This window comes from Paracoccus sp. TOH, from assembly GCF_030388245.1.
GTDB classification, from domain to species: domain Bacteria; phylum Pseudomonadota; class Alphaproteobacteria; order Rhodobacterales; family Rhodobacteraceae; genus Paracoccus; species Paracoccus simplex.
Window position 1 is genome coordinate 562,734 of sequence record NZ_CP098362.1, and the last position, 52,785, is coordinate 615,518.

General features: G+C 65.1%; 70 protein-coding genes and 1 pseudogene (2 of these 71 running past the window's edge). 33 read left to right on the forward strand and 38 right to left on the reverse strand.

The window, feature by feature from the left end; genetic code table 11:
• Positions 1-581, forward strand: the 3' portion of a protein-coding gene (gene ada, locus NBE95_RS19675) for a bifunctional DNA-binding transcriptional regulator/O6-methylguanine-DNA methyltransferase Ada (RefSeq protein WP_289896151.1). 481 nt of this gene lie to the left of the window's left edge; 581 of the gene's 1,062 nt are visible here — the last part of the coding sequence; its start codon lies off the left edge, out of view; the stop codon is at positions 579-581.
• Positions 582-649: 68 nt separating this feature from the next.
• Complete coding sequence (locus NBE95_RS19680; protein WP_289896152.1) at positions 650-1,627, forward strand: siderophore-interacting protein; 978 nt, start codon at positions 650-652, stop codon at positions 1,625-1,627.
• 3 nt (positions 1,628-1,630) lie between these two features.
• Here the strand turns inward: NBE95_RS19680 and NBE95_RS19685 are convergent, their stop codons facing one another.
• Positions 1,631-2,818, reverse strand: coding sequence for a multidrug effflux MFS transporter (locus NBE95_RS19685; protein ID WP_289896153.1), 1,188 nt, complete (start codon positions 2,816-2,818; stop codon positions 1,631-1,633).
• A 926-nt stretch (positions 2,819-3,744) separates the two neighbouring features.
• Here NBE95_RS19685 and NBE95_RS19690 point away from each other — a divergent pair.
• Both NBE95_RS19690 and chrA read left to right on the forward strand, forming a co-directional pair.
• Positions 3,745-4,563 (forward strand): sulfurtransferase/chromate resistance protein, encoded by an 819-nt coding sequence (locus tag NBE95_RS19690; protein WP_289896154.1) that lies wholly within the window; start codon positions 3,745-3,747, stop codon positions 4,561-4,563.
• Positions 4,563-5,930, forward strand: a complete 1,368-nt coding sequence (gene chrA, locus NBE95_RS19695; protein WP_289896155.1) for a chromate efflux transporter — start codon at positions 4,563-4,565, stop codon at positions 5,928-5,930. The genes NBE95_RS19690 and chrA overlap by 1 nt, the downstream gene beginning before the upstream one ends.
• A gap of 390 nt (positions 5,931-6,320) precedes the next feature.
• On the opposite strand, the gene NBE95_RS19700 is transcribed toward chrA, so the two are convergent.
• The gene (locus NBE95_RS19700; protein WP_289896156.1) at positions 6,321-6,521 is read right to left on the reverse strand and encodes a hypothetical protein; all 201 of its coding nucleotides are present in this window, start codon (positions 6,519-6,521) and stop codon (positions 6,321-6,323) included.
• Positions 6,522-6,554: 33 nt separating this feature from the next.
• Positions 6,555-7,178 (reverse strand): N-acetylmuramoyl-L-alanine amidase, encoded by a 624-nt coding sequence (locus NBE95_RS19705; protein ID WP_289896157.1) that lies wholly within the window; start codon positions 7,176-7,178, stop codon positions 6,555-6,557.
• A gap of 630 nt (positions 7,179-7,808) precedes the next feature.
• Between NBE95_RS19705 and NBE95_RS19710 the strand changes: the two genes are divergently transcribed.
• Positions 7,809-8,216 carry a hypothetical protein gene (locus NBE95_RS19710; protein WP_289896158.1) on the forward strand — a complete coding sequence of 136 codons (408 nt, stop codon included), beginning with the start codon at positions 7,809-7,811 and terminating at the stop codon, positions 8,214-8,216.
• 161 nt (positions 8,217-8,377) lie between these two features.
• Here the strand turns inward: NBE95_RS19710 and NBE95_RS19715 are convergent, their stop codons facing one another.
• From NBE95_RS19715 to NBE95_RS19730, 4 genes are all read right to left on the reverse strand, one after another.
• On the reverse strand, positions 8,378-8,563 hold the full coding sequence (locus NBE95_RS19715) for a hypothetical protein (RefSeq protein WP_289896159.1): 186 nt from the start codon (positions 8,561-8,563) through the stop codon (positions 8,378-8,380).
• Entirely contained in the window at positions 8,560-9,432 is an 873-nt protein-coding gene (locus NBE95_RS19720; RefSeq protein WP_289896160.1) for a glycine-rich domain-containing protein, read from the reverse strand. The genes NBE95_RS19715 and NBE95_RS19720 overlap by 4 nt, the downstream gene beginning before the upstream one ends.
• Positions 9,432-9,695, reverse strand: a complete 264-nt coding sequence (locus NBE95_RS19725; protein ID WP_289896161.1) for a hypothetical protein — start codon at positions 9,693-9,695, stop codon at positions 9,432-9,434. The genes NBE95_RS19720 and NBE95_RS19725 overlap by 1 nt, the downstream gene beginning before the upstream one ends.
• A 436-nt stretch (positions 9,696-10,131) precedes the next feature.
• Complete coding sequence (locus NBE95_RS19730) at positions 10,132-10,452, reverse strand: phage holin family protein (RefSeq protein WP_019351687.1); 321 nt, start codon at positions 10,450-10,452, stop codon at positions 10,132-10,134.
• A 184-nt stretch (positions 10,453-10,636) separates the two neighbouring features.
• On the opposite strand from NBE95_RS19730, the gene NBE95_RS19735 reads away from it, so the two are divergent.
• On the forward strand, positions 10,637-11,668 hold the full coding sequence (locus NBE95_RS19735) for a glycosyltransferase 61 family protein (protein WP_289896162.1): 1,032 nt from the start codon (positions 10,637-10,639) through the stop codon (positions 11,666-11,668).
• Between the two features lie 208 nt (positions 11,669-11,876).
• On the opposite strand, the gene NBE95_RS19740 is transcribed toward NBE95_RS19735, so the two are convergent.
• The 19 genes from NBE95_RS19740 to NBE95_RS19830 all read right to left on the reverse strand — a co-directional run bounded on the left by NBE95_RS19740 (position 11,877) and on the right by NBE95_RS19830 (position 31,025).
• Positions 11,877-12,596 (reverse strand): hypothetical protein, encoded by a 720-nt coding sequence (locus NBE95_RS19740; RefSeq protein WP_289896163.1) that lies wholly within the window; start codon positions 12,594-12,596, stop codon positions 11,877-11,879.
• Positions 12,597-12,599: 3 nt separating this feature from the next.
• On the reverse strand, positions 12,600-14,873 hold the full coding sequence (locus tag NBE95_RS19745) for a hypothetical protein (RefSeq protein ID WP_289896164.1): 2,274 nt from the start codon (positions 14,871-14,873) through the stop codon (positions 12,600-12,602).
• Positions 14,874-14,890: 17 nt separating this feature from the next.
• Positions 14,891-17,110, reverse strand: coding sequence for a phage tail protein (locus NBE95_RS19750; protein ID WP_289896165.1), 2,220 nt, complete (start codon positions 17,108-17,110; stop codon positions 14,891-14,893).
• Positions 17,103-17,501 carry a hypothetical protein gene (locus NBE95_RS19755; protein ID WP_289896166.1) on the reverse strand — a complete coding sequence of 133 codons (399 nt, stop codon included), beginning with the start codon at positions 17,499-17,501 and terminating at the stop codon, positions 17,103-17,105. Before NBE95_RS19755 ends, NBE95_RS19750 begins: the two co-directional genes overlap by 8 nt.
• Positions 17,486-18,082 carry a hypothetical protein gene (locus tag NBE95_RS19760; RefSeq protein WP_289896167.1) on the reverse strand — a complete coding sequence of 199 codons (597 nt, stop codon included), beginning with the start codon at positions 18,080-18,082 and terminating at the stop codon, positions 17,486-17,488. The genes NBE95_RS19755 and NBE95_RS19760 overlap by 16 nt, the downstream gene beginning before the upstream one ends.
• Positions 18,073-18,855: a hypothetical protein gene (locus NBE95_RS19765; RefSeq protein WP_289896168.1), complete on the reverse strand. Its 783-nt coding sequence runs from the start codon at positions 18,853-18,855 to the stop codon at positions 18,073-18,075. Before NBE95_RS19765 ends, NBE95_RS19760 begins: the two co-directional genes overlap by 10 nt.
• Positions 18,856-18,859: 4 nt before the next feature.
• On the reverse strand, positions 18,860-21,256 hold the full coding sequence (locus NBE95_RS19770) for a phage tail length tape measure family protein (protein ID WP_289896169.1): 2,397 nt from the start codon (positions 21,254-21,256) through the stop codon (positions 18,860-18,862).
• Positions 21,257-21,259: 3 nt separating this feature from the next.
• Positions 21,260-21,454, reverse strand: coding sequence for a hypothetical protein (locus NBE95_RS19775; RefSeq protein ID WP_289896170.1), 195 nt, complete (start codon positions 21,452-21,454; stop codon positions 21,260-21,262).
• 122 nt (positions 21,455-21,576) lie between these two features.
• Positions 21,577-21,945, reverse strand: coding sequence for a hypothetical protein (locus NBE95_RS19780; RefSeq protein WP_289896171.1), 369 nt, complete (start codon positions 21,943-21,945; stop codon positions 21,577-21,579).
• Positions 21,946-21,954: 9 nt separating this feature from the next.
• On the reverse strand, positions 21,955-22,380 hold the full coding sequence (locus NBE95_RS19785) for a phage tail tube protein (protein ID WP_289896172.1): 426 nt from the start codon (positions 22,378-22,380) through the stop codon (positions 21,955-21,957).
• 57 nt (positions 22,381-22,437) lie between these two features.
• Entirely contained in the window at positions 22,438-22,869 is a 432-nt protein-coding gene (locus tag NBE95_RS19790) for a hypothetical protein (RefSeq protein ID WP_289896173.1), read from the reverse strand.
• The gene (locus tag NBE95_RS19795; protein ID WP_289896174.1) at positions 22,869-23,195 is read right to left on the reverse strand and encodes a hypothetical protein; all 327 of its coding nucleotides are present in this window, start codon (positions 23,193-23,195) and stop codon (positions 22,869-22,871) included. The genes NBE95_RS19790 and NBE95_RS19795 overlap by 1 nt, the downstream gene beginning before the upstream one ends.
• Positions 23,195-23,530: a DUF2190 family protein gene (locus NBE95_RS19800; protein ID WP_289896175.1), complete on the reverse strand. Its 336-nt coding sequence runs from the start codon at positions 23,528-23,530 to the stop codon at positions 23,195-23,197. The genes NBE95_RS19795 and NBE95_RS19800 overlap by 1 nt, the downstream gene beginning before the upstream one ends.
• Positions 23,531-23,604: 74 nt before the next feature.
• The gene (locus NBE95_RS19805) at positions 23,605-25,668 is read right to left on the reverse strand and encodes a head maturation protease, ClpP-related (RefSeq protein WP_289896536.1); all 2,064 of its coding nucleotides are present in this window, start codon (positions 25,666-25,668) and stop codon (positions 23,605-23,607) included.
• Entirely contained in the window at positions 25,668-27,248 is a 1,581-nt protein-coding gene (locus NBE95_RS19810; RefSeq protein WP_289896176.1) for a phage portal protein, read from the reverse strand. Before NBE95_RS19810 ends, NBE95_RS19805 begins: the two co-directional genes overlap by 1 nt.
• Positions 27,199-27,405, reverse strand: coding sequence for a hypothetical protein (locus NBE95_RS19815; protein WP_289896177.1), 207 nt, complete (start codon positions 27,403-27,405; stop codon positions 27,199-27,201). Before NBE95_RS19815 ends, NBE95_RS19810 begins: the two co-directional genes overlap by 50 nt.
• On the reverse strand, positions 27,402-29,438 hold the full coding sequence (locus NBE95_RS19820; RefSeq protein WP_289896178.1) for a terminase gpA endonuclease subunit: 2,037 nt from the start codon (positions 29,436-29,438) through the stop codon (positions 27,402-27,404). The genes NBE95_RS19815 and NBE95_RS19820 overlap by 4 nt, the downstream gene beginning before the upstream one ends.
• Positions 29,438-30,058 (reverse strand): hypothetical protein, encoded by a 621-nt coding sequence (locus tag NBE95_RS19825; RefSeq protein ID WP_289896179.1) that lies wholly within the window; start codon positions 30,056-30,058, stop codon positions 29,438-29,440. Before NBE95_RS19825 ends, NBE95_RS19820 begins: the two co-directional genes overlap by 1 nt.
• A 250-nt stretch (positions 30,059-30,308) precedes the next feature.
• Complete coding sequence (locus NBE95_RS19830) at positions 30,309-31,025, reverse strand: hypothetical protein (protein ID WP_289896180.1); 717 nt, start codon at positions 31,023-31,025, stop codon at positions 30,309-30,311.
• A gap of 76 nt (positions 31,026-31,101) precedes the next feature.
• On the opposite strand from NBE95_RS19830, the gene NBE95_RS19835 reads away from it, so the two are divergent.
• The gene (locus tag NBE95_RS19835) at positions 31,102-31,398 is read left to right on the forward strand and encodes a PRC-barrel domain containing protein (protein ID WP_289896181.1); all 297 of its coding nucleotides are present in this window, start codon (positions 31,102-31,104) and stop codon (positions 31,396-31,398) included.
• Positions 31,399-31,493: 95 nt separating this feature from the next.
• Positions 31,494-31,985, forward strand: coding sequence for a ferritin-like domain-containing protein (locus NBE95_RS19840; protein WP_289896182.1), 492 nt, complete (start codon positions 31,494-31,496; stop codon positions 31,983-31,985).
• Between the two features lie 87 nt (positions 31,986-32,072).
• On the opposite strand, the gene NBE95_RS19845 is transcribed toward NBE95_RS19840, so the two are convergent.
• The 7 genes from NBE95_RS19845 to NBE95_RS19875 form a co-directional block, all read right to left on the reverse strand.
• Positions 32,073-32,687, reverse strand: coding sequence for a hypothetical protein (locus NBE95_RS19845; protein ID WP_289896183.1), 615 nt, complete (start codon positions 32,685-32,687; stop codon positions 32,073-32,075).
• Between the two features lie 23 nt (positions 32,688-32,710).
• Positions 32,711-33,283 carry a hypothetical protein gene (locus tag NBE95_RS19850; protein WP_289896184.1) on the reverse strand — a complete coding sequence of 191 codons (573 nt, stop codon included), beginning with the start codon at positions 33,281-33,283 and terminating at the stop codon, positions 32,711-32,713.
• 238 nt (positions 33,284-33,521) lie between these two features.
• Positions 33,522-34,151, reverse strand: coding sequence for a hypothetical protein (locus tag NBE95_RS19855; RefSeq protein WP_289896185.1), 630 nt, complete (start codon positions 34,149-34,151; stop codon positions 33,522-33,524).
• Positions 34,148-34,435, reverse strand: a complete 288-nt coding sequence (locus NBE95_RS19860) for a DUF6378 domain-containing protein (protein WP_289896186.1) — start codon at positions 34,433-34,435, stop codon at positions 34,148-34,150. The genes NBE95_RS19855 and NBE95_RS19860 overlap by 4 nt, the downstream gene beginning before the upstream one ends.
• Positions 34,432-34,614 (reverse strand): hypothetical protein, encoded by a 183-nt coding sequence (locus NBE95_RS19865; protein ID WP_289896187.1) that lies wholly within the window; start codon positions 34,612-34,614, stop codon positions 34,432-34,434. Before NBE95_RS19865 ends, NBE95_RS19860 begins: the two co-directional genes overlap by 4 nt.
• Positions 34,611-34,835, reverse strand: a complete 225-nt coding sequence (locus tag NBE95_RS19870; RefSeq protein ID WP_289896188.1) for a hypothetical protein — start codon at positions 34,833-34,835, stop codon at positions 34,611-34,613. Before NBE95_RS19870 ends, NBE95_RS19865 begins: the two co-directional genes overlap by 4 nt.
• Positions 34,832-35,047: a hypothetical protein gene (locus NBE95_RS19875; RefSeq protein WP_289896189.1), complete on the reverse strand. Its 216-nt coding sequence runs from the start codon at positions 35,045-35,047 to the stop codon at positions 34,832-34,834. Before NBE95_RS19875 ends, NBE95_RS19870 begins: the two co-directional genes overlap by 4 nt.
• 170 nt (positions 35,048-35,217) lie before the next feature.
• Here NBE95_RS19875 and NBE95_RS19880 point away from each other — a divergent pair, with 170 nt between their 5' ends.
• The 3 genes from NBE95_RS19880 (at position 35,218) to NBE95_RS19890 (ending at position 36,345) form a co-directional block, all read left to right on the forward strand.
• Entirely contained in the window at positions 35,218-35,457 is a 240-nt protein-coding gene (locus NBE95_RS19880) for a hypothetical protein (protein WP_289896190.1), read from the forward strand.
• 279 nt (positions 35,458-35,736) lie between these two features.
• A complete protein-coding gene (locus NBE95_RS19885; RefSeq protein WP_028716902.1) occupies positions 35,737-35,925 on the forward strand; it encodes a type II toxin-antitoxin system HicA family toxin in 189 nt (62 codons plus the stop codon).
• Between the two features lie 12 nt (positions 35,926-35,937).
• Positions 35,938-36,345 carry a type II toxin-antitoxin system HicB family antitoxin gene (locus tag NBE95_RS19890; protein ID WP_289896191.1) on the forward strand — a complete coding sequence of 136 codons (408 nt, stop codon included), beginning with the start codon at positions 35,938-35,940 and terminating at the stop codon, positions 36,343-36,345.
• A 38-nt stretch (positions 36,346-36,383) separates the two neighbouring features.
• On the opposite strand, the gene NBE95_RS19895 is transcribed toward NBE95_RS19890, so the two are convergent.
• From NBE95_RS19895 to NBE95_RS19910, 4 genes are all read right to left on the reverse strand, one after another.
• A complete protein-coding gene (locus NBE95_RS19895) occupies positions 36,384-36,887 on the reverse strand; it encodes a hypothetical protein (protein ID WP_289896192.1) in 504 nt (167 codons plus the stop codon).
• Complete coding sequence (locus NBE95_RS19900; RefSeq protein WP_289896193.1) at positions 36,884-37,306, reverse strand: hypothetical protein; 423 nt, start codon at positions 37,304-37,306, stop codon at positions 36,884-36,886. The genes NBE95_RS19895 and NBE95_RS19900 overlap by 4 nt, the downstream gene beginning before the upstream one ends.
• 148 nt (positions 37,307-37,454) lie before the next feature.
• On the reverse strand, positions 37,455-37,724 hold the full coding sequence (locus NBE95_RS19905) for a hypothetical protein (protein WP_289896194.1): 270 nt from the start codon (positions 37,722-37,724) through the stop codon (positions 37,455-37,457).
• Positions 37,725-37,804: 80 nt separating this feature from the next.
• Positions 37,805-38,014 carry a hypothetical protein gene (locus NBE95_RS19910; protein WP_289896195.1) on the reverse strand — a complete coding sequence of 70 codons (210 nt, stop codon included), beginning with the start codon at positions 38,012-38,014 and terminating at the stop codon, positions 37,805-37,807.
• An 87-nt stretch (positions 38,015-38,101) separates the two neighbouring features.
• Here NBE95_RS19910 and NBE95_RS19915 point away from each other — a divergent pair, with 87 nt between their 5' ends.
• The 20 genes and pseudogenes from NBE95_RS19915 to NBE95_RS20010 all read left to right on the forward strand — a co-directional run bounded on the left by NBE95_RS19915 (position 38,102) and on the right by NBE95_RS20010 (position 49,684).
• Positions 38,102-38,485 carry a helix-turn-helix transcriptional regulator gene (locus NBE95_RS19915; protein ID WP_289896196.1) on the forward strand — a complete coding sequence of 128 codons (384 nt, stop codon included), beginning with the start codon at positions 38,102-38,104 and terminating at the stop codon, positions 38,483-38,485.
• A 299-nt stretch (positions 38,486-38,784) separates the two neighbouring features.
• Positions 38,785-39,144 (forward strand): hypothetical protein, encoded by a 360-nt coding sequence (locus tag NBE95_RS19920; RefSeq protein WP_289896197.1) that lies wholly within the window; start codon positions 38,785-38,787, stop codon positions 39,142-39,144.
• On the forward strand, positions 39,141-39,491 hold the full coding sequence (locus NBE95_RS19925) for a hypothetical protein (RefSeq protein WP_289896198.1): 351 nt from the start codon (positions 39,141-39,143) through the stop codon (positions 39,489-39,491). The genes NBE95_RS19920 and NBE95_RS19925 overlap by 4 nt, the downstream gene beginning before the upstream one ends.
• Complete coding sequence (locus NBE95_RS19930; protein ID WP_289896199.1) at positions 39,491-39,844, forward strand: hypothetical protein; 354 nt, start codon at positions 39,491-39,493, stop codon at positions 39,842-39,844. The genes NBE95_RS19925 and NBE95_RS19930 overlap by 1 nt, the downstream gene beginning before the upstream one ends.
• Positions 39,841-39,990, forward strand: coding sequence for a hypothetical protein (locus tag NBE95_RS19935; RefSeq protein WP_289896200.1), 150 nt, complete (start codon positions 39,841-39,843; stop codon positions 39,988-39,990). Before NBE95_RS19930 ends, NBE95_RS19935 begins: the two co-directional genes overlap by 4 nt.
• Before the next feature lie 119 nt (positions 39,991-40,109).
• The gene (locus NBE95_RS19940) at positions 40,110-40,310 is read left to right on the forward strand and encodes a hypothetical protein (protein WP_289896201.1); all 201 of its coding nucleotides are present in this window, start codon (positions 40,110-40,112) and stop codon (positions 40,308-40,310) included.
• Between the two features lie 3 nt (positions 40,311-40,313).
• A complete protein-coding gene (locus NBE95_RS19945) occupies positions 40,314-40,640 on the forward strand; it encodes a hypothetical protein (protein ID WP_289896202.1) in 327 nt (108 codons plus the stop codon).
• A 27-nt stretch (positions 40,641-40,667) separates the two neighbouring features.
• Positions 40,668-41,525, forward strand: a complete 858-nt coding sequence (locus NBE95_RS19950; RefSeq protein ID WP_289896203.1) for a DUF2303 family protein — start codon at positions 40,668-40,670, stop codon at positions 41,523-41,525.
• Positions 41,526-41,590: 65 nt separating this feature from the next.
• Entirely contained in the window at positions 41,591-42,271 is a 681-nt protein-coding gene (locus NBE95_RS19955) for a hypothetical protein (RefSeq protein WP_289896204.1), read from the forward strand.
• Complete coding sequence (locus NBE95_RS19960) at positions 42,264-42,428, forward strand: hypothetical protein (protein WP_289896205.1); 165 nt, start codon at positions 42,264-42,266, stop codon at positions 42,426-42,428. The genes NBE95_RS19955 and NBE95_RS19960 overlap by 8 nt, the downstream gene beginning before the upstream one ends.
• A complete protein-coding gene (locus tag NBE95_RS19965; RefSeq protein WP_289896206.1) occupies positions 42,421-42,708 on the forward strand; it encodes a hypothetical protein in 288 nt (95 codons plus the stop codon). The genes NBE95_RS19960 and NBE95_RS19965 overlap by 8 nt, the downstream gene beginning before the upstream one ends.
• Positions 42,708-43,673 carry a phage Gp37/Gp68 family protein gene (locus NBE95_RS19970; RefSeq protein ID WP_289896207.1) on the forward strand — a complete coding sequence of 322 codons (966 nt, stop codon included), beginning with the start codon at positions 42,708-42,710 and terminating at the stop codon, positions 43,671-43,673. The genes NBE95_RS19965 and NBE95_RS19970 overlap by 1 nt, the downstream gene beginning before the upstream one ends.
• A gap of 243 nt (positions 43,674-43,916) precedes the next feature.
• Positions 43,917-44,168, forward strand: coding sequence for a hypothetical protein (locus NBE95_RS19975; protein ID WP_289896208.1), 252 nt, complete (start codon positions 43,917-43,919; stop codon positions 44,166-44,168).
• Positions 44,165-44,893: a hypothetical protein gene (locus NBE95_RS19980; protein ID WP_289896209.1), complete on the forward strand. Its 729-nt coding sequence runs from the start codon at positions 44,165-44,167 to the stop codon at positions 44,891-44,893. Before NBE95_RS19975 ends, NBE95_RS19980 begins: the two co-directional genes overlap by 4 nt.
• Positions 44,893-45,129 (forward strand): hypothetical protein, encoded by a 237-nt coding sequence (locus NBE95_RS19985; RefSeq protein WP_289896210.1) that lies wholly within the window; start codon positions 44,893-44,895, stop codon positions 45,127-45,129. Before NBE95_RS19980 ends, NBE95_RS19985 begins: the two co-directional genes overlap by 1 nt.
• A 24-nt stretch (positions 45,130-45,153) precedes the next feature.
• A complete protein-coding gene (locus NBE95_RS19990; protein ID WP_289896211.1) occupies positions 45,154-46,332 on the forward strand; it encodes a recombinase in 1,179 nt (392 codons plus the stop codon).
• Between the two features lie 33 nt (positions 46,333-46,365).
• Positions 46,366-47,073: a FadR/GntR family transcriptional regulator gene (locus NBE95_RS19995; protein WP_289896212.1), complete on the forward strand. Its 708-nt coding sequence runs from the start codon at positions 46,366-46,368 to the stop codon at positions 47,071-47,073.
• 388 nt (positions 47,074-47,461) lie between these two features.
• A pseudogene (locus NBE95_RS20000) lies at positions 47,462-47,668 on the forward strand (hypothetical protein); the annotation flags it as partial.
• Positions 47,665-48,600 (forward strand): asparaginase, encoded by a 936-nt coding sequence (locus NBE95_RS20005; protein WP_289896213.1) that lies wholly within the window; start codon positions 47,665-47,667, stop codon positions 48,598-48,600. The pseudogene NBE95_RS20000 and the gene NBE95_RS20005, both read left to right, overlap by 4 nt.
• A gap of 130 nt (positions 48,601-48,730) precedes the next feature.
• A complete protein-coding gene (locus NBE95_RS20010) occupies positions 48,731-49,684 on the forward strand; it encodes a LysR family transcriptional regulator (RefSeq protein WP_289896214.1) in 954 nt (317 codons plus the stop codon).
• Positions 49,685-49,692: 8 nt separating this feature from the next.
• Here NBE95_RS20010 and NBE95_RS20015 read toward each other — a convergent pair whose 3' ends face one another.
• A complete protein-coding gene (locus NBE95_RS20015; RefSeq protein WP_289896215.1) occupies positions 49,693-51,081 on the reverse strand; it encodes an L-cystine transporter in 1,389 nt (462 codons plus the stop codon).
• A gap of 373 nt (positions 51,082-51,454) precedes the next feature.
• Between NBE95_RS20015 and NBE95_RS20020 the strand changes: the two genes are divergently transcribed.
• A complete protein-coding gene (locus tag NBE95_RS20020) occupies positions 51,455-52,648 on the forward strand; it encodes an MFS transporter (protein WP_289896537.1) in 1,194 nt (397 codons plus the stop codon).
• A 32-nt stretch (positions 52,649-52,680) separates the two neighbouring features.
• A protein-coding gene (locus NBE95_RS20025) for a heme-binding protein (protein WP_289896216.1) crosses the window boundary here: on the forward strand, positions 52,681-52,785 show its beginning. The gene runs 321 nt beyond the window's last position; the window shows 105 of its 426 coding nt (coding positions 1-105); its start codon is at positions 52,681-52,683; the stop codon falls past the right edge of the window.

Sequence of the window (52,785 nt, forward strand, 5' to 3'; positions counted from 1 at the left end):
TCAACGCCAGCAGCCGTTTCTACGAAGGCGCGGACGCCATGCTGGGCATGACGCCCTCGGCCTGGCGCAAGGGCGGCGCGGGCGCCGAGATCCGCTTCGCGCTGGGGCAATGCGCGCTGGGCGCCATCCTGGTCGCGCAAAGCCGGCGCGGCATCTGTGCCATCGCGCTTGGCGACGACCCCGAGGCGCTGCTGCGCGACTTCCAGGACCGCTTTCCCCGCGCCACCCTGATCGGCGGCGACCCGGAATTCGAGGCGCTGGTGGCCCGCGTCGTCGGCTTCGTCGAGGCCCCGCGCCTGGGGCTGGACCTGCCGCTGGACATCCGCGGCACCGCCTTCCAGCAGCGGGTCTGGCAGGCGCTGCGGCAGATCCCGCCCGGCACCACGGCCAGTTATGCCGAAATTGCCCGCCGCATCGGCGCACCGCGCGCCACCCGCGCCGTGGCCCAGGCCTGCGCCGCCAACGCCATCGCCGTGGCCATCCCCTGCCACCGGGTGGTGCGCAGCGACGGCGGCTTGTCGGGCTATCGCTGGGGCGTCGCCCGCAAACGCACCCTGCTGGACCGGGAAACCACCGGCTAGGGCTTATTGCCGAGCGTTTCTCTTGGGTATATAGGGCGAAGGATCGGCGCCGAGCGAAAGGACCCGTCATGTTTCCGATCCGACCCTATCGCAGCACCGGCACGCTCGACAGCGCCTCGGGTGCCGCGGCGGCGGCGATCAAGGCCCGCGCCGCCGAGTGGGAGGTCGAGCTGATTGAAACCCCGGAGAGCCTGACCATGCTGGTCTGGGGCTGCGCGCTGTCGCTGATCCCCGAAGGTCATTCGGCGCGGCTGGAACTCAGCGCCCCCGAGAAGCGGCTGATCGGCACCTTGCAGGACACCGCCACCACGCTGCTGGACAGCCTCGGCGTCGCGGTGCGCTGGGACCGGGTGGACGAGGGGGCGCTGGCCCCCGGCCTGTCGCTGCTGCGCGTGGCGCGGATCTGGCAGCGCACGCCCGGCTTCATCCGCGTGCGCCTGGCGGGCGAGGAAGCGGCCCGCTTCGGCCAGGGCGGGTTGCATTTCCGGCTGCTGCTGCCGCCGCCCGGCCGCGCGCCGCAATGGCCGCGCGTCGCCGCGAACGGCCGCACGCTCTGGCCCGAGGGCGAGGATGCGCCGCATCGCGCCGTCTATACCACCGCTGCGCAGCAGGCGAACTGGCTGGAATTCGACATCTTCCGCCATGCCGGCAGCCCCACCTGCGACTGGGCCGACCGCGCCCGCCCGGGCGAGACGGTGGGGATCATCGGCCCCGGCGGCGGCGGTTGCCCCGAAGGCTCGCGGCTGTGGCTGTTCGGAGACGAGACCGCCTTGCCCGCCATTGCCCGGACCCTGGCCGAGGCGCCGGGCGAGGTCCGCGCCGTCCTGCGCTGCGCGCCCGAGGACATGGCCGATCTGGCGCCTGATCCGCGCGTGCGCCGCTGCGACGACCTGCTGGCGGCGCTGGACGGCGCCGATTTCGGCGGCGCCGAGGATCGCCATGTCTGGTTCGCCGGCCCCGCCGCCGAGGCGCGCGAGGCACGGCGGCGGCTGGTCGCCCGCGGTCTGGGCAAGCGCGAATTCACCGCCGCCGCCTATTGGGGCTAGCCCTCAGGCCAAGCGCAGGCGCGGCAACGACGCCGCCGCCGCAGTCCAGGCCAGCACCGCGCAAAGCGCGATGGCCGGCACCATGCTGGCGGCGGTGTTGTCAAGGAACGGCCCGGTCACCGCGATCATCAGCCCGCCGGTCAGCATCTGGATCGTGCCGCCCAGCGACGAGGCAAGCCCGGCGATGTCGGGATGCGGGTCCAGCGACATGACCATGGCCGTCGGCATGACCAACCCCAGGCAGGCATTGGCCAGGAACAGCCCGGCGATCACCACCGCCAGCGCATCGAAACCGGCGGCCACCACCAGCGACAGCAGCAGCGCCAGCCCGGCAAAGCCGGTGATCGCCAGCGAGATCACCCGCTCCATCCCGAAGCGCTCGGCCAGCCGGCCGGCGAATTGCGAGGCCGAGAAGAAGCCGATCGCATTCACCGCGAAGGCCAGCGAGAAACCGGTGGGGCTAAGCCCGTATTGCCGGGTATAGACGAAGCTCGCCGAGGCCAGGAAGACGAAGAAGCTGGCCATGCCGAAGCCGCCGATCATCGTCAGCCCCAGGAAGCGCCGGTCCGAAAGCAGCCGGCGGACCCCGGCCAGCATGGCCCTGACCCGCACCGGCCGGCGGTTGTCGGCATCCAGCGTCTCGGGCAGCACGAACAGGATCAGCGCCAGGCTCAGCAAGGCCGCGCCGGCCAGCACCGCGAAGATTTCGCGCCAACTGCCCCAGGCCATCACCGCCGAGCCGGTCAGCGGCGCCAGCATCGGCGAGACCGAGATCACGATCATGATCGCCGCCATCATCTTCGCCGCCGCCGGGCCGGTGGCCATGTCGCGGATCACCGCGCGTGGCACCACCATCAGCGTCGCGGCGCCCAGGCCCTGCACGGCGCGGGCGGCGATCAGCCAGCCGATGGTCGGCGCCAGGCTTGCCGCCACCGTGGCGGCCAGGAAGATGCCGACGCCGATCACCAGCGGCTTCTTGCGGCCGACCGCATCCGACATCGGGCCATAGATCATCTGGGCAATGCCGAAGACGATGAAATACGAGGTGAGCGTCAGCGCCGCTCCGGCCTCGGTGGTGCCCAGGTCGCTGGCCACCTGCGGCAGCGCGGGCAGATACATGTCGATCGCGAAAGGACCGACGGCGGAAAGCAGGCCAAGCAGCAGGGCCATGCGGAACAAGGGATCACGCATCGGGAAACCTGTCAGATTTTAAGATATGAAAAAAGCGGACGCAGAATCGCGCCAAAAGCTGTTCACCGCCGCCGGGCGCTGCATGCCATGGCCCGCGGACAAGCGCAAGCGCCTTCGCGCCGGCTGGTTGATAAATGTTTGACCAGCCGGATCGGGTCTTTGCCGGGGCCGGGGCGCGGCGCATGCTGGCGGGGATTGCAGGATTCTGTCGCGGAGCACGCCGATGAGGATCTACCACCTTCTCTTCATGGCGCAGATCGCCGGGCTTGTCGGACTGATCGGTGCCGCTGTCATTTATTGGTAACAGTTTCCCAAGGCCCCGCTTGACAGGTCCGCCTGACATGTAACATTGGCGCCATGAACAAAGTGGCTGATTGGTTGTCCAACAAGAGCCCGGTCAGCTTGACTGGCCTCCAGAGTTCGAGAATTTCTCTTGAAATTCATTGTTCTATGGAATGCCGTTGTTGAGACAAAAAACGCGGTTGAAACTATGTTGCGTCAACAAGTTCACTGCTCGTTCCAGGCCCCGGCGCGACCGGGGCCTTTCACTATGCAGCGGCTTGCAGGGATATCTCGCTCGCAGCCTAGATGCTGGCCGTCATCATGAAAGCAGACGGCCATCATTCCGGCGCAACGCCGCCGCGCTTAGGCAACTCCGGACCGTCCTCACATGGCGATGATTCGATGCGAGGCTGTCAGATCCGCATCCTGCGTCAGCGCCAGGGCGTGGAGCACCGAACGCCTCCGTAGTGCCAACCCCGTCACTCGCGCCTAGTAAAAGCAGCAAGAACTTCCACTCGCTCTTGCACAGCCTTCCCGCCTATTTTAGTTGATGGTGCATGGGGACTCGCGAACTCCCCACGAGGCGCCAGCCGAAGATCGCGTTCCAGATCCATCCTGATCGTCCTGTTTAAGGAGGAACGTCCATGCCTGCGCCAAACGCTATTTCAAGTGAGAAGCTGAGCAAGATCATCGGCACCCCCCGCGCGCCGCTGCTTCTAGATGTGCGCTCAGAAGAGGATTTTGCGGAGAGCCCTTACCTGCTGCCGGGCGCAGTTCGTGCCGATGATCAGATCATGGCCGAGGCGTCGGCGCGTGCGCCCGGTTCGACCATCGCTGTCTGCCGCGCAGGACACCATCGAAGCCAAGGCGCGGCAGCGTGGTTGCGTGCCGAGGGCGTCGGCGCCGAATATCTCGACGGCGGCTTTGACGGTTGGCTGGCTGCCGGGCTACCAGTAATCGACCCAGCACGGTTGCCGCCGCGGGATACGCAGGGCCGTACCGTCTGGGTGACGCGTGCTCGGCCCAAAGTGGACCGCATCGCGTGTCCCTGGCTCATCCGCCGCTTTGTCGATCCGCGCGCGATCTTCCTCTTCGTTGCGCCTGCAGAGGTGGTCGGCGTGGCCGAGCGCTACAACGGCGCGGCCTTCGACGTCGAAGAGACGTTCTGGAGCCATCGTGGCAATCTCTGCACCTTCGACGTGATGGTGGCCGAGCTTGGCCTCTCCCTGCCAGCGCTTGAAGTCTTGGCGCGGATCGTGCGCGGGGCGGATACGGCTCGGCTTGACCTGGCGCCCGAGGCGGCAGGGCTTCTGGCGGCCTCGCTCGGTCTCTCGCGCATGTTCTCGGATGACTTGGAGCAGCTGGAGGCCGGCATGTTGCTCTACGATGCGCTCTATCGATGGGCGCGGGATGCTCGAGGTGAGACCCACAACTGGCCCACCAACAGCCCGAGGACAACATAATGTCCGACCGCCCCTACCCGACCCTCGCCGAGGCGACGCGCATCTGGGCACGAATTGGGTTGCTCAGTTTCGGCGGGCCCGCCGGGCAGATCGCTCTGATGCACCGCATCCTGGTCGAGGAGCAGCGCTGGCTGGGCGAGCAGCGATTCCTCCACGCGCTGAACTATTGCATGTTGCTGCCGGGTCCCGAGGCGATGCAGTTGGCCGTTTATATCGGTTGGCTTATGCATCGCACGCTTGGCGGGATCATCGCAGGGCTTCTTTTCGTGCTGCCGGGCGTCGTCGCGATCATGGCGCTCAGCTGGATCTATGCGATCTGGGGCGATGCCGCCCCAGTCGAGGCGCTGTTTTTCGGCCTAAAGGCCGCCGTCCTTGCCATCGTGGTGCAGGCAGTGATTCGCATCGGCAGCCGGGCGCTTAAGAACGGCGCGATGATCGGCATCGCGGCAGCCTCCTTCGTCGCGATCTTCGTCTTCGGCATCCCTTTTCCGCTCATCGTCCTGATGGCTGGGCTGGTCGGCTTTCTTGCTGCACGCGCGCATCTGCCTGCCTTTCGGGGCGGCGGCGGACATAGCAAGGTCGGGGCGAACCAGATCGCCGATGCCAACACGCTGTTGGGCGAGGAAACCCCCGAGCATACGTACCTCAATCGGGCTTGGGCGTTGCGGGTCTCGATCGTGATCCTCGCGCTGTGGCTCCTGCCGGTGGCGGCGCTGTTTCTTACGCTCGGACCCCAGAACGTCTTCTCCCAGATAGCGGGCTTCTTCAGCGTCATGGCGGTGGTGACCTTCGGTGGCGCGTATGCGGTTCTGGCCTATGTCGCGCAGGAGGCGGTGCAGAATTTCGGCTGGCTCGCCCCAGGCGAGATGTTAGACGGGCTGGGCATGGCCGAGACGACGCCGGGCCCCCTGATTATGGTCACGCAATTCGTCGGCTTCATGGGCGCCCTGCGTGAGGCGGGCGCGCTACCTCCGCTGCTTGCCGGCACGCTCGGCGGGTTTCTGACGACTTGGGTCACCTTCGCGCCGTGCTTCCTGTGGATTTTCCTCGGTGCGCCCTTCATCGAGCGGCTCAGGGACAACCAGGTTCTATCTGCCGCGTTGACAGCAATTACCGCGGCGGTGGTGGGCGTGATCGCAAACCTCGCGGTGTGGTTCGGCCTGCACGTCCTCTTCTCCGAGCTGCGCCCGGTGGGAGCGCGATGGCTGGCGCTGGAGCTGCCGGTCTGGTCCAGTCTTGACCCTTGGGCAGCGCTGCTGACGGGGGTGGCGCTGATCGCGGTGCTGGGCTTTCGCCTGTCGCCTGTGACGGTGCTGGCCGGCTGTGCTCTCACCCAACTGGCGCTGCGGCTGCCGGGGCTGATCTGATCTTGAGAGACCGCGGCCGGTAGTTGCGTCCGCGGATCCACAATAGCCTTTAAGGGTCACGAAGGAATCCGTGGCCTTTTTTTGACTACGCGATGATAGGGGGTGTTCTCTCTGGCAGCCGAGCAGCCGCCTACTGTTCCAAACGATACAGTACCTCGGGTGGAGCTGCGCATTGCCGTCATGGCATCAGCGAAACCATGAAAACTAACGGAAAGGCCATGTTCCCAGAGCGACCAGATTCCGCCACTGTCGGCCTGTATTCAGTAATGCGGTTAACGATAATTGGCCGGGTGGTAACCCGGCCAATGCTGGAGCCATGCTATCCCGGCCCCCACCACAAAAAATAACAGCCCCGGCCCAGGGCCGGGGCATCTTGTTAGGCCGGTGGAATTATCTCACGCCCCATCTGGCAAAGATCGCGCCGGAGAGGCCAGCGGCCGCAACCGCGGCACCGATCACCGCCGCTACATTGATCGACAGCATATGGGTGGCGGCGTCATAGGTGACGCCCCAGCCGCCAAGCATGCCGGCCAGCATGGTGAGCAGCGGCGACAGGACATAGATTGCCATGCGAACGAAAACGGAATTCATAGGTCAGCTCCTTTTCAGGTTTGGGGAGGATGGTCAGGTCAGCACCGACAGTTCGCGCGCGACGAGATCGCGCAGACGATCGCCAACGGTGACGGGATCGGCCGGCGCCGACATGCCGGGTAAAACGGTGATGTCCCATTTGTTTTTCTGGGTTACGCCCAGCGTCGGCTGGATCTCGGCATGCGACAGTGTGGACCAGCGCGAGACCGGAATGTCGTAGGTCGAGCACAGCCGCGCAGTCTCGCGCGCAAGAGCCGCGACCTGCGCCGGCGTGATCGGCGCCTTGCCCCAGGAGAAGGGCCGCTCCACCGCACGGGACATGGCGCAGATCGACAGACCAATGGCGCCGCCATTGGCGTTCAGGGTGTGGGAGCGCGAGGCAGTCGGATCCACTGGCCATCGGATCTTGCCATCGCCGCTAATCAACGCGTGATAGGACCGCAGATCTGTGGCATTGGGTTCGTGTCCGCCGGCGGTCCAGTGCCAATGGATGCGGGTGATGCCCGTCGGGTGCTGGAACGGCAGCCCCTTGGCACGCTGTGCCTCGATCGCCGCAGCATGGGCCGCACGCGTCCGGGGGCCAACGGCCCCGTCGATGGGACCGGGCCCAAAGCCCAAGGCGGCGCATCGCGCCTGGCGGACGCGCACCACGTTCATGACTGCTGTCATGTCGGTTCTCCAATGAAAAGCCCCGCACGAGGCGGGGCGGCTGCTGACTGATCAAAACCTAACAAAGTATAGGTCGGTGACGGAACCGAATGACCGTTTTCGCGGTTTTCGACCGGTGACGAGTGATTTGGTTAGTGAGTATCCGAGGCCTCGGAGTTTTTCGATCATTCCCACCGCAACATCATACGCTCTGTCGTCAGTTGAAGGCGGTTGTTATAGGCTCGCCTCGATTCGCAGTTTTGAGACGCGCGAATCTCGGCTCCCGGCAGGTCCTGGCAGATGTGCTGGGAGCCGATCACTTTCCGCACCGATGTGCGGCCCCAATGTGGTATGCTGAGAAAGGTCCGCCATACTTTTCAGCGGACCGGGGCCTCCGCCTCTTGTGCGCAACTTCGGCGGAGGCCTTGGTGGTAACGGGTTTATTTGATAGGCTAATACTAGCCCGCCTCTAGCGTCGCTGGGTGTCGGCTTCCGTCTCTCGCTTCTTTACCCAGCGGGGCCGATCCAGAGCGTTTCGCGAGCTCTTTTTCGCCGATGCATTTTTTGTGATGCAACCTTCGCGGAGCCTGGCGCTATATCTCTCCGAGACTGCCTTGGAGCTAAACGATGAAGCTGACAATGAAACTGATGACCGCGCTGGTGATCGCCACCATGGGAGCCGCCCCGGTCGCGGCCGATCCGGGCCGCGGGAATGGCAAAGGCGCGTCTGGCCGTCACCATCATGAACGGGGGCCCCGAGAGGTCCACCGCGTGCAATCCCGCTACGTGGCAGATTGCCCACCCGGTCTTGCCAAAAAGAACCCGCCTTGCGTTCCACCGGGACAGGTAGGCAAGCGCTTTGGTACGCGCGTGGGCGACACGCTCCGCATCGGAGACTATGTGCTCATCCGCGACTTTGACCGTTACGATTTGGAGCGGCGTAATGGCTGGAGCTACTACAGGGATGACGACCGCATATATCGGATCGACAGCGGCACCCGGAAGATCCTCGCCGTCCTGAACCTGATTGATGCTTTTTCTCGGTAAGCGGACAGCGCGAGGGCCTTTTCAATACCTTAGGCTGATTGACGTTTTCCCGATCCGGCATCAGATTCTGAGGCGTAGACCGTGGATCACGTTCTACCCCCATTGGTGACTGCCCCCGCACTCTCTGGCGGGGGCTTTTTTCGCTTCCGATGGGCCGAGGGCTACGGGTCGATTCCTTGCGCATCGATTGGCGACGGCGGGACGAACTGCCCGTCGACATGGGCCCAGCCGATGCCCACCGTGTTATCGGAGCCGACCACCACCCAACCCTCGGGTGCGGCAAAGCTATCAGCCTCGACGGTCACCTGGACAACCAAGCCATTCTCGATTTTCGCCACGTAGATCATGCCATCACCACCTGCACCTGATCGGCGCGGACCACGAGGATGCCGAACCCATTCCCGGCCGCGCCGGCGTATTGCTCATCGGCCCCGTAGTAGCAGCCACCGGAACCGCTGCCCCACGTCTCGTCGGGCGAGGATACGGGCGTCACAGTCCGATGGCCTTTGCCCCCTCGACAAACCTCCACGGGGTTTGCAATCCAGCCAAGGAGCCTCCCGGGCCCACCCGGCCCGCCAAGAGACGGCGTTCCATCCCCGCCCGCGCCATCTGCGCCGCCACCACCGCCAGCAGAGCGTTGCTGCACATCGGTGCTGGCATTTGCGGCACCGCCGGGAAAGCCACCCGTCGCCCCGGACCCCGGCAAGCCCATGGTTGATCCGGCCGCAGCCGCCCCCCCGCCGTTTCCGCCGTTTTCACCATCTACGCTGCCGGACTGCCCGCCCTTGCCGCCTCCAAGCGCGTCGAGCGTTTCGTTCGGGCAGACGAGTTGCGACGGGCTGCCATTTGAGGCGGCTCCGCCAGTCTTATTGGCGCGGGGTGCGCCAGCACCGATCGACATTGAATAGTTCCCCGCCGCAAACAGCTTCCCGGTCTGCTCGATCAGCTGCCCGGCGCCGCCGCCTGCCGGCACCCAGCCCGAGGTGCTCAGACCGCCGTTGGCCCCGCCCGCAGCAAGAGCCAGGTTGCCGGTGACGGCATGGGTCAATGTGAACGACCCCGATCGCTGCCACAGCACCTCGATGTAATTTACGCCGCCGCGCGAGAACGGCGTGATGATGCCGTTGGTGACGGTGAGCGTGGGCAGCGGCGAGGGGCCAGTCGTAGTTGCGGATCCCGGCAGCAGGCCCAGACCAAGCGCCAGACCGATGAACATCAGACCCACCCTGTGATATCGGTGGCCGTCGTGCCGGTGGCCAGGATCCGATCCGCGCTCACCGCATAGGTGCCGGCCGGCAGAGCGGCCGTCTCATAGGTCTGGCCATCGAGACCGCGCCACGCCAGCGTGCCGGACGCACCAAGGGTCACGGCGCGGATGACCTCGGGCAGGTCGTCGCCATCACTGGGCGTGATGGCATAAGAGCCGATCGCTGACGCGTTCGCGCCGATCGAATAAGGGCTGAATCGATTTCCGGGCATAGGTCTACCTCATGATGATGGCGCCCTTTGGGTGGGTGCGTAGGGTTGAGAAGAGCAGCACACGGCCGCGAATACCGTTCCCACGCGACGCGGAACGGTATGGGAGCTACTATCGAATTGTTCCGGGTACGGTCTCTGTTTACCCCAATATTGAACGCAACGGTTTAGATGAGTTCCGCGAACGTTCGGCGAACATCCCAATCCAAATGCCTGTCGCACCAATGGGCAGATGCTGGGCAAATTTGCCTATTTCCATCTGACGTTCAGAGTTTAATTACGTGACCGTTACCAGTGCGATGTTACCTGCGGCCCTTATTGCCGCAACCCTTGGGGCCCCGCCAGAAAACTGGCGGGCCTCGTCTTTTCTCGACACCGTCATTTTGCGGCGCTGGACGATCTGGTGTCGAAGGAACTGAGGATCACCGTCGAGGACTGATCAGCGGCGTCGGTCTGCCCAGCGTTCGAGTACCGCCCCCGCGCCTCGAGGGCCGAGATAGGACAGGACCGCAACCAAGGCCACTGATTGCGTGTCAGTGAGTGCGAGATAATCGGCCAATCCGTCGCCAACCATTGCCATTCCTATGCAAGTCGGCAATTCCCAGGCCAAATCGCGGGACCAGATCGGCCGCCGCTTTGCCCGGACCTCGCCGGCATGATACATGAGCCGTCCGGAAAATGCGGCCAGCAGCGTTGTCGCTGCGCCGCCGAACAACTTGTTCATGGCCTCGATCAAGCCGGGCTCGGGTGGGGTGTCCATCGTCTCTCCGTAAATTGCAGTCGATTGCCGGGGTGGCGGTATTAACCAGGACGGTCTACATTTGCCCCACGTCTCCACCCCGTCCCTTGAAGCAGCTGATATGATTGATGAGCCTCTACCCGAGACCGGTTGGTCACGCGAAGTCCTGCATTTGCAAGGCGCAACAGTGTGCCCGGCGGAGGACATGGATGACGCACCGGGCGTTTGGGCCGGTGGTGACATTCCAGAGGCCGCCACTTGGCGGGAGGGAATCAGGGTCACCCTGCCGATCGCCGAACCGCCTGAGGCTGAGCATCGTCTGTCCGGTAAGCACCTCTGGGGCGGCATCTATTTCGGTCACTTCGGCCATTTCCTGGTCGAGACCATTTCGCGCCTCTGGGCGGCTGAACAGGAAGGCATCGACAGCGTCCTGTTCACACCGCGCCACGGCAAGCTGAAGGATTTCGCAACCTATCAGGCCGATATCCTGGACCTGTTCCTTCCGAATTCGAAGGTTCAGATCCTGCGCGAGCCAACCGAGGTTGAGGGCCTGCTCGTTGCCGGTCAGGGGTTCGGGATCGGTAACATCTCTGCAGGCACGCCCGAATTCCGTGCATTCGTCCAGCGCGCGATGCAGGATGTAGAGCCCAGAAAAGTGGAAAAAATCTACATCTCGCGGACGCGGTTCAATGGGAAGGGCGGCATCATCGACGAGCCGCTGCTCGAGGAGAATCTGATCGCCCAAGGCTATACGCCGATCTTCCCCGAGAAGCTGCCCTTCCGGGAGCAACTCTCCCTGTTCAAGAGCGCGAAGAAAATCATCGGCCTCGACAGCTCGGCCTTTCATGTCCTGGGCTATGTCGCCACTCCCGAACAAGACATCTGTATCGTGACCAGGCGCAACCACCCGGCCTATGAGCACATCGCCGCGCACTTACGGGCCTTCACAGGCCGAGCACCGACCGTCATCGAGGCCGTTGCCGCAGACTGGATGCCGGAACGGCAGAAGATGCCGAACCACACCAGCTGGGGCGAACTGGATGGCGACGCCGTGAAAGAGGCCTTGGTCGGCACCGGGTTCATTTCGGACCCAGCGAGATGGATCGCATCCAGTCCGGCCCGCTTCTCCGGCGCCCTCAAGTGGGCCGAAGAGAAAAGCAAGGAACCGCTCGTCCGGCGCGATGCCGAAGAAACCCTCGCCCGCACCCGTAAGAAGCTCGCCAAGCAGGGGGCCTGAAATGCAGTACCTATACGATTATGATGACGGAATTCTCGATCCCGAAGAGTGCGATTATGATCCTCCGGCTGGAACCAAGGAATGCGTGACATGCGGTGCCTGGTTCATCCCGAAGCTGTCTGAGCAGTCGGAATGCCGCGGCTGCATAGCGTTGGAGCGTGCGGGCAAAGCTCACGCTTTCCGGCAGCACTGAACCGTAGACAAGCAGTCATGCCACCCATTTCAGCAAGGTTCCGAGCTCATCCGCAGTAGGGACGTGTCGCCACACCCCGAACCGCTTTTGCCAGCCGACAAGGGTGGGCGTGACACCCGTCGCCGATCCCAGGAACAGGTTGGAAAAGCTCGCATTGGCCGCTGCCTCGAATGACCCCGTGCCGAAGCCGGCGACATGCATGGAGAAGCTGGTGCCGTTGGCCACCATGATCACGCCAATGTCAGCCTGAGCCTCGGGAATATCGACATCGATGTTGGAGTTCGCAGAGCTGAGGATCTGGCTGCGGATGTAGTTGTTGCCTGAGTCGCGATACATGACCCGCAGGGTGGGGGATGAACCTGCCCAGAGATACTGACCGTCGACATCCAAGGCCGGCGCGGCGATCCGTACCCTGGTCGCGATGGTCAGCGCCGTCTGCTCGGCGATCTGCGCGCCGGCCAGTGTAAAAATCGCCTCCGCTGTGTTGCCGTCCGAATTGGCCATGCGCAGCCCGTTGCCGGTGAAAACCGGGCGGCGGGCTGCGGTGGTCTGAACGAACTGCCGCCCCAGCTTCCCGGTCCAGGCCGATACCCTGCCGCCGGTGGTCGTCACGCTTGCGGCGGTAGCATCCCAGTAATCGACCGGATTTGGGATCGCGGCAAGCATCTCATCGAGGGTCTTAACATCCCCGAAATGCGTGCCGTCCTGAGCTGCGAAGTCGAGTTTCAAGCGCATGGATCAAGCTCCGAGCGAGAGGGTGAAGGAAGGGACCGCGCGCTGAAGCATGCGGCCAGGCAGGATCTTCGAGGGCTTCTGCAGGCTGGTGCGCAGCAGGCCGCGATGTGCGGTGTAGCGGTTGCCCGGGATGCCGGTGACGTCCTGGACCTGCATGGCATAGCGCAGCGCGGTCGGCGCGCCGGTGTATTGCAACACAACGACATGGCCGCGCACGGTGACGCCGGTGACCGCACCGCCGGTCAGCTCGAAGCCCAGATGCGCGTCGATCCCGGCACCGCCATATTTGGCCGCGCCCTCGATCTCCAGCACTTCGTCCTCGCGCAGGCTGTCGAAACGCACCGTCAGCGCGCCGCCGGCATTCGATAGCACCCGGGGTCGCAGGATCGACCATGCCCGCCCCGCCTCGACCTCGGCCATGGCCCAGGCGCAGGTCTCGGAGGCCAGGGCGGTGCCAACCGCATCCGGATGCACGTTGTTGTCGGCGATCTCGTACCAGTGCTGGCAGGTGCCGAGGACCGCACCGCCCTGCTCGACGATATCGAGGATGTCGTCGCAGACGGCCCAGCCCGTCGCGCCGTCATTGGTGGTGTTGGCGTCGCCGCTCGGTTGCGTCATGCAGTAGCGTGGCGGCTGCAACCCTTGCGAACGCCAATAGGCAATGCTGTCCGCCTGCAACGCCCACCATTTGCCAAGGTAGCCGCCACGGGGCGACGACTTGGCCGAGGTGCCATGGTCCCAAAGGTGCCATCCCGGCAGAATGTCCTTGCCGGCAGCATCCGCAACCGCCTTCGCCTGGGCGTTCCAGAAGCTGAAGTTGTTCCAGACGGTAGTGGCCCCTGACCCGGTCGCCTCGTCGTCGTCCATGTCCTCGATGAGGATGCCCGGAATGCCGTGGCACGAGGTCAGGATCGGAACCATGGGCAGACCGAGGTCGCGACGATGCGCATTGAGGATTGCGAAGGTCGGGAAGGCCATGCCGGCGGATGCCGCCCCGGGTCGGGCCCGTTCCGTCCCCGTCGCCGGCACGGATGGGTTATAGCCCTTGGAACGCGGTCCGAGCGTGTCGACAATCGGCACGTTGTCGCCGAACAGCGTGCCAGACAGCTGTAGGCAGCCATCCCCCATGAAGGCTTCCAGAGCGGCCCGGGTCAGGCCCGCCAGGTAATCTCCGCCGACCGTGAGTGATTGGCCGTTGACGCCGCAAAGCTGGATGGCCGTGGTCGAGAGCAGGCCGCCCTCGATGTCCATGGCAATGCGGCCACGATCCCAGAAGGCCTGTGCCATGATGGCATCGAGTCCGCCCTTGTCGCCGTTGCGCCACAGCCAGATGGCATTGCCGGCTGCATCGCGCTCCAGCACCCGACCGTCGAGGGTTTCGGAGGTCTGTTGAACCACATCCACGTCGCCGCCGAGGATGCGCGGCGCGGCGTTTTCGATGGTCCAGTCGTCGAGCACCGCCCGCAGGCCCGTCCCCGACCATCCCATCAGAGCCCGGCCGAGAACATCCCAGACCCACCAGTTGACTGCATCTTGCTCGACGCTCTCATTCGGAGCCTCCAGTTGATTCGCCACGTCGGCGATGCCAGCAGTGAGGGCCAGCACGTCCGCTGCGCGAGCTGCGGCTTCGCCGTCCAGATCAGCCATCGCGACCCCACCGCTCTGGATGCGCCAGACTGCGCCGCGGCGGCGCAGGAAATAGCTGCGGCCCGCGACCAACTGCCCCGCCGTCAGGACCGCACCCGTTTCGGAGCGGATGACCGCCGCTGCGCCGCCGTCAATCGAAAGAGTGGGCTCGGCCGCGCCCGTATTCGAGGCGATCGGGATGATCTCGATGATCGAGGTGCCGGAGGTGGCCGTGACGCCATTCTCCCTGGCTGCAGCCGGCAGGTCGGCCGTGATCGCATCGCCGGTGCCCGCGACATTGGCCAGCGTCATTACCCCGGCATCGCGCATCGCGACGCCGGGATTGAGCCGAGCGATAACGCCCCAGTACGGCCAGGTGGCGAATAGCGGGTCGTCGCTGCTCATGGACGGCCCGCGCATGACCAGGGCAGTGCCCTCGCGGGTGAAGACCAACCCGACATACGCCGGCAGGGCTCCCTGCCCAGCAGCGACTGCCTCGGCTCGACCGACGAAGGCTCGGCCTCCGTCCGTAATGAGGTCGGTCCAGAGCGATTGCAGGGCGGTATTGACCACCGATTCCAGATCGGCCTCGGTGGTATACTGGTTCGGCGCCGCCCCGTAGACGGGCAGGTTGATGGTAGGTGCCGGCATGGCAGATCCTCAGGTTGTCAGGGTGTCGTTGCGCTGGCGCTGGCCGAGAAATCCGACAGGTTGCCCCATTGGTCACGCGCGCGCGTGAAATAGTAGCGGGTTGTGCCGGAGGTCAGCCCGGTCTCCGCCGTGGCGATAGACACCGAGGCGCGGGCATATTTCGTGTCAATCAGGACGGCCGTCAGCCCATCATCGATGTCATTGGCATAGACGAGCAGTTCCCGGGCATTGCCCTCGTTGGCCTGCATCGCGGTGATGTTGATGCGCGATGCGCTGGCGGCGGTTGCCACCGGCACAGGCGGAGTTGCAAGCGTGTCCGACGGTCCCATGGCTGTGATCGGATCGGAGGCCACCCAGTCCGAGCGTCCGTACCAGCCTACGGCGCGAACCCGGATCTGATAGTTTTCGCCGATCTCGACCAAAGGGATGTAGGCCGTGAACACGCCTGCCTCGCTGGCTGCCGTTTCGTCGAGATAGCCGCCCGAGCGCCAGCCCTGGTTCAGGAAGCCAGGCTTGAACCACTCCCACTCGTACCCGACGGCCGAAGCCGACGCGGATGCTGTCCATGCCCCAAGCACGCCGGCCACCACCGTGTCGCCCGATGTCTGCACGGCGGCATTTCCGGTGGTCAGAACCGGCTTGGGCGGCGGCTGTATCCGGGTGCGACTGCCGTCGAAATTACCCGGGAGCATGTCCCGCTCCTCGGTCTCCGCATCCCAGGCGGTGATCTCATCCGAGGTCTCGGTCAGCACCGCCGGCAGGCGGATGGTGATCGAATCGTCGTCGTTGAGACCTGCGGCCGGGGCGATGCTCTCGACCTCGTATTTCCCGATCCAGGCGCCATAGGGAAACCCCAGATTGATCCGGCAGACCGAGCCCGCCACCAGATCGAAGCAATCGGGGAACAATTCGCCGCTCACCTGACGCTGCATACGCGAGCGCCAGCCGACGATCTTGCTGATCCGCTGAGCCTGACGGTGATCCGTCACGAAATCCAGATCAATCATCAGCCGCTTGCGCACGCCGCCATCCGCGGCCTGCGCCCCGGGAATGACATAGGCCGGCGTCTCGGCGCTCTCATAGGCCCGGTCAGGTGCCGGGAACCGAGCGACAACCTCGGTGTAGAGGCCATCCGAGGATTTCCAGCGCACCAGGTTGAGGGGCTGGCCATCGGTCACATCGGCGATCGTCTTCACGCTCTCGCGAAACACCGCCGGCACCAGAGCCAGCTTACCGCCGATCCGGCTCAATCGCGATGCGCCGGCATCCAGCAACGGCTGCAACTGATCCTCGATCTCGGTCCCGTCTGTAAAAGTCAGGATGCCATCGCAACGATAGCGAGGGATGTTGCCGCCCCCCCGGACCGAGACGGGCTGGGCGGCAACATCCGCGCCCCAGGAAAATGTATCGAGGCGCAGATAGGTATCGGCATAGGGCCGAACCGGATTGCCGCGCAGCGCATCGAGGACGATTAGGCCCTGGTTGCGGGTAAACTTGGTTTGCCCATCGCGGGGATCATAGACCAGCGACCAGTTTCCATCGACATTCAGTTCCGGTGGCGTGGTCGGCCAACGTTCGGACCGTTCCTTGTCGCCGCCGCAATGGATGATCGCCCAGAGAACTGTTCGACCGCGCCAGGCGTCGGTGCCCGTGAAATATCCCATGGTCTCCGACAGGAACGGTGCTGGTGGTTGGGTCTGGTTGCCTCGACCGATCCAGTATTTGACATGGCTGCGGCCGAGCGTGGGGCTCATCTCCCGGCTGGCCACGAAAGGCTCATTGGTCGCCCGCGCCCCTCCTTCCGCCGAGAAATCGAACTCGTCGCCCGCCTTCTGGACCACGCGCTTGTCGAACAGAACCGTGAAGGGACCGGCGCTGGGTCTGCTGTTCAGCAGGTAGCAGATATAAAGCCGCTTGCCCTTGACGGTCCATGCCACCGGCGTACCGGGCGCCCAGGTCTTGCCATAGACGTAGCGGTAGGCCGGAAGCGACGTGGGCCGAGTCAGCTCCTGCCGGACCGTTTCCTGCTTGGGCTTCTGCGCCAGAAGCTTCTGCGCGATGAGTGACAGGCCGAGCGAGGCCGCCATGGCGACAACGCCCGACACGACGGCAAACGCAGCCGTCCCTGCGGTGAAACCCAAAGCTCCAGCCACGAATGCGCCGACCGGCGCGGCCGTAGCGGGCTCGGACATCGCGAAACCCACAAGCGCGGTCGTAATCAGCAGCAGTCTACGCAAGGTGCCATCCTCTGTCGGCATTTCGCAGGATCGCGAAACCGTATTTCGATTTCCCGGCCCAGATCCCGGGCGTGATACAGATCAGCAGCGACCGTCGCCCCGCCCTGCCCCGCGCCAGCGCCAGACCGCCGATGGCGTGCCCGGTGACAAATCCCGCGCGCGCGGCAAGGCCCTCGGCGAGCGCCGGCAGGCCGCCTGCACGCCGCATCATCCGCACGGCCCCGATCGGCCCGCGATAGCCGCGAACCGCAGCCATCGGATCGAGCCCCCAGAGCGCCGCGAACACATCGCAGGCTGCGCTGCAGCAATCGCATGGCCCCCACTCGAAAGGGCGTGACATGATACGCTCGACCTCGGCGATAACCCGGTCCGGCGTTATGGTTCCGGCCATTGGGTCTTCTGCGCCTCGGCCTGCGCCAGGATCAGGTGCCGGCCGGCAGTGTCGCCGGGATACTGGCGCTTCTGGTCCTCGTGGCTATGCGCGATGGCCGCCATCGAGCGATAGGACGGCCCGGTCGCCATGGTGACGTTGATGCCGTACATGGTGACCACGCTGCCATCGTCGCGCTCGATCAGCTCGGGCGACATGCCCATGGCATCGGCGACACCGGCAACGATCTCGACCGCACCGATCAGGTCGCTGCCACCGCGCTCGGTCACCGCGCCGAGGAAGACACGCGCGTCAGCCCCCTTGATGGCGGTATCGGTATAGGGTTCCAGGTCCGGGAAATCCGTCACCAGCGTCACAGAGAACTCCGTCGGCACGCCGCCGAAGGCTTCCTCGGGCAGGTCGATCCGGCCGAAATTTCCCACGCCCAGCCAGGTCTGGCCGGACCAGCTGATGTTGCCGGCATTGCTATGCGCGCGAAGCGGTGCTCCGGGCCAGTCGAGGAAAGCCAGAACGACCGGGTGGAAGTACGGCCCACTGATCGCCGTCAGTAGGGCGGCCGGGGTGTTGCGGATCAGGTCCATGGGTAGCGCTCCGTAAATCCGCCGACCTCATCGGCGAAGACCTCCCGAAAATTCCAGGTATAGGACCAGTCGCCACCGACGGGTTGGACAGCGCGAGGCGGCGCGCCATCGATCCGGAACACCGCCTCGTCCTGCCCTGCCACATTCACGCGGCCGCCGCTGATCGTCGGCACTCGGTCCAGTTTCAGCGTGACCTCGCCGGCGCCATTCGTAGTGGCCGGGCGTACGACCCGCGCCACCTCGAACACCGCGGCATCGGACATCTCATGGATCCGGATGAAATCCCCGGGGCGCGCCACCAATGTCCATGCCGGCAGGCCGGATACGGGCAGCATCCCCCACATGCCGCTGACCGATGGGGCGCCGCCGCTGACAACCCGGCCGGTGAACCACCGGACGGGGTTGCCGCCGCCGGCACCGCCGCGCCGCCACGCCAGGGGATCGCTGCCGGTGCGCCATGCAAGCGGGGCGCTGCTGAAAGCTTCCCCTCGGCGCGCCAGCTCATCGATCCACCAGTTGATGGGCGAGGATTGCAGGCGCACGGCGTGGATACCGCCGTCGAGCAGCTGTTTCAGCATCTCGCAATAGCCCGCGCCCATGCGGCCGGCCGCCAGCGCCGACACCTGCACCACCGCTATCCTGCGGCGCCGCTGCGAGGCCTGCATCTGATCGCGGCCGGTGATCAGCGAGCGCAAGCGCGCCGTCGGCATGTCGAGCGTCCATTCGGCCCCGAGCGCCCCGACCGGCGGCCAGGGATAGACGTTGATCGGCATGCTGTTACCCCAGAAAGGATTTGGTTTTGCGGTTCATCGCCCCGACCGAACGGACGGAATCGCGCACGATGCCCTGGCGGGCGCCCGCCACCACATTGCCGGCGATGTCGTACATCGTGGCCGTCAGGTCGCCGGTGGACTTGTCGAAGCCGATCGACATGTGACCCCCCAAGCCGAAGCCGCCCTTGGTGTGATCAATGACGCTTTCCTGCGGATGCAGCATGGCCAGGAATCCTCCCTTGCCATCAAGCCCGCCGGAGCGGGCACCATTGCCGGTATTCCCGCCGCCGTCGAAGGAGAGAAAGCCTGCCACGGCCGAAGAAATCACATCGCCCCCGAAACCCTGCCAGAGCGCCTCGAACGCCGCCGAAGCCGCCATTTCCGCCAGTTTGGCGATAACGCCGCCCAAGGCTTCCGAGAAACTGGCCGCGCCGCTGATCCAGTCGGAAAAAGCTCCCTTCATGGAGGATTTCACGTCCTCCTGACGTTGAGCGAATTCGTCCTGCTGCTCGCGGAGCTTCTTCAGCTTCAGCTCGGCACCTGCATACTCCTCGGCCATCTGCCGAATGCTGGCCTTGACCTCGGGTGTCAGGTTGACACCGGATTTCTGGGCTTCGGTGAGAAGCTTCTGCTCCTCCTGGATCACTGCAAGCTGGCGCTCCCAATCGGCGCCGGCGAAACCTACGCCCTCCAACGCCTTGGCTTGGGCCAGCAGCGCTTGCGTCTCCTGCTGGATGTCGAAAACGGTCCGCTCGAAGCGGTTTTCGAACTGCATACCGCTCCCGCGGCGTGAGCGTCCCGAACCCTTGCGCCTGTCTTTCGATCCTCGCGCCCTGCGCGGTTCGGTGATCAGGCCCGACCACTCGTCCTGCAGGTTCGCGTCGATTTCGACCTGGTCGAGATGCCCTTGCAACTCGGCATCCGTCATCCCGAAATACTCCGAGCCGAAGGTGTTTCGGGCGTTCAGTATCTCCTGCTTGCGACCGGCGATCTCGCCCGCGCGTCGGGCTTCCAGGGCGCTGCCGCCAGCCTCGCGCACAGCCTTGGCGGCATTGATCTTGGCATTCATGATCATGCCGCCGCCGATGGCGGATATCAGCGAATAGGCTCCCTGCAGCTCGGCGTTGACCTGAGCCATGGCGTCGGCCCAGGCGAGCGTCTGGCTTTCATTGGCGTGCAGCGCGTCCAAAGCATCGTAGAGCGCAACCTTCTGCTCATCTGTGATGTTCAGCGCCTCGATGGCCGCGACCTGTTTGTCGTATTCGGCATCGAGTTCTGCTTGCCGCACCTCCAGCGATTCCTTGCCGTATTCGGCGATCAGCTGGTTCATGTAGAGCTGGCTCTCCATGGTCGCCAGCAGCTCGGCGGCCTTGGCCGCATCGGCCGCGCGGATCTCGGCGCGCTTGGCCTCGCCCTCCAGCAGGGCCCGCTGGAGCGGGATCATCTGCTCGTTGATCGCGTTCAGCGCCGATTCGCCGGCACCGGCATCCTTCAGGGCGTTCAGCTGAGCGGTGTAATCGTCCAGGTGCAGGCGCAGCGTGGTCAGGTAATCGTCCAGGCCGCCTTCGGGCACCGGCTGGCTGACATAGGCATGGATGTCGCGCATGGTGTTGCCGAGCTTTTCGGCCAGCGCAAGGTTTTCCTGGCTGATGCCGCCAACCCCGAACAGGGTGTCGCTCCAGCTCGACTTGAAGCCGAGCTTGCCGGCGGCCTCTGCCAGGTTGGCAGAGGCAATACGACCGGCAGCGTCGATGCCGCGATCACCGAGCGCATCGAAGCCCATGTCCGAATAGGCCTTGGACAGGATGCTGGAGATCGAGGAGCGGGTCTTCTCGGCCTCGATCATCATGATCCGGCGGGCAATCTCGGCGCCGCGCCGCGCCTCCTCGCCATACTGCTTCTCGGCCTCGCCGGTGTAGAGCAGCGCCACGCTCAGCGCGTCGTTATAGGTGGACATGCTGTCCTTGAGCGCTTCGAAGGCGTCTTTGGTCTTCTTCGCCTCGTCTTGCGCCGGCATGAGCCATTGCACGGCCGCAGCACCGAACCCGATCACGCCGATGGTGGCGAGCGACACCGGGTTGATCATGCCGACGAAGGCCGAGCCGAGGGCGCGCAACGCCCCTACCCCGCCGCCCATCTGCGTCAGCACCTGGCTGATCTGCGTGCCCTGCTGCAGGGCAAGCTGGAGGGGGTTCTGACCAGCAGCCAACATCACGCCGATGTCATTGAATTGCGACACAAGGTTGGCATTGGCGCCGGCCGCCGAGCGCAGATCGCGGCGGGCGGATGCCGCCGTGTCTTTCAGCCCGGTGATTTCGGTCTTGGCCTTGCCGATGCCGGCCGTGAAGCCGGCGGCATCGAGGCCCAGCGTGGCCTTCAGGACACCGACATTCGTCGCCATGCTTCATTGCTCCTGTTCGATCGCCCCCCAGGCGGCAGCCAGCACGCGCAAGGCCGCCTCCTGCTGTTCCGGGGTCTGTGGCTCGCTGTTCTCCGGCGCATCGGTGCGGAAGAACTCGTCGTATCGGGGCAATTTGCCCACCATGGCAGCGCCGACCAGCGCCGCCGTGTTCCAGGCGGTCCGGTTGCGCATGGTCATCTCGATCTTGAGCCGAGAGAGGGCCGCATGCATCTGCACCGCATAGAGGCGCGGCGTCAGCGCCCAGAACCCATCGGGCGAGAACCCCGCCGCGATGTGGTTCCGGTAAAGCTGCGCCAGGGTTATTTCGCCCGGCGCCTCTTCGGGCGCCTGCGCTTTCCCGGCCCGCCGCCTTCCTTGGGCAGGTCGCCCTCGGCCGGCATGGAAGCCTTGATCGCCTGCACGAAGGCATCCGGATTGGCATCGAGGATCTCGCCCGCCAGTTCCAGCGTCACCGTGTCGTCATGGACCTTGAGCCCGCCAAAGATCAGCGCCCGAAGATCCCGGGCGCTGACCAGCCCCGCCTGCAGGCCGCCGGCAGCAAGCAGGTTGAGCATGGCGAAACCGTTTTTGCCGGTCACCTCCTCGAAGGTGCACAGCGCAGCGTAGTTGATGGTCAGCGCATAAGCGCGGCCATCATGGGTCAGGGTGATCTTGCCTTGCAGATTCATGATGTCGCCTTACGGACCCGGCACCGCGACCAGCAGCGGCTTCCCGGAGGGCTTGATGGTCACCGAGGCCGACAACTTGCCCTCGGGGGAAATCTCGCCAGGCGTGAAGGCGGTGACGATACCGGAAAACTGGAGCGCCACCGTGCCGCCGGGGAACAGCAGCTGGAATTCGCCCTTGCCCGCCTCGAAGGCGGCAAGCAGCGGGTCGGATACGGCGGGAACCCAGTTCACGTCGAAGGTGCAATCCGAGGCGGACTTCAGCCCGGCGATGAACTCGGCCCAGGCGTCCGGGCTTTCGAGATGGGTGGCATCGACAGTGTTGCGCGACCAGCCCGCGGGCGTGATGCGGGTGACCTCGGCCACGGGCGTATAGGTGGCGCCGTTCTTGATGCCGAACCGGCTGCCAAGGCCGATCTGGGCGTTCGTTTCAGGCATGATCAGCCCTCCATGTGGAAATGTTGCGGACCGCGCTGCGCGCAGCCCGGGTTGATGTCAGGGAGCAACGGGCAGCGAGGCCTCGGGGCGCACGGTGGTGATCTCGAAGGTCATCACCAGGGTGCCGACGTTCTGGACGCCATCGGTGTTGCTGACGACCGAGGTTTCGCGCAGGAAGCAGAAGCGGTTCTGCGCCCGCAGCGCCGCCAGAACGACGGCCTCGATCACTTCGCTGTCTTCGTCGAGGATATCTTCGACATTCTCGCCGCCCTTCCGCCGCACGGCCACCTGCATGAGCGTCTTGCGCTCGGTGCTGGTCATCGTCTCCATGCGGCTGCTGTCCTGCGGCGTCAGGACGCCGATCACCGGCAGGCTGTCCGCATCGACCACCCCCGGCCACACCTTGGGGGCGGTGAAGTCGGCAAAGCGCAAATGCGCGATCAGCGCGGTCCTCGCCAGGGCGCGTGCATCCGAGCGATAATGGCTCATTACGCCTCCACCAACTGGCATTCGCAGATCAGGAAGGCATCCGAAGCCGGCGAACCGGTCGGATGCACGACCATGACCTGGAAGGCGCGTCCGTCGGGCAAGGTGATGCGGTCACCGCGGCCCACTTCGGCCGCCAGATCGCGCCTGACGCGCCACGTCGGCGCATCGATGCGGACGATCTGGCCATCGGCACCGTCGACCTCGATCGGCGTTTCGCGAAACATCGACATGATCGGCCGGGCGCTGCCGGCCCGGGGCAGGAAGATGACGGGATCGCCGAACACGTCGGACAGGATCCCGGTCATCCCGTCGAAGATGCTGGGCATCAGCGGATCGCGCCGTCCAGAAGCACGATGCCCTCGGCCGCGCCCGCGATAGCGGCCTCCGCAACAACGCCGACCAGGGTGTTGCCCGAGGCGGTGGTGGTGATGACCCCGTTGGTCGCATCCCAGTAGACCTTTGCGCCGACGGCCCAGGCCTGTCCGGTCGCTTTCGGAAGCGTGAAGACACCCTTGCGTGCGATGGTGAGCGGCTCGCCGGTTGCCGCGTCATGCTCGGCCACGCCGAACAGCGCACCGACCAGGACCGGAGCGCCGCTGGCGGCGTCGGCCGCGGCCGGGATGGTCAGATGATCGCCGACCTGGATATAGTTCTTTGCCATGAGTGTCGCCTTTCATGAGGGTTCAGAATGACGAAAGGCGCCCGGAGGCGCCTTTCGTCAGAGGTCAGCGGCGATCAGGCGCCGTTGTTCTTGTAGCCACCGCGATAATCCGCGGCGCCCAGGCCGAAATCGTGTTCCAGCGTCATCGAGAAGCCCTGGCGGCCGAAGGGCTCATCGGTGCGAAGACGCGGGGCCTCGGCGCCTTCGAGGTAGCCATGGATCCAGCAGGGATTGGCCGAGGACAGCAAATACCACGCGTTACCGCTGATCTCTGCCGTGACGACCGGAGTGAGCCGACCCGAGAACGGGTTCACATCAGTCGTGGCCGTTGGCGTGATCTGGGCCACGAACATCTCCGCCTCGGTTTCCTTGTCAGGCCCCACCAGCAGGATGTTCGGCACGATGTTCAGCGTGTTGCCGTCGATTGACTTCTGCTTTCGCATGGCCGCGCGACCGGCGGAAACGGCGGCCGTGTTGATGGCCGACGCCGCGCCGCCCGAGGCGAGGTTGCCGTGCGAGGCGTGAAAGATCGTGTTGCCGTCCGCCATGACAGCCGCAAGGGCGAAGGCATAGAAGGTCCGCTCCTCGAAAAGCGCGACGGTCATACCGTAGTTCGAAAGAACTTCGTCGATGGCGCCCAGTTCGTCGTTGATCATCATCTGGCGGCTGATGGTGACACCGACGCCATAGGAACTGATCAGTGCCTGCTCGCGACCTTCGCCGAAGGTGCCCCACTTGATCTCACCGGCTTCGCTGATCGGCTTGAGCGTGGGGAAATCACCCGTGCGCACCAGCGGCATGGGCCGGAAATCCTTGAAATTCCGCTTGCGCGAGATCTGGCGATAGGTCGGCGCAGCAAGCTGGTATTTTTCCTGCAGCTGCTTGTTCAGCGCGTTCTCGAAGATGGCAGGGAAATCGCGGGTGGTGTGCATCGCCTGCATCAGCACCTGCTCTTTCTCGCCCCAACTGCGGATCGCACCGCGATGCCCGACCGAGGCGGCCGCCATCTCGATGATCGACATGCCCATATAGGCCGCGGCGGGACCGGTCACCTCGCGCTTGCCCTGCATCTGGGCGACCAGCGCATCCGTCATGCCGCTGCGGCGGGTGGCGCGCTCATCACGCTGGATGGTGGCGCGCGGCGCACGGTTCTTGATGGCCATTTGCGTGGATGCTCCTTGCAGTTCGGCGGTCGCCTGGGCGCAGGTCAGCCCGCGCTCGATCATGTCCAGGGCGCGCTCGGTCGGAACGCCCTTGCGTGCGCAGATGTGCAGGATGGCGACAGCATCAGCACTCAGCGGCTCGGCCGCATCCTCATCGGCTTCGCCGGCATCGCCGCCCCCGCCGTCCTGATCGTCCTCGGCGGCCTCCGCCTCGGTCTCATTCTCGGCCGCGGCTTGCGCTTCCTCCCCGGCATCCGGATTGTCCTCTTCGGCGGCGGTCACCGCCGTCACCTTGGGTTTCGCCATGGTCTTTCCTCCTTTGGCGGTGGGCATTGCGGCGCCGGCCATCATGGCCACCACCGACGAAACAGGCCGCTGGCGTGGGAGCGCGCCGGCGGCGGCAAGCAGGGTCTCGGGCGCGTGCCCGTAGATGCGATAGTCGAAGGCGGCAGGTTCCAGGGCCTCACCATCGTCCTCGGCGGACGTGGCAAACCCCGCCTCGACCGCCGCCGGACCGTCGAAATACGTCTCGGCCTTCATGATCGCCCGGGCGTCCTCGACCGTGATGCCTGCACGCTTGGCGTAGATGCCGGCATAGGCCTTGGCGATAACCCCGAGACCCTGGGCAGCATGAAGATGATCATCCTCGGTGCCGCGACCTTCCACCCACCACGAGGCGGGATCGTGGATCATCATGATGGCGCCGAGCGTCATGGTGATGCTGTCGCCGGCCATCGCGATCAGGCTGGCAGCGGATGCCGCCACGCCTTCGATGACGACTTGCACCTCGCCCTCGTAGGCGCGCAGCGCCGTATAGATCGCCTGCCCTTCGGTCGCGATACCTCCGCCGGAGTTGATCCGCACGGTCAGCGGACCGGACATGCCGTCAAGTTGCTCGCGCACCTGCCGCGCCGTGAAATACTCCTCGTCCCAGAAGGACGATCCCACCGTGCCGTAAAGACGCAGCTCGTTCATCACATACCCTTTCGATAATGCGCCTTGGCCCGACCGTTCTCCACGATCTCTTCAGCCTCGGACCTCGCCGCGCCGGCGACGGAACCGGAGCCCGGATCACTGTCGAAGGACAGGTTCAGCCGGGCGGCATCGGCGCGATCCTGTTCGATTTCATCGAGCAGCCGCTCGGGATCGACGCCAAGCTGTCGCACAACCTGCTGCCGCGACGCGAAACCATTGCGCACCGCATCCGCCAAGGCGGCAATCTCGCGCGTCGGATCGACGATGACCTTGCGCGGTGGTTGCCATTCAAGACGAAGGTGCCGCCAGATATCGGCCGGAAGGCCGGCCTTGATCATCGCGGCGCCGTCATGGCCATTCCATGCGGTGATGAAGGCCTGCGCCAGCGGCTGCATCATCTGGGGGATCAGCATCAGCCACTGCCAGGCGCTGATGTTCTGATCCATCTCCAGCCGCCCCATCCGGGCCGAACTGAAATTGACCTGACCCAGGTCCCCGGTCAGCGCCTCATAGGTGATGCCCATGCCTGCCGCGACCGAGCGAAGCACCGAACGGGTGAATTCGTCGTAACCATCGACACCGGGCGGTTCGGCGAATTTGACATCCTCGTCCTCGCCAAGGTCGTAGATCATCCCCGGCGCCAGTTCGGCAATCTCGCCGCCCTTTCCGCCTTCGGAACGCACACGGAAGGCCGCAAAGCAGGCGGCGATCTTCTGCCGCATCAGCTGCGCATCCTCATGGTCGGCAAGATCCTGAAGCCGCATCATCACCGGCGCGAACCAGGTCACGCCTCGCATCTGGCCGGGGCGGTCCTGCCGATAGATGTGCAGCACCTCCTCCGCAGGCACCCGTTCGGAAATCCCGCGACGCGCCCCTGGCGTCCAGTCGCCTCCAGGATGCTCCGGATACAGCCAATAGGCGACGCGGCGCCCAGTGGCGTCATATTCTATGCCGTCGCGGATCTCGTTGCCCGTCGCCGTCCAGCCGAACTTGCCGTCATCGAGGTAATCCGGCTCCAGCACGTCCAACTGCAATGGCAGCGCGCTGGGGTCAGGGTGGCTGTGATAGATGCGGACGAGACATTCGCCAGCGTCCACCACGGTATTCGCCACCAGCCTTTGCAGGCCGTAGAGATTCTGACGCCCTTGCCGGTCAATGGCGCAGGTGTCGAAATGCGCCTCGATCAGCTCCAGCCCGCGATCCCGGACCCGCTTGCGGGCGGTTTCCTTCAGGCCGGTATAGGACAGCACCACCTTGGGCAGGATGCCGTCGCCGACGATGCCGCCACAGATCACCGACTGCGCGCGGGTGGCGAAAGGCGTGTTGCGCACCATGTCGCGCGCATACCAGGCCATGCGCTGGCGCTGACGAGCGGCTGCATCGGCATCGGTGCGGGCAGCCTTCATCGAGGACGTTCGCCTTCCGATCCCGGCAGCGTCGTAATGTGCGGTCACCGCGCGGGCGCGAGCGCGTCGCATCCCCCATTGCGGGGATACCGCAGCGATAGCCCGATCAAGCAGGTTCATCGGATTACTCCTTGCGGTAGACGGGATACTGCTGGCGTGTCCGGCCGGCAGCACCGGCCAACCCGAGATCGGTCTCCATCAAGGCCTTGATGCGAAGCATCTCGCTCAGGCTGCGATAGGTCACCCGCTCGCCGTTCACCTCAAGGCTGGTGACGCCCTTGGCGATCATCATGCAAAGGGTCCGGTACTCCTCGATCGAATAGATGCTCACAGCCATTTCCCCTTACGCTCCCCGAGCCATCCGCCTCCGGAAGGCGGGCTGGGCTCTGGCCGTTTCAGTTCTGGTTTCTCCGTCGGCGCCTTGGCCATCGCCCGGACCGAAAGCGGCACCACCGGCATGGCGGCATCGAACAAGTCGGCCTGCTCTTCCGGTGCCGGAACCCCTCTTTCGGCCTCGATCAGATCCCACTGGTCGTCGGTCATGGCGGTCCAGCCCTTTTTGCGCGCCGCAGCCTCGGAATAGTTCATGGTGTCCAGGCACTCGTTGCGCCGGCTAGGTTCGACCAGTTCCCATTTCGAGACCATGGTGCCGGAGGTCGCGCGCTTCAGCACCCGAACCTCGGAGGTGATCTGCCGGTAATACTCATCGCCCAGGCCCTTGGCGAAGGCGATGTAACCACGTTCCTCCGGGTCCTCCTTGGCAAGCCAGCCGTAGAAATCAGCCTTCAGCTGGCTGACGTTCAATATCCAGCCGCGCTTCTGCCGCTTGATCTGCCGCCCGTTCGCCTTGCGATCCGACTGTGGCCGCAGGATCGGACCATTGGCCGAAGAGGAACCCTTCACCAGGATCACCCGCGTCCAAGGATGGCGCTTTGCCCAGTCGCGCACGTCCTCGGTAAAGCCGCCCTCGTCCGCCGCCATCATGTCCAGCGGCAGGCGCAATCCCAGCTCTGTACGCCAGGTCGCCTTGAGCAGCGAATCCAACGCATTGCGCCCGTCGTCATCACCGATGTGATGCGGCACAACGATATGATCGACCACCCATCGGCGATAGTTCCGGCCATAGGCGCATACAGTCACCTCGATCCGGTCAGCCTGGAAGTCCACCCCAGCGGTCAGAAGCACGCCGCATGCCGGAACGACCCCCCGAGGAAGGACGGCACCCGGCTCGGCATTCTCGGTCCGGTCGCGCAACGCTTCCCAATCCGGACCCTTCGATGCTTGCTCGAAGGGCAGTCCGAGCACGTCGTTCCAGAAGGTCTGTTCCGTCTCGGCCTCAACCTTGCCGCGGATCGCCTCTTCAGTCGCCTCAGTCACCGTCATGCCTGTCCAGCCCATGACCTGGGCGTATTCCACCGCGATAGACGCCCAGTCACGCTGGGGGACATAGGCTCGCCACAGATGGAAGCCGGGATGATCGCCGCGGGGGTTGCGCGGCACCCATTTTCCCGCAGAAACCATCGCCAACTTGTGGCTGTGCAAGATCGAACCGTTGCAAGCCTCGCAGGTAAAATGCGCGGCGTGCAGGCGCTCGGGGTCAATGGTCTTGCGGAAGTTCTCCCAGGTCAGGGGTGCCATGTTGCCGCAATGCGGACATGGCACGTGGTAAAATCGCTGGTCGCTCCGGTCGAAGGCCCGGGTGATCCGGCAGGTGCCGAGGATCTGCGGCGTCGAAATCCGCACGATCTTGGCATCCTCGAACCCCGCTGCACGGCTGGCGGCCAGCTGCTCGGGATCGCCCTTCGGCGTCATTTCGAACTTGGCCGCGTCATCCATGATCACCAGGCGACGGGTCGTACCAGCGAGGTCATCCGGCGAACCGGCGCTGACAACCTTCAACGAACCGTCGCGCCGCATGGTCTCCTGGTTGAACAGCGTATCCGTCTGTTCACCCCGGCCGTCACCGAAGACATCGCGCAAGCTTGGCGCCTGGCGCCGCATCGGCATCCACTTGTTCCGCACCCATTCGGTCGCGGATGACGTGGTCGGATGAACCACCAGGCTGTCGAGAGGCCCATATTCGTGCCATGCCGCGACCGTCGGATTGAGCAGCGAGACCGTCTTGCCCCATTGTGCGCTGCCACGGACCGAGACCTCGCGCGCCGGATGCTCGGGGCTCAACACCTCGTGGATTTCGCGCAGGAAGGGGAAGCGCTCGATCCGGAACGGGCCAGGAATCGGGGACCGTTCGTCGAAAACGATATTCTCCTCGCACCAGCGTGTAATGTCCGGCGGCGGCGGCGGAACCATGGCGAAGGCCAGGCCGCGTAGGACGGCCGCCTCAGCCGAAGCCAGAAAGCCCATCAGACATCTGCCTCTTGTTCATCCGGGGTCATGGCCGTTGTCTGCGCCTGATTCCCGAGCTGGGAGGACCGTGCGGCCCGGTAACGCCGCCATTCATCCATCAGCACCTTGCGCACGGACCGAAAATCCAGCCCGAACTGATCCGCGACAGCGCGGGCGGCATCGCGGAGCATGGTCTCGAACTGCGCGATCTCCTGCGTCATCGCTCGCGCGGTGTGGCGCTCGACTTCCTCGGCAAGAACCCATGTCCGCTCCTCGGCCATATTCTGGCGGCGAAGTCGGCGGGCCTCTTCTTCCGCCTTCAGGGTCCGCGCCATCTCGTAGCGGTCCGGATCGCCCACCGGCAGCGTCGCATCCGTCCTCGGCCGCGGGGCGGCGGGCTGCGGATCGTCATTGCCAAGGTCGCGCAGAGCATCTCTGGTGGCAGCGCCGTTCCCGAGCATCTGGCCGGGATGCAACTTTCGGCCAAGGGCGTGGGCCACCTTCTCCAGGTCGAAGCGGCGACCGCGCCCGTCACCGGTATAGCAGCCCTCCAGCTTTCCCTCGCTGACATACTGGCTGATACGCGCCTTCGACACGGCCAGCCGTGCCGCAAGCTCCGTTGTGTTCAGACCAGTCATCCTCTTACCGTTTGATTGTTAAGCCAGTTTAGGCTTTTCCAGATGTTAAGGGACCCGAAACCATCGGGGCGCGAATGACCCCCGCGCGGCCCGATGGGGGGAAGGACCCGAGGGGGTGCCCGTTTTTCAGGCAATGAGGGTGGCAGGACGCGGGGTTAGGCCCTGTAACTTTTCCATGCTTCTGGCGGACAGAGGGTTACGGTCCATGATTTTTTTATTTTTTTCAGCCTCATTGCCCGGCCAGCCAGCGTCAACCACCCGACCGCGCCGCCATCTTGGCGATGGTGCGACGAAGATGATCGGGCAGCCTGGTCTGATACACGTCGGCCGCGCCGTCGAAGAAGCCCAGGCGCGGATCATAGGTCGGCATGGCACGCGTGAAGTGTAGCACCTTGCTGATGGTGCCATCGGCCTCGCGCTTCCATATCCCTGCCGACAGCCGGCTTTCAGCCTGCGGCACGAAGAAGCCGGCCCGCTTGCGGTTTCGCTTGCGCGAGGCCTTCGTGGTGTTCGCCGTCGTATCCCGCTGTGCCTGCACCGCAGACAGCACGCGGTTGCGTTCGCCTGTGTCCCAGTTGCCATAAGCGTTGAGCTTGGCCCCGCTCGCCGGTGTGACGGCGGTGATGATCCCGTCATAGGCGAGACGCGCATCCAGAAGACCCTCGAGGCCGGTCCGGCTGCGGGCGCCGCCGCTTTCCTGCACCTTCAGGAAATGCCGCCGCCCCACCGATGGCCGCTCCATGACCTCGGCCGTCAGGTTGTCAGGCCGCGCCCCCTTCACCGTGAAGGCGTTCTTGGTGAACGGCGTCGGCCGGTCGAAAACCTCATCCATCCGGCCCTGCACATGGGCGAGAACATCCCGCGCCGTATCGTTCAGCGCCCATGACCCGGCGATCCGCACCTGGCGACCCGAAAGCCGGGACAGATGCGCCTGCATCTCCCAATCATTGAGGGTGAGCTTCAGCACGGCATGCCTCTCACAACATTTATTAACGGAACGGGCAAATGCTGATCACGTTGGATCCCGTGGTAAGGAGGAAACAATGGATCACGAAAATCATGTCCGCTTGTCCGAAGACGAGCTTACCGATGCCGTGTTGACTGGCGCCACGATCTACGGCCCATTCGACGATACCATCGGCACCGTTGCCCACCTTCATGGGATGGGCCCTGATGCACAGGTCATTGTCGATGTCGGTGGCTTCCTCGGTATCGGCTCAAAACCCGTCGCAGTGCCCGTGCGCGATCTCGACTTCATGCGCGACGAAGGCGGGAGCGTCCACGCCGTGACCCAATGGACCAAGGACCAACTCAAGGAAATGCCCGAGCATCAACACTGATGCCTGGAAACAGATCCGAACCAACGTCGCCCGCAGGAGTTATCCGGCGGGCGACGTTCTGTCCCGACATTCAAACCCGAAAGTAGGAGAACCAGATGAAGACCCTCAGCGATGCCTTTGAACATACATTGCAAGACATCTACTGGGCGGAGAACGCCCTTGCCAAGGCGCTCCCCAAGGTCTCGAAATCGGCCAACAACGCCGAATTGAAGACGCTGATCGACAGCCACCTGAAAGAGACGAAGGGCCACATCAAGACACTCGAGGCCGTGTTCAAATCGATAGGCCAAGAGGCCAAGGGCGAGAAATGCGACGCCATGGACGGTCTGCTGAAGGAAGCCGATGGTCTGATCGAGGAGGCATCCGGTCACGCCCTTGATGTCTCCCTGATCGGCGCGGCCCAGGCAGTCGAACATTACGAGATCGCTCGTTATGGCACCCTCCGGGAATGGGCCAAGGTCTTGGGCCATGATGAAGCCCACGATCTCCTCACGTCGATCCTGGACGAAGAGAAGGCCGCTAATTCCAAGCTGACAGCGCTCGCGGTCATGGCCGTGAACAAAGCCGGTAAGAACGGCAAGAAGTGACCGCCAGAAACGAGAAGCGCCCGAGAGGATTTTTTCCTCCGGGCGCAGGTGTGGTGACGGCAGAATGTCAAGGAAGCCAGGGGGAAGTCAAGCGCTATTCCACGGAGAGAGATCAGGCAGCCCGTCCACCAGCCTGATGGCGGTGAAGCCACTGCACCAGGACAGCTCCGACAGCAGGTGCAGCAACGCGCCATACCAAGCCAGATACACGCGCCGACGCTTGGCCAGAACGGCAGCCGTTCCGGTATCGCTGATGGGGCAAATCACCGGGCGATAGGTCTTCGTCCTGCCGCGCCTATCCCGGAAGGTGACAGCATCGAGCTTGCGTGTGCTGGCAAGCCATTCCCCTGCATCCGTCATATCCCAGCCGCACGGCACGATGCCGCGCCGTTCATCCTCTCGCCAATCCGGCACCCGCCGTGCCCGGGCACATTCCGCAACCAGCAGCGCCATGCCCCTGCCGCCGACGCCGATCGGCAGCGCCTCGACCGCCGCCGCGATGATCTGGGCATCGGGATGCGGATCGCTGGTACCGCCGCCATCGACCCGGCAACCCAGTTCGCGCTGCCGCCGCAGGATCCAGATGTTGTCGACACCGGGGCGGTCGAACTCATGCGCCCCGGTCTCGTCGAAGTCGATCCGGGCATGCTCGACGGCAAACGCCCATTCCAGCGCCTGCTGGATCGTCATCTCGCGCACCATCGCGCGACGTGGCCACATAGCGTTCATGCCGCCTGCCCTTCCGCGATTTCCCAGCACCGCCGGATCGCAGCCAGGCGCTGATCCCGCCAGTCCCGGTCTGCCGGCGCGAGTTCACCCTCTCTGGCAAAGCGCGCATCCAGATCGTGCAACCGTCGCAGAGCGGGGCCTGCGCCCTCGCGAATGGTCTTGAGCGTCCACCCGCCCGGCCAACGCCGCGTCTTGCGCAACTCGGCCAGAAGTTCGGGCGCCCAGCCCTCGGCCAGTGCTGTCTGCCCGCAGGCATGGGCGAAGACCGCCCTGATCAAGGGCGACGCGCCGTCGCCCGGTGGCTGGATGTCCGCCGCCCAAGACAGAATCAGGTTGGAGATCGGAAAGCGGTCGCGATCCTTTCCGCCCGGATTGGCGGCCACCTGCTCTTCCAGCGCCATCAGGCTGGCCTCTGACATATAGGCCAACCGAGCGCACATATCCCTGACCATTTCGTCAAAGCCCGCAACGGTCAGCGTCGTCGGCTTCGCCAGCCCTCTTTTCTTCAGCGGCTCGACCAGAAACCGCATCACCCGCTTTTCGCCTTGGGCCTGTTCCTCGCCATTCATCCCAGCACCTCTTTTCCCCAGCATGCCGACTTATCCACAAGCCACACCGGTCGAAGTCCGGACTCGGCATTATCTTTCTCTTTTCTTTCTCTTCTCTTTTCAGAACGGAATGTTTCGGAGCGAAAACGGCCGGAAATCGGCGCAGACCATTCCCATTCCTTCCGAATTCCTTCCGGTTTCCTTCCAGTTCTTTCCGAGTTCCTTCCAAATTCTTTCCGGCGGAAGAAACCGGACGAAATCAGCCGTCCCCGCGCAGGGCCTCCAGCTCCATCTGTTCCATGGCCTGCCGCACCACATTCGGCCGACGCTGCTTGGTGCCGAAGTGATCGAGCAGATACTGATCGAGGCGAACGACATAGGCATCGTCCTCGGACATCTGCCTGCTGCCGCCAGCGCGGATGATCTGGTTCGGCAACTGCCCGAGCCGCTTGCGCTCCCGGTCGGCAGCGAGCTTGTCCTCGTACTCCTCTTTCAGGCCGAGCGCGGATTTCACCACCTCCAGCACCACCGGATGAAAGAGCCTGACCTGGCCGTTATCACAGATGCACTTCTGCCATTTGTAGAGCGGCGGCACCTCGCGCGCGCTCAACTGGCGCCACCTGTCGAGGGGCACGTCAACCGCGTTTGCCAATAGGCGCTCATCCGTCGGCAGGGTGCCAACCGGCGACTGTTCCTGCGCGGCGCAGAAAAGGTCGAGGGCGACCGCACGCACGTCGTGATCGGCCAGGCTGCGGAAATCGCTGTTCATCCAGCGCCGGTAGTTGAACATCATGAAGAAATGGCTGTCGAGCCGCACGGATGACGGGATCGGGTATTCCGGCAGGTCATCCGTCGCGACCAAGCCGATCTGGCGCGGCAGCGCGTTCATGCCACACCGCCTTCCGTCGCGATCTCGCCGCCGAGGGCAGCAAAACCAGCGATATCGACCCAGCTGTCGACGTGACTGGGATTGGTCGACGCCCGCACCAGCTTCACGGCGATCATGAAGGCCGCGACATCCTCCGCACCGCGCGGGCGGTCACCGCGCGCTTGGTCGAGCGCGGCCCAGACCTGGGCGATAGCGTCGAAACTGACCCGCGCGCTGCCATAGGCCTCAGCCCGGTCGTGGATGATGCAGAAACCTGCGTCATCAAGGATTTTGCTGCGGATCACGTTATTTCCCTTTCGATCCGTTGATATTTCGGCCGGGCCGCGACGTTGGCGGCAAGCCGCCTAAGATCGTCGTGAGCCTCGGCCGGTGTCAGCGCCAGAAGATCCGCGAGGAATTCGCGAATGCCCTCGCGGGCGCCGGCGCGGAATGCGTTCTCGTGGCGGATGCGATTGCGGGTCACAGCAGCACCCCTTGATGCAGGCTCTGGCCATCCTCGCGGTTCATGAACCGGAAAGCCGGCTCACCGCCCCGCCAGGCCCGATCCTCGCCGCGACGGACCTCGACACGCGGCCGGACGTGGACCGGGGCCTCAGGCATCAGCGGCAGCGGCAGCGGCTCTTTGACAGTCGCGCCCTGGCCGCTGATGGCCCGGAAAAGCGGCTTGGCGGCCGGCGCGGTCACTGGCACTGCCTCCACTTTAGCCCGGTCAGAACCTCGGCACACTCGGCCCGGATCAGTAGGTCCCGACCCATGTCACCGATGTGCCGGCCCGCCTTCAGGCCAGCAATGGCAGCGGCAAACAGCAAGACTGAAGAAGCGATATCCGCATCGCCATCACATTGGGCGATCACCTGATCGGCGATGGCCAGCGATCCGGGGCAATGATGCGTCATGCCACCATCTCCCCATGCCTTATCCACAGCATATCCCGATGGACGCTCTGCCGGATTGTGTCAGAAACTAGGGATTGCAGGACGACTCGCGCCAACGAGTCGCCCTGCGAGTGAAGCCGCTGCACTCGCACAGACAGCGGCACCACAGCAGCCACGTGGAAGGAAAAACCATGGCTACTTACTACCACCCGGTAACGGGTGTCTTGCTGAACCACATCACGGTCCAGCGCTCCAACTTGGGCTGGCTGGAACGGGAGACCGCTCGCCTGTTGCGCCGAGACGGCCTCTCCCAGCAGCAGATCGCCGCCAAGCTCGGCACGAACCAGGGCCGCGTCAACGAAGCACTCGCCGACGACGATGACGACGGCGAAGGAAGCTCGGGGGCCAGCGGCCAAGCTTCGCTGTTCTGAAACCTGACCGGGCGGACAGGAAGGGAAACCTTTCGGCCAATCATCCCCACGCTTCATCTTGCCGCAATCTCGCGGCCAGACGACGACTTCAGACAGCCGGTGGTATTGCTGCGAATACTTTCGTCCAGCCAGCCCGGCACTCCCCCCTGAAGTGTAGAGGCCAACGAAGACCTCCAGCGCCAGCGCGCCGGCCCCTGAAAATTGTGTATCATAAAACACAATCGCCTTGCATTGTCCGACGCTGTTGTGTATCACTATACACAAGAAAGAGGGGCGGAAATGGAACGCAACAGCCGGAAGCTGATCAAGATGCTGGAAGCGGACGGTTGGGTCCGGGTCGCGGTCAAGGGCGATCACTGGCAGTTCAAGCACCCGGAGAAGCCCGGCCGCGTGACCGTTCCGCACCCGAACAAGGACATCAAACCCGGCACAGTCATGTCGATCTATCGACAGGCCGGATGGCGCTGAAAGGAGACCAGCATGCGTTACGTCGCTTTCCTGCATACTGACGAAGCCGGCGGCTTCGGCATCAGCTTCCCCGATTTCCCCGGCGCCATCTCTGACGGCGATACGGTCGAGCAGGCCATCCAGCGCGGTGAGCAGGCGCTGGCCTTCCACGTCCAGGGCATGCGCGAGGACGGCCTCGACGTCCCTGCCCCCCGCAGCGTTGACGATATCCTGACCGATCCCGCCCTTGCCGAATGGCGCGCAGGGGCGCAGATCGCCCATGTCGCCCTGATCCTGGACCGCGGATCGCCCAAGCGGGTGAACATTTCCCTGGACCCGGGTCTTCTGGATGCCATCGACGCTGAGGCGGCGCGGCGCGGCATGACGCGCAGCGCGTTCCTGTCCTCGGCGGCACGGGCGGAGATCCATGCGGCGCACTGACAAAGGCGCCGCTTCCGGCCAGGAGTAGCGGGCGCCGCTCATGCCGCCGCCTCGCGCTCGGCCAGGACCTCATCCCGGCACTGCCGAATGGTCTCGATCACCGCCTCGACATCGACACGACGCCCGGCGGCGCGAGGCAGGGAAACCACCAGCGCAACCCGAGGAGCGGTTTCCGGGCGCGGATCGGCAAGATCGACCTCGACCCCTGGCACCTCCTCCAGCCTGACGCGCTGCTTCGCCCCGTCGCCTTCCATGGTCCGGACCCGGCGATCACGGCCCACGAAGCGCAGATGGCCGTGCCGGTGCATGTGATGCCGGATGCAGCCCTCGCTCACGCCCAGCCGAACCGCCGCGTCCGTATAACTCGCGGCGGTGCTGCCGTCCGGCATGGCGATGGGATCGGGCGCCGGCTTTTCCAGCCGCGACAGGTCGCCATGAACGCGCATGTGCTTGTGGACGGTCTGAACCGTCACGCCCAAAGCTTCGGCCGCCTCGCGGGCGCTGTCATATCCGGGAATCTCGATCTTGCGCGGCGGGCTCATGCGGCGTTCTCCGCAGCGATCGGCTTGATGCCCGCGAGGATCGTGCCCTCGGGATAGGATCGCAGCCCACGCAAGCCCGCCGCCTTCGCATCGACGGCCCGGATGACATGGCTGACCAGCCCCGAGGTCGGACTGTCGATGGTGACCTGAAATTTACGCAGGAGGGGCGGAGCTGCGCGCCCGCTCTGGTTGTCGGTTTGCCCCCGTTCCTGCGCCATTTTCCGTTCGCGCGCCTTGCGGACCGCCCGATATACCCCGTTCGCCGAGATCCCGAGCGCCTCGGCGACCATGCGGTAGGAGCGACCCTCACCAAGCCTTGCCAAGACCCAGTCGTCACGCTCAACAAGCAGCGAGGGGGAGACATTGCTGGGCAGGGGCCCGCACAGATGCTTTGGCGCCTTGAGAACCGTATCGGTCATTGCTTCCGTGCCCCCTTGATCCTGTGGAAAAACTTTTCCGATTGCGCTGTGAACCGATCGGCCGCGGCGGCGGACTCTCCCGCCAGCCGCAGAGCCCGCCGGCGGCGGGCCTCGTAATATCGCTGGGCGATGCGCCACCAGATCCGCATTACTGCACCTCCGGATCGATGACCTGGAACACCGCTTCGGCACCGACCAGGGCGATGACCTTCAGCACATAGCGAAAATGAGGGGCGTTCTCGCGGCGCAGCCAGTTGCGCACGGTGCGCGACGTCACCGGCCGGCTGTCCGAGGTCAGCACGCTGGCCGCGATCTCTGCCAGCTCGTTCTCCGACCGCGCCTCCGGGAACGCGCGCCACAGAAGGCCGGCGAACCAGGCGCGCTCGGCCTCCTCGCCACCGCATTTTCGGAAAGACATTTCAGATAATCCTGTGCTGTTGTGTCCCCGTGCAGAAGGACGATCACCAGAACGGAAAGAGGGCGTGGGATGATGAACAGTCATGCCGCGTCCTCGGAGGTGGAAGCGATGGGGTTCAATGCTACGAAGCGGCGGAAACGGTTGAGATCCTCTCCGCCCCGCGCCAAACGAGCCCTAAGCCGTTCGGCAAACTTCGCATTGTTAAAGGCGCGCTGACAAATCGTGGACTCCTTGAGCCCGGACGCAGCCGCGTATGCCTCTATCTCAGCAATGATGATGTTCGGGTCCATGCCGCAAGATATTTGGTATTTGCCAAGTTCTGTCAATTGGCAAATGCAAAATTGTCTTTGCCACTTGCCAAGCTATAGCCTGCCAGCATGGCGATGCACCCGATCACACAGCGGATAGACGCTCTGATGGAAGAGCAAGGCATGAGCAAGGCGGACTTAGCTCGCTCCGCCGGCATTCCCTATCATCGCCTCAATCCATGGTTCATCCGCGACAATGCCAAACCGAACGCAGAGGACATCGAGGCAGTGGCGATCGCACTGAATGTGCAGCCCAGTTTCTTGATCAGCGGTCAGGCCGATGGGCCTCGCGATGAGCGGTCTTGGATCCTATCGGTCTACGATAACCTTCCGGCTGAGAAGCGGGCACAATTGGAAGGTTTCGCTCGCTTTCTGGCAGACGAGGCGAAGGGTAGCCAAGGCACTGAGCGAAAAGGGAAAGGAGTTCCGGAGAAAGCTGATCCAGACACCTGATGAACTCTTCTCTCGTGTCCACAACCATCTCCCGATTCGCAAGAACATTACGAGAACTTTAGGCAACCTTCCGCCGATGCTTCAACCCCAAGTTGCGTAGCCCGCCCGACGGCGGACTTTTCATGCGCCATAGCCCGGCGCTGGCAGGTGTGCAGCGTCGCCCACCCTGCCGGTAGGATAGCGATCGCGAATCATTATGCCAAATCGAAATTTGGCGATTGCCAATTTTCATCTTGACGTTTGGCATTTGCCAAATTAACGTTCACCCAATCGGCATCCCGCCGACTGGGAGACCTCCGGTGACGACAGCACCCCAAGATACGCATGACGACGCGCCGCCGGACTATCCCGGCTTCGTTCCCAGCGCTGACGAGGCGGCGCTTTTCGATGGAATGTCTGCTGGGGTCGATGCCTTTGCGACCACGCTGGCAATGCGGTTCGAGGATGCCGGGTCGGCGCCGATGGTGGGTGCTTCTCTCGTCGCCTATCTGCTGGTCGGTGCCGCGTGGAAATTCGCGGCTGTGACGCGCATCGTCGAAGGCGGGGAGCCGGACCCGGCCAATTTTCTTGGCTTGGCGACCGAGATCACCAGGCGTTTCAGTTTCGATGCCGACGCCATCCGTTCCGCGCTGACCGCGATGGAAGGGGGTGCATCATGATCCCCGCCCGCAATGCTAGCCCGAACCTGGACTCTCTCAGGCGCCGCGCTGCTGCCGAGGCGGATGAGATCGCGCTGCGCGACGCCCACCGCCGCCCGCGCGTACCGGTCCACGATTTTTGCCCCACCGATTCTCTCGCGCGATCGATCTTCGACGACGAAGAGCGCCGCCCCGTCGCCTGGGCCGGCCTGTTCATCTGGTTGGGCGTCGCTGTTCTGGTGCTGATCGGCTTTGCCCTTGGCTTGGCGGTCGGCGCCACGGACTGGCGGGATGCGCTGGACTTCCTGTCGCCCACCGCCGCCCAGGCGCGCGATGCCGGCTGGGTTTCGATCGCGGAGGAGCTGTGATGTCTGAAAAGAGAAGCTTCGCTAAGGAGTATCTATCCGGAAGCGGTGTCCACACCATTCGCGAACAGGGCACGGTGGTCTTAGGCAATCTGCCGGATGATCCCGATAGTATACCTGCAACCCCGCCCGCTGGTTTCGTATGGATGCAAGGCGGGTGTTGGTGGGGACAGATCGAGAGCTACGGCATCGCTGACGTTCGCATTAGCGTTGCCGGGGAGGTCCTCGACTTCGTTATCACCCTGGAAGACGCTATCTCGCTCCGCTCCCTCCTCGATCAGACCATCCAGGACATGCAGGAGGCACCATCGACCGGCGTCGAGAGATCGCCATCTCTCCGCGAGGAAGGCCGATGATGCAGCAGCATTACGCCATCCGGCCTCGCCGCGGCCATCGCGCCCGCCTGCTGAGCGCGGAGATGCTGGCGCGCTTTTTCGACAACCGCGATCCGCGCGCTTGGACCGATCCGGTTCCGGTCTGCGCGACCGAATGGGTGGCCTGACGGCTTGTCGCCGCCCTCACTGGCTGGCCGCTTCCTTTCTCCGACCTCCCTCAGGAAGCGGCCAGCACTTTTCCTTTCACACCGCGCCCGGCGGTTCCGGGCTTGTCAGAGGAGATGCCATGAATCGCCTTTTGAAATGGCTCCGCCACGATCACCTGCCGCCGCACCTGCAGGCGGTGGTGAAACCCATCGACACGCTGGCGCAGGAGATGGACGGCGCGCTCGCCGAGGGCGCCGAGAAGACCGCCGGCATGCGCAAGCTGGTCGAGGCCAAGGATTGCTTCGTCCGCGCGCGGATCGAGCAGGACGAGGAGGCCTGAGCTATGGCCCGCCACGAACTCAACTTCCTCGAATTCATCCAGGGATTCCGCCGCGGCGAGCTGCTGGAGACCGGCGACCAGAAGCTGTCCGAGCTGATCGAAGCGATCCGCGAGACCGGCAACGGCGGCAGCCTGTCGATGAAGGTCAGCATCAAGGTCAACAAGGCCGGACAGCTGGAAGTGGTGCCCGACATCACCATCAAGAAGCCGACGCGCAGCATGGGCACCGGCATCTATTTCGCAACCGACGATGGCCGGCTGACCCGGCGCGACCCCAACCAGATGGATTTCGAGGACGAGCTGGAGCGACGGCGCTCCAGCGAGGCCTGATCCACGCCAATCGCCAAAGGAGGCACCATGGCACCGAACCCGAACCAGCCGCAGGGCACCAGCATTCTGCTTGAATCCGATCCGCGCAGCGCCCTCGACACCGCGATGGAAGCCGCGCGCATCGCGTCGCCCGTCATCAGCGGCCCGGACGGCCGCACCCACGTCGCGCTGCCGGAGCGCATCAAACTCCATGACATCAGCGATCCGAACCGCCTGCCCTCGCGCGTGCGCCAGGCCGTGACCGTCGATGATCGGGCATCGCTGTCGGCTTATGCCAACCGCTACAAGTCCGACCGCTCGATCATCATCGCCGACTTCGACGCGCTGACGATCTCGGCCCGGCTGGACTGGCATGATCACAACCAGGGCGAGGCCTTTCCCGCGCCGGGGCACAATACCCATGCCGTGATCCTCGCCCTGCGGCCGTCCGAGGAGTTCTCCCGCTGGGACGAGATGGAGGGCAAGATCCATCCGCAGGCGGATTTCGCGCGGTTCCTGGAAGAGAATAGCGTCGATATCGGCCATCCCGAAGCAGCGACCATGATCGAGATCAGCCGCGATTTCGAGGCGACGGTGGGGCAGGTCTACAAGTCCGCCGTGCGGCTGGACAACGGCGACCGAAAGCTGGTGTTCGAGAGCGACACCAAGGTGCAGAACGGAGTGATCATCCCCGAGAAGTTCACCCTCTCGATCCCGATCTACAATGGCGAAGAGCCCGAGGAGCTGACCTGCCTGTTCCGTTGGCGCGCGACGGGCGGCGGCGGCGTCGGGCTGGGCTTTCAGTGGCATCGGGTCGAATACCAGCGCCGCGCGCATTTCGCCCAGATCGCCACCACGGCCAGCGAGGAGACCGGCCTGCCGGTCTACATGGGCCGCTTTTCCTGACCTGACCCTTCCGGTGCGCGGCGCGGCTCGCGCCGCCATCCCGAATGGTCAGGAAGGAATGCGATATGTCCGAGGCAAGGATTACCCGCCATGTGAGCGAGCATCACGCGGTGCAGGGCGAGGCTGAATATGTCAATCGCGCCGCACCCGAGCAGGCCGAGGCTGCGCCGGTGGCGTGGACCAGCCTTGCGGCTCTGACGGCGGTTTCGGAAGGACGGTCAGCTTGGATGTTCCCGGCTAAAGCGGGTGACGATTTGAGCGGATCGATCCCTCTCTACACAAAACCAGGCGCGCAGACCTCGGAACTGAAGGCCGAACTGGCCCGCGCGCTTGCCCAGATCGAGGACTTGGAGGCTGAATGCGATCGGCGCCATGCCGCGTTGCAGGGCGCGCCCGCACCAGGAATCGTGGAGGATCTGTCACAGGCTGCAAGGGATGTTCTGGCAGAGCGGCAGCGGCAGGTCAGCGCCGAGGGCTGGACGCCCAAACTTGATGACCAGCACGATCAGCGCGAAATGGCCAAAGCAGCGGTCTGCTACGTCCTGTGGGGCGCCGGTAACGCCAACGGCGCAGCCGAGCACCATCCGGGCATGCCGCGCGTCCCTGGCTGGCCATGGGAAGAAAGCTGGTGGAAGCCGACCACGCCGCGCCGCGACTTGGTTAAGGCAGGTGCCCTGATCCTTGCTGAGATTGAGCGGCTTGACCGTGTCGACGCGCGCGCTTTGTCGGGAGGCGATCATGACTGATCGCTGGATCAAGCAGCCCGGCCCCGGCCAGATGCGCGGCGAGGGCGAGTGGGTCGAATACCTCGGCACCGACGACGAATGGGAATGGCTGCGCGGCACCGGTTTCCTGCCGACCGCCGAGGGCGAGATGCCGGCGGAGGAGCGGGCCGATGGATGACGACGATTATTTCACCGTGTTGCCCACGTCCTGCACGATCCCGACGCGCGGCGCCCTGGCCATCTACTGCGGTGACAAGCCGCGCCGCACAGCAGACGGCCGCACGTCCATTCCGCTGCGCGCGCCGCTGCTGCTGATGCCGCAGGACATGTGGTCCGATCCCGAGGAGACGATGCTGAAGGTGGCCGACGTCTTGAACCGGCACGCCGGCGTGTTCTTTCCCTCGGCGACTGACCGTCAGGCAGAGCACGACCGGGCTGTTCTGGCGGGGGAACGCTGATGGCCGAGAATTCCCGTATCGAATGGACGCACCACACGTTCAACCCGTGGATAGGGTGCCAGAAGGTTGGGCCGGGCTGCGATCATTGCTATGCCGAGGCCTGGGATAGCCGCGGGCTCCAGCAGCGCGAAACGCGCTGGGGGCCGCACGCCGCCCGGACGCGCACCAGCGCGGCGAACTGGCGCAAGCCTTTGGCATGGGACCGGGCAGCAGCGGCGGCCGGCGAACGCCATCGCGTGTTCTGCGCCAGCCTCGCGGACGTGTTCGACAACCATGCCTCGATCCTGCCGGAATGGCGGGATGACCTGTGGCGGCTGATCGAGGCGACACCGAACCTCGATTGGATGCTGCTGACCAAGCGGCCGGGCAACATCGCGAACATGCTGCCGGTCCCGTTCGATTTCGAGCGGCTCTATCCGAACGTCTGGCTGGGCTGCACTGTGGTCAACCAGGCAGAGGCCGACCGGGACATTCCCAAGCTCCTGGCGGTGCCGGCTGCGGTGCGGTTCCTGTCCATGGAGCCGCTGCTGGGGCCGACGGATCTGACGCGATTGATGTTGCAGCCAGGCGGCCAGCATCGGAACGCCTTGACTGGCCACACGAAAGGTTTCCTGACCGACTACGAAGGGTCCCGTCTCGACCTCGTAATCGTCGGTGGCGAGAGCGGGCCCGGCGCCCGGCCGATGCATCCCGAGTGGGCACGGTCCCTGCGCGACCAGTGCACCGCCGCCGGCGTGGCGTTCCATTTCAAGCAATGGGGCGAGTGGGCGCCATCGACACCAGAAGAGGCCACAGGCAATCCAAGGTCAGGGTGGCGGTGCCTTGCTGGGCATCCGCATGTCCCGAAGGCAGCCGAGCTTTACCCAGAGGCTGAGGCGGCCTTCATCGAGCGCAAAGGCAAGAAAGCCGCCGGACGACTGCTGGAAGGCCGCACCTGGGACGAGATGCCGGGGGTGCGATCCTGATGCCGATATATCCGCCCCGCCCCGATCCCTTCGAGTGCGCCATCTGCGGCAAGGTGCGACCGCTCCAATGGCAAGACCGCACGCAAACGGATTACCCGCCGCTTTGCTGGGCTTGCGAGCAATACGGGTGGCGGTTGGGACCGATCACCCGCAAGCCCGACATGCGACTTGCCAAGCAAATTGCAGCGCTGGCCGAGGCGCTGAACGAAGAAGCCAGCCGGAAAATCTATGAGGAGGCTCGCCATGGCTGAGCGAGACTATGTCAGCACGCCGGTCGCGGACAGCCTTGGGCTGCGCGATATCATCCTTGGCCTTGCCGCCGATCTCCAGCAGCTGCGCGACGGCAAGATCAGCCCGAACGAGGCCCTCGCCCGCGCGGCGCTGGCCAAGCAGATGTTCAACGGCGTCCGGCTCTACATGCAGGCGGTGAAGACCATCGAAGCGGCCGCGCGCGACGTGAGCCAGCCGCAGACGATCGAGGGGGGCGCGGAATGACGGCAGCGCTCCGCGTCGGCATCCTCTGCGAGACCTCGGGCAGGATACGCCGGGCCTTCGCTGCCCTTGGGCATGATGCTACATCCGTTGACCGCCTGCCGGCCGAGGACGGCAGCAACCATCACATCGTCGGCGACGTGCGGGACTACCTCGACTATGGCTGGGATCTGCTGATAGTCTGCCACCCGCCCTGCACGCGCCTTTGCAACAGCGGCGTGCGCTGGCTGTCGGAGCCGCCCAAAAACCCGCCCAGCGATGCGACCCCGGCCGAGAGGGCGGCATGGCCGATCCTGTCGCGCGAGGCGCGGCTGGCCATCATGTGGCGGCTGCTGGACGAAGGCGCCGAACTGTTTGCAGCCTGCTGGCAGGCCCCGGTCCCGCGCGTGGCGGTCGAGAACCCGGTCATGCACAAGCACGGCCGCTCCCGGATGCCCGCAGATCTGCCCAAGCCCCAGATCGTCCAGCCCTGGCGGTTCGGCGAGCCGGCCTTCAAGGCAACCGGCTTCTACCTGCGCCGCCTGCCGCCGCTGACCGCCACGAAGCGGCTGATCCCGCCCAAGGCCGCGACCGAGCCGGAGCGGCACAAAGCATGGTCGGCGATCCACCGCGCCAGCCCGGGCCCCCACCGATGGAAAATCCGCAGCAGGACCTTCGAGGGCATTGCCCGGGCCTGCGCCGAACAATGGGGCGGCTACGCCCTCGACCAGATCAGGAGGATGGCGTGATGGGCGCGTTCATTCGCCATGCCGATGTCGCCGATATGATCGGCATCAGCCCTAGCACCTTCCACAAGGCGCGCCCCGCGCTGGAGGCCGAGGGCTTTCCAGCGCCGGACCCGGTGCTGCGCCGCTATATGCGGGCCGACGTAGAGGCTTGGATACAGTCTCGCCGCCGTGTGCGTGATCCTGATACGGTCGATCTCGAGGGCGCCCCCGTCAAGATCAACTGGGACGCCCTTTAGGCACGCATTTCAGGAGGATAGAGAATGCGTTTCAAGGAAGCTCTAAGGGACGGCAGCGATCCGCTGTATGCGCCCTGCACAGGAGTGTCCCGCGGGATCACGTATTGGAAAGCGCCAAAGAAGTATCGCGACCTGGGCTATAAGCCTACCAGTGTTGCGCTGGGAAAGGTCGGTGAGACCGACCCCAAGGTGTTGGCGCGCGAGGCCCGCAAGCTGACGGTGGCCATGCTGGATCATTTCGCGGCGCCTGACTATCCGGTCGGCACCTGGAACTGGCTGATCCATCGCTACGAGACTGACGACTATTCGCCATTCCGCAAGGTCAAGTTGAACTCGCGCAAATCCTACCGCGAGCAGCTTGCCAAGCTGAAAGGCGCGATCGGCCATCTTCCCATCGCCGCCATGACCTTCGAGGAAATCTCGAAGATGGAGGTCATGATGCAGCGCAAGGGACGCACCCCGGGCTACATCCGCCGCCTGATGCAGATGATGCGCATCGTGGCCGGATATGGAAAAGCGTTGCGGATCAAGGAAGCGCGCGACGTTTCTGACACGCTGGGCGAGATGACCTTCGCTTCGGGACCGCGGCGCAATGTTCACCCGACGCGCGAGCAGATCCGCGCCATCATCGACGAAGCCGACCGCCGCGGGCTTCATGGCTTTGCTGCCAGCATCCTGATCCAGTGGACCTACATGCTGCGCGCCGTCGATGTTCGCGGGCACTGGTGGCCGAACGATGGCCAGGAAGGCGGGTTCGTGCGCGCCGGGATGCGCTGGCAGGACGGCCTGACCTGGGACATGGTGGCCCCCGATCTGTCGTCATTCGATAAGGTGATCAGCAAGACGCGCAAGAGCATGCCTTGGCCCATGACGTTCGAGTTGACCCCCGAACTCAAGACCCGCCTGCGCATGCTCGGGGTTACGGGACGTTTCGGGCCCGTGATCCGGGACCGGAAAGGCTCCCCCTACAAGCAGGACACCTTCAGCAAGACCTTTGTCCGCATCCGTGATCACCTGAAGCTTCCCAAGGAGATCACAATGATGGATACCCGCGCCGGTGCCATCACGGAGGGAAGACAGATGGGAGCAGATCCGTTCGCCTTGCGCGATGCCGCTCAACACGCCAATGTTGCCACCACTGATCGCTACGTCCGCGGTCGGAGCGAGAGCGCGGCGAAGGTTGTCAAGCTTCGAAATCAATAAGAAATGGACGTTTCAACAGGAATGCCTAAGCGGATGATAAATCAGGAGGAAATCCTCGCTTCCCTCGGAAGCCCGGTCAGTCGGAAAAACGCCGCCGAGACGGTGTTCGAGGATCTGCGAGGCGCGATACTTGCCGGCAATTTGCCGGTGGGCATCCGTTTGCCGTCCGAAGCCAAGCTGGCCGAGCGCTATGGCGTCAGTCGGCCGATCATCCGCGAAGCCATGCGCTCGCTGCAGACGCTGGGGCTGACCCGCAGCCGCAGTGGCAGCGGCAGCTTCGTCATTTCCGACCGGCAGACGCCCGAATTGGCCTATGGCAGCTATTCGGCGCGCGAACTGATCGAGGCCCGCCCCTTCATCGAGATCCCCGCCGCCGGCTGGGCGGCACTGCGGCGCAGCCCGGACCAGCTGGCCCGGTTGACGCAGCTTTGCGACAGCATGGAACGGCAGGAGGACGCGCTGAAATGGGTGCGGCTGGATTCCGACTTCCATTGCCTGATCGCCGAAGCGGCCGAGAACACCGTCTTCCTTCGCGTCGTCACCGACTCGCGCGAGGCGCTGATGCGCCAGTCCGAACTGGTGAACCTGATGGCCGATCGGCGCGTGACCTCGAATCACGAGCATCGCGCCATCGCCGAGGCGATCGCCGCCGGCTCGGAAGCCGAGGCCCAGGTCGCCATGCGCAAGCACCTGAACGAGGTCGAGCTGGCGATGACCTGGATCATCAACCAACACGGCTGATTTCAGCCGGCGGTATTTCTTTCCGCTTATCCAAGATCTTGCAGACCATCTTTCACGCTTTTTGGGGCGCGCGTCCGCCACTGCCGGCCTCTGCCTCGGCAAAGATCCTTGACGCCGCCGCGCCCCAAACCCTAAACGCAAAATCTGTCATACAGCCTTTCAGATAATCCGATCATTGCGCCGATGGCAGGAGGCGGCCGCGGCGCGATTCGGGGCGGAGGAGCCATGTCCCATCAAACCACCCCTGCCGAAGGTCGGGCGCTCGCCAAGAAGGCGTGCGGCTATCACCAGGATCTCAAGCCGCGGCAGGTCCAGGTGGCACCGGGCTTTTCCTGGGCGCGGGCGGCCGGCTGGCCAGCGCCGGACCGGCGCTGGCTCGGCATCATCACCGCCCACCGGCATCGCCAGCCCGGCCCTTCTGCTGGGCGTGGTGGTGCTGATGGCTCTCGACCATCCGATCGGCACCTGGACCGTCGCCTCTTTGCTGGTGATCGTGCCCGCGCTGGTGATAGGGTGGCATCTTGCGCGCGACCGCATCCACGGCGCGGCGCAGCAGCTTGAGGAGGAGATCGCAGACATGCAGGGCGCGTCGTGACCGTCATTGCCGAAAAGCCGCTGGTGGCCGTGCTGGCCACCGGAGGCACCATCGCCAGCAGCCGCGGCGCCGACGGCTCTGCCAGTCCCAGCCTCAGCGGCCAGGACCTGCTGGGCCTGCTGCCTCCCGTGGCCGTCGAGCTGCGCCCGCAGGAGCTGCTGGCGCGCGATTCGGCCAGCCTGACGCTGGCCGACATGCAGCGCATCAGCGATGCGGTCGGCGCGCAGCTTGCGGATCCGCGGCTGGCCGGCATCGTGGTGCTGCACGGCACCGACGCGATGGAGGAAACCGCCCTGCTGGTGCAGCTTCAGCATCTGCCGTCCAAGCCCGTGGTGTTCACCGGCGCGCAATTCGCCTCGGATCACCCGCGATCCGACGGGATCGCCAACCTGGCGCTGGCGCTCGACAAGGTGCTGCAGGGCGGGGCCGGCGTGACCGTGGCCTTCGGCAGCCGGCAATTCCCGGTCTGGGGGCTCTACAAGTTCGCGACGGACTCGGCGGATGCCTTTCGCTGCGTGGCGCATGAAGGCATGGGGCCGCGTCGCACCCTGCCCGCCCCGGTCGCCGGGCTGAGGGTCGATATCGTCGCCGCCCATCCCGGCAGCGACGGCGTGCATCTGGATGCCAGCATCGCCGCCGGCGCCCGCGGCATCGTGGTCTCGGCGCTGGGGTCGGGCAACGCCTCGCCCGAGCTGGTCGCGGCCATCGCCCGCGCCCGCGCCCGCGGCATCACCGTGGTGGTGTCGAGCCGCGTCCCCGAGGGCATCCTGGCGCCGATCTATGGCGGCGGCGGCGGCGGTCACGACATGAAGCGCGCCGGTGCCATTCATGCCCGGCTGCTGCGGCCCGGACAGGCCCGCATCCTGCTGGCCGCCATGCTCGCCAACGACCGCCCCGAGGAGGAAATCGCCGAGATATTCGAGAAAGCATAGTTTTCTTCTGATCTTACAGGAAGAAAATCCATGTTTTCTAGGGCAATGCCCTTGCCTTCGGCAAGGGCCTGGCCTTTGCGTGGCATAATGATAAAGTCACCCGATCCGCAATCTGCATATCGTCGGTGACATGTCCCTGCCTCCCGCCCGCCTGATGCTGAAACCCGCCCAGCTGCGCCTGATCCAGCAGATCGCGGAGCATGGCCAGCTGCAACTCGCGGCCGAGACGGTGGGCATGACCCAGCCGGCCGCCTCGCGCATGCTGGCCGAGATCGAGAACCAGGTCGGCGCCCAGCTGTTCCTGCGCCAGCCCAAGGGGATGGAGCCGACCGAGATCGGCCGCGCCGTCCTGCGCCGCGCCCGCGTCATCCTGCGCGAGATGTTCAGCATGGTCGCCGATGTGCGCGCCCTGCGCGAAGGGTTCGGCGGCTCGCTGCGGGTCGGCGCGGTGACGGGTCCGGCGGTGGGCTATCTGGTGACCGCCATCCGCGAGATCAAGCAGACGGCGCCGGACGCCGACATCACCGTGGACGTCATGCCCTCGCGCGAGTTGCTGGGCCATCTGGCCGCCGGAGAGATGGATTTCGTGCTGGCCCGCATCCTGCCGGAATTCGACAGCCAGGACTTCAACATCCTGCCGATGCGGGACGAGAAAGTGTCCTTTCTGGTGCGGTCGAGCCATCCGCTCTGCCGCTCCTCCTCGGTCACGCTGACCGAGCTGGCCGGGCAGGAATGGGTGATGCAAAGCCGTGGCGCCCCGATCCGCGAGGCGGCGCTGGCGGCCTTTGCCGATGTCGGCCTGGCCGAGCCCCGCAACATCGTCAACAGCCCCTCGCTTCTGCTGACCATCGCCTATCTGGCGCAATGCGACGCGGTGGCCCCGATGTCCGAGGAGGTGGCCGAACTCTTGATCCGGCCGCCGGTCGGGGCCGGTTTCGCGGTGCTGCAAGTCCCGCACGAGATCCGCGTCTCGCCCTATTACCTGCTCGACCTCAAGCGCCGGCCGCTGTCGCCGCTGGCGATGCGGCTGCGCGAGAAGCTGGTCGCCCTCTCGCGCAGCCCGGTCCGCGAGGCCCATGCCTGACCCGCGGGTCAGGCGTTCTGCAGCTCGCCCGCCTCGCTGTTCTGCAGGACGGACTTGTCGGTCTGTCCCAGCAATTGCGAGGTGACGGTGCCGGCGGTCATCGCACCCGAGACGTTCAGCGCCGTGCGGCCCATGTCGATCAGCGGCTCGACCGAGATCAGCAGGGCCACCAGCGTCACCGGCAGGCCCATGGCCGGCAGCACGATCAGCGCCGCCATGGTCGCGCCGCCGCCGACCCCGGCCACCCCGGCCGAGGACAGGGTGACGATGGCCAGCAGCGTGATGATCCAGCCCGGATCGGTCGGGTTGATGCCCACGGTCGGCGCCACCATCACCGCCAGCATCGCCGGATAAAGCCCGGCGCAGCCGTTCTGCCCGATCGTGGCCCCGAACGAGGCCGAGAAGCTGGCGATGGTCTGCGGGATGCCCAGCCGGCGGGTCTGGATCTCGACGTTCAGCGGAATGGTCGCGGCGCTGGAGCGGCTGGAAAAGGCGAAGCTGAGCGCCGGGATGATCTTCTTGAAGAACAGCAGCGGATTCACCCCGGTCAGGGTCAGCAGCACGCCATGCACCACGAACATGATCGCCAGGCCGATATACGAGGCGATGACGAACTTGCCGAGATTCAGGATGTCGGCCGCGTTCGAGGTCGCCGCCATCTTGGTCATCAGCGCCATGACGCCGTAAGGGGTCAGCGCCATGATCAGCCGCACGAGCTGGCTGATCCAGCCCTGCAGCACGTCGATCAGGGCCAGCAGGCTGCGGCCCCGTTCCTCGTCGCGGCGCACCAGCCGGATCGCGGCGACGCCCAGGAAGGCCGCGAAGATCACCACCGAGATGATCGAGGTCGGGTTGGCCCCGGTCAGGTCGGCGAAGGGGTTCTTGGGAATGAAGGACAGGATCAGCTGCGGCACGGTCAGGTCGGCGACCTTGGGCGCATAGCTGCTTTCCAGCGCCGTCAGCCGCGCCGTCTCGGCGGCGCCCTGGGCCAGACCCTCGGCGGTCAGGTTGAAGATCAGCGACATGACCACGCCCACGAAGGCCGCGATCAGCGTGGTGAACAGCAGCGTGCCCAGCGTCAGCACCGAGATCCGCCCCAGCGCCGAGGCGTCGTGCAGCCGCGCCACGGCGCTGAGGATCGCCGCGAAGACCAGCGGCATGACCACCATCTGCAGAAGCTGCACATAGCCGTTTCCGACGATGTTGATCCAGTTGATCGTGGTCTGCAGCGCCTCGGATTCCAGGCCGTAGACCAGTTGCAGCCCGATCCCGAACACGGTGCCCAGGATCAGGCCGATGAAGACCCGCACCGACAGCGACAGCTGGCCGCCTTGCAGGCGGACCAGGGCGACGATCAGGGCGGCGAATATCGCAAGGTTGATGAGAACGGATACCATCGCGCATCTCCGGCAATTTCAGATTGTTCCGTTAAGCCATAATGCACGCCCGGCGTATAGCAGGGACCGGACAAGACCCGTGCAGCATCACGGGGTTCTGCCGATAAAGGAAGTCCCATCACCCGCCGCAAGCGCCGCAATGCCGGTATGCAGGCTCGATATTTCAGGAAATATTGCGACTGTATGCGGATATTGTCGATTATCAGCCCGGACCCGCCGGGCTATCGTTCCGCAGGATCGCATCACCGGGCAGGTTTCGCAATCAACCTCCGGCTTCGCAACAGCCCCATGGCGCCCGGCCGATCCGCGAGAAGGAGCGACAGGACCAGTGACTGCGAACAAGGCGAAACCCGCGGCCGATCCGCGGCCCTGGATGCTTGCGGTCGTGGCGCTGGTCGGCCTGGCGCTGCGCCCCTTCCTGACCGGGCTCGGCCCGGTGGCGGGTCCGGTCGCGGCCGATACCGGCCTTTCCCTGCAGGGCCTGTCGCTGCTGACCCTGCTGCCGATCCTGCTGATGGGCGCCGGCGCCTTCTTCGGGCCGGGCCTGCAGGCGCGGCTGGGCGCAAAGCGCGCCACCGTCGCGGCGCTGCTGGTGCTGGCCCTGGGCTCGGCCCTGCGGCTGGTCGCGCATTCGGCGGCCCAGATGCTGGGTTCGGCCGTGCTGCTGGGGCTTGGCGCGGCGGCGGTGCAGGCGGTGTTTCCCGCCGTCATCAAGCGCGAGTTCCCGCGCCGCGTCAGCCTGGCGATGGGGCTTTATGCCTCGATGATGATGGGCGGCGGCGCCTTCGGCGCCCAGGCCGCGCCGCTGGTCGCCGGCTGGAGCGGCAGCTGGCGCCTGGCGCTGGGCTGGCTGGCCCTGCCCGCGGCGCTGACGGCCTTGCTGGTCGCCCTTGTCCTGCCCCGCGAACAGGGCGCCGGCCGCAGCGGCGGCCTGGCCTTGCGGGGCTGGCTGGGTCGGCCGCGGGTCTGGTTGCTGATGGCCTGTTTCGGCCTGATCAATGGCGGCTATTCCTCGTCGGTGGCATGGCTCGCGCCGGCCTTCCGCGACCTGGGCTGGACGGCCGGCGCCAGCGGCGAGCTGCTGGCGCTGCTGGCCGTGGGCCAGGCAATCTCGGCCCTGCTGACGCCGGTGCTCGCCAGCCGCGGCAGCGACCGGCGGCCCTGGCTGCTGGGTTGCCTTGCCCTGCAGGCCCTGGGCTTCGCCCTGCTGGCGCTGCGCCCCGAGGCCGCCCCGCATCTGACCGCCTTCCTGCTGGGCGCGGGGCTTGGCGGCTGCTTCTCGCTGATGATGGTGGTGGCACTGGACCACCTGCCCGACCCGGTCGAAGCCGGCGCCCTGGCCGCGCTGATGCAAGGCGGCGGCTTCCTGCTGGCGGCCCTGCCGCCCTGGCTGCTGGCGGCGCTGCATGACCAAACCGGCAGCTTCGCCGCCGGGTGGGAACTGCATCTGGGGGCGGTGCTGCTGGTCGGCCTGCTGGCCCTGCGCCTGTCGCCGCAAAGCTACCGGCCCGCGCTGGGTCGCGCCGCCGCGCCTGCGCCGCTGCCCGGCCGCGCCCCGGCGGAATGAACGGCTGCGCAAGATTTTCAAAGGAGGAACCCATGCTCACCATCACCCGACTGGACCAGGCGGACGCCCGCCTGCTGATCGCCGGCGCCGAGACCCATGCGCACGGGATCGGCGTGCCCATGTGCATCGCCGTCACC

Bases quoted from the DNA above. Each gene is read 5' to 3' on its own strand.
- NBE95_RS19680 (WP_289896152.1), top strand. From the start codon at position 650: ATGTTTCCGATCCGACCCTATCGCAGCACCGGCACGCTCGACAGCGCC.
- NBE95_RS19685 (WP_289896153.1), bottom strand. From the start codon at position 2,818: ATGCGTGATCCCTTGTTCCGCATGGCCCTGCTGCTTGGCCTGCTTTCC.
- NBE95_RS19690 (WP_289896154.1), top strand. From the start codon at position 3,745: ATGCCTGCGCCAAACGCTATTTCAAGTGAGAAGCTGAGCAAGATCATC.
- chrA (WP_289896155.1), top strand. From the start codon at position 4,563: ATGTCCGACCGCCCCTACCCGACCCTCGCCGAGGCGACGCGCATCTGG.
- NBE95_RS19700 (WP_289896156.1), bottom strand. From the start codon at position 6,521: ATGAATTCCGTTTTCGTTCGCATGGCAATCTATGTCCTGTCGCCGCTG.
- NBE95_RS19705 (WP_289896157.1), bottom strand. From the start codon at position 7,178: ATGAACGTGGTGCGCGTCCGCCAGGCGCGATGCGCCGCCTTGGGCTTT.
- NBE95_RS19710 (WP_289896158.1), top strand. From the start codon at position 7,809: ATGAAACTGATGACCGCGCTGGTGATCGCCACCATGGGAGCCGCCCCG.
- NBE95_RS19715 (WP_289896159.1), bottom strand. From the start codon at position 8,563: ATGATCTACGTGGCGAAAATCGAGAATGGCTTGGTTGTCCAGGTGACC.
- NBE95_RS19720 (WP_289896160.1), bottom strand. From the start codon at position 9,432: ATGTTCATCGGTCTGGCGCTTGGTCTGGGCCTGCTGCCGGGATCCGCA.
- NBE95_RS19725 (WP_289896161.1), bottom strand. From the start codon at position 9,695: ATGCCCGGAAATCGATTCAGCCCTTATTCGATCGGCGCGAACGCGTCA.
- NBE95_RS19730 (WP_019351687.1), bottom strand. From the start codon at position 10,452: ATGGACACCCCACCCGAGCCCGGCTTGATCGAGGCCATGAACAAGTTG.
- NBE95_RS19735 (WP_289896162.1), top strand. From the start codon at position 10,637: ATGGATGACGCACCGGGCGTTTGGGCCGGTGGTGACATTCCAGAGGCC.
- NBE95_RS19740 (WP_289896163.1), bottom strand. From the start codon at position 12,596: ATGCGCTTGAAACTCGACTTCGCAGCTCAGGACGGCACGCATTTCGGG.
- NBE95_RS19745 (WP_289896164.1), bottom strand. From the start codon at position 14,873: ATGCCGGCACCTACCATCAACCTGCCCGTCTACGGGGCGGCGCCGAAC.
- NBE95_RS19755 (WP_289896166.1), bottom strand. From the start codon at position 17,501: ATGGCCGGAACCATAACGCCGGACCGGGTTATCGCCGAGGTCGAGCGT.
- NBE95_RS19760 (WP_289896167.1), bottom strand. From the start codon at position 18,082: ATGGACCTGATCCGCAACACCCCGGCCGCCCTACTGACGGCGATCAGT.
- NBE95_RS19765 (WP_289896168.1), bottom strand. From the start codon at position 18,855: ATGCCGATCAACGTCTATCCCTGGCCGCCGGTCGGGGCGCTCGGGGCC.
- NBE95_RS19770 (WP_289896169.1), bottom strand. From the start codon at position 21,256: ATGGCGACGAATGTCGGTGTCCTGAAGGCCACGCTGGGCCTCGATGCC.
- NBE95_RS19775 (WP_289896170.1), bottom strand. From the start codon at position 21,454: ATGACCATGCGCAACCGGACCGCCTGGAACACGGCGGCGCTGGTCGGC.
- NBE95_RS19780 (WP_289896171.1), bottom strand. From the start codon at position 21,945: ATGAATCTGCAAGGCAAGATCACCCTGACCCATGATGGCCGCGCTTAT.
- NBE95_RS19785 (WP_289896172.1), bottom strand. From the start codon at position 22,380: ATGCCTGAAACGAACGCCCAGATCGGCCTTGGCAGCCGGTTCGGCATC.
- NBE95_RS19790 (WP_289896173.1), bottom strand. From the start codon at position 22,869: ATGAGCCATTATCGCTCGGATGCACGCGCCCTGGCGAGGACCGCGCTG.
- NBE95_RS19795 (WP_289896174.1), bottom strand. From the start codon at position 23,195: ATGCCCAGCATCTTCGACGGGATGACCGGGATCCTGTCCGACGTGTTC.
- NBE95_RS19800 (WP_289896175.1), bottom strand. From the start codon at position 23,530: ATGGCAAAGAACTATATCCAGGTCGGCGATCATCTGACCATCCCGGCC.
- NBE95_RS19805 (WP_289896536.1), bottom strand. From the start codon at position 25,668: ATGAACGAGCTGCGTCTTTACGGCACGGTGGGATCGTCCTTCTGGGAC.
- NBE95_RS19820 (WP_289896178.1), bottom strand. From the start codon at position 29,438: ATGGGCTTTCTGGCTTCGGCTGAGGCGGCCGTCCTACGCGGCCTGGCC.
- NBE95_RS19825 (WP_289896179.1), bottom strand. From the start codon at position 30,058: ATGACTGGTCTGAACACAACGGAGCTTGCGGCACGGCTGGCCGTGTCG.
- NBE95_RS19835 (WP_289896181.1), top strand. From the start codon at position 31,102: ATGGATCACGAAAATCATGTCCGCTTGTCCGAAGACGAGCTTACCGAT.
- NBE95_RS19840 (WP_289896182.1), top strand. From the start codon at position 31,494: ATGAAGACCCTCAGCGATGCCTTTGAACATACATTGCAAGACATCTAC.
- NBE95_RS19845 (WP_289896183.1), bottom strand. From the start codon at position 32,687: ATGGTGCGCGAGATGACGATCCAGCAGGCGCTGGAATGGGCGTTTGCC.
- NBE95_RS19850 (WP_289896184.1), bottom strand. From the start codon at position 33,283: ATGAATGGCGAGGAACAGGCCCAAGGCGAAAAGCGGGTGATGCGGTTT.
- NBE95_RS19855 (WP_289896185.1), bottom strand. From the start codon at position 34,151: ATGAACGCGCTGCCGCGCCAGATCGGCTTGGTCGCGACGGATGACCTG.
- NBE95_RS19875 (WP_289896189.1), bottom strand. From the start codon at position 35,047: ATGACGCATCATTGCCCCGGATCGCTGGCCATCGCCGATCAGGTGATC.
- NBE95_RS19880 (WP_289896190.1), top strand. From the start codon at position 35,218: ATGGCTACTTACTACCACCCGGTAACGGGTGTCTTGCTGAACCACATC.
- NBE95_RS19885 (WP_028716902.1), top strand. From the start codon at position 35,737: ATGGAACGCAACAGCCGGAAGCTGATCAAGATGCTGGAAGCGGACGGT.
- NBE95_RS19890 (WP_289896191.1), top strand. From the start codon at position 35,938: ATGCGTTACGTCGCTTTCCTGCATACTGACGAAGCCGGCGGCTTCGGC.
- NBE95_RS19895 (WP_289896192.1), bottom strand. From the start codon at position 36,887: ATGAGCCCGCCGCGCAAGATCGAGATTCCCGGATATGACAGCGCCCGC.
- NBE95_RS19900 (WP_289896193.1), bottom strand. From the start codon at position 37,306: ATGACCGATACGGTTCTCAAGGCGCCAAAGCATCTGTGCGGGCCCCTG.
- NBE95_RS19905 (WP_289896194.1), bottom strand. From the start codon at position 37,724: ATGTCTTTCCGAAAATGCGGTGGCGAGGAGGCCGAGCGCGCCTGGTTC.
- NBE95_RS19910 (WP_289896195.1), bottom strand. From the start codon at position 38,014: ATGGACCCGAACATCATCATTGCTGAGATAGAGGCATACGCGGCTGCG.
- NBE95_RS19915 (WP_289896196.1), top strand. From the start codon at position 38,102: ATGGCGATGCACCCGATCACACAGCGGATAGACGCTCTGATGGAAGAG.
- NBE95_RS19925 (WP_289896198.1), top strand. From the start codon at position 39,141: ATGATCCCCGCCCGCAATGCTAGCCCGAACCTGGACTCTCTCAGGCGC.
- NBE95_RS19930 (WP_289896199.1), top strand. From the start codon at position 39,491: ATGTCTGAAAAGAGAAGCTTCGCTAAGGAGTATCTATCCGGAAGCGGT.
- NBE95_RS19935 (WP_289896200.1), top strand. From the start codon at position 39,841: ATGATGCAGCAGCATTACGCCATCCGGCCTCGCCGCGGCCATCGCGCC.
- NBE95_RS19940 (WP_289896201.1), top strand. From the start codon at position 40,110: ATGAATCGCCTTTTGAAATGGCTCCGCCACGATCACCTGCCGCCGCAC.
- NBE95_RS19945 (WP_289896202.1), top strand. From the start codon at position 40,314: ATGGCCCGCCACGAACTCAACTTCCTCGAATTCATCCAGGGATTCCGC.
- NBE95_RS19950 (WP_289896203.1), top strand. From the start codon at position 40,668: ATGGCACCGAACCCGAACCAGCCGCAGGGCACCAGCATTCTGCTTGAA.
- NBE95_RS19955 (WP_289896204.1), top strand. From the start codon at position 41,591: ATGTCCGAGGCAAGGATTACCCGCCATGTGAGCGAGCATCACGCGGTG.
- NBE95_RS19960 (WP_289896205.1), top strand. From the start codon at position 42,264: ATGACTGATCGCTGGATCAAGCAGCCCGGCCCCGGCCAGATGCGCGGC.
- NBE95_RS19965 (WP_289896206.1), top strand. From the start codon at position 42,421: ATGGATGACGACGATTATTTCACCGTGTTGCCCACGTCCTGCACGATC.
- NBE95_RS19970 (WP_289896207.1), top strand. From the start codon at position 42,708: ATGGCCGAGAATTCCCGTATCGAATGGACGCACCACACGTTCAACCCG.
- NBE95_RS19975 (WP_289896208.1), top strand. From the start codon at position 43,917: ATGGCTGAGCGAGACTATGTCAGCACGCCGGTCGCGGACAGCCTTGGG.
- NBE95_RS19980 (WP_289896209.1), top strand. From the start codon at position 44,165: ATGACGGCAGCGCTCCGCGTCGGCATCCTCTGCGAGACCTCGGGCAGG.
- NBE95_RS19985 (WP_289896210.1), top strand. From the start codon at position 44,893: ATGGGCGCGTTCATTCGCCATGCCGATGTCGCCGATATGATCGGCATC.
- NBE95_RS19990 (WP_289896211.1), top strand. From the start codon at position 45,154: ATGCGTTTCAAGGAAGCTCTAAGGGACGGCAGCGATCCGCTGTATGCG.
- NBE95_RS19995 (WP_289896212.1), top strand. From the start codon at position 46,366: ATGATAAATCAGGAGGAAATCCTCGCTTCCCTCGGAAGCCCGGTCAGT.
- NBE95_RS20010 (WP_289896214.1), top strand. From the start codon at position 48,731: ATGTCCCTGCCTCCCGCCCGCCTGATGCTGAAACCCGCCCAGCTGCGC.
- NBE95_RS20015 (WP_289896215.1), bottom strand. From the start codon at position 51,081: ATGGTATCCGTTCTCATCAACCTTGCGATATTCGCCGCCCTGATCGTC.
- NBE95_RS20020 (WP_289896537.1), top strand. From the start codon at position 51,455: ATGCTTGCGGTCGTGGCGCTGGTCGGCCTGGCGCTGCGCCCCTTCCTG.